The organism is Microbacterium sp. KSW4-4 (genome assembly GCF_023091185.1).
GTDB classification, from domain to species: domain Bacteria; phylum Actinomycetota; class Actinomycetes; order Actinomycetales; family Microbacteriaceae; genus Microbacterium; species Microbacterium paraoxydans.
The window spans coordinates 339,137-394,268 of the sequence record NZ_JAHWXJ010000002.1 but is presented as its reverse complement, the minus strand read 5'-3'; the positions used below and the strand labels follow the sequence as shown (position 1 = coordinate 394,268).

Here is a 55,132-nt window from a genome sequence, read left to right as displayed (position 1 = left end):
ATCGCCCAGCGCGAGACCATCCCGGACGCGGTGGTCCGCGCCGCCGACGAGATCGAGGTCGTCGACCTCGCGCCGCAGACGCTCCGCGACCGCCTCGCCGCGGGCCTCGTCTACCCCGCGGAGCGCATCGACGCCGCGCTCTCGCACTACTTCCGCCTCGGCAACCTCACCGCGCTGCGGGAGCTCGCGCTGCTGTGGCTCGCCGACGAGGTCGACAGCGCGCTCCGCAGCTATCGCGCCGAACAGGGCATCGCCGGAGCGTGGCAGGCACGCGAGCGGGTGGTCGTCGCCCTCACCGGCGGCCCGGAGGGCGAGACGCTGCTGCGCCGCGGGGCCCGCATCGCCGCCCGGTCCGCCGGCGGGGAGCTGCTCGCCGTGCACGTGACCGCCCAGGACGGGCTGCGCGACGAGACCCCCGGCGCCCTGGCCGCGCAGCGCTCCCTCGTCGAGTCGCTCGGCGGGAGCTACCATCAGGTGGTCGGCGACGACATCCCCGCGACACTGGTGGAGTTCGCCCAGGGTGCCGACGCCACGCAGCTCGTGATCGGGGTCAGTCGGCGCGGCCGCCTCGCCGCCGCGCTCACCGGGCCGGGCATCGGCGCCGAGGTCATCCGCCGCTCGGGCGATATCGACGTGCACATCGTGACCCACGCCGCGGCGGGCGGCCGGCTCGCCCTCCCCCGCATCACCGGCGGTGCGCTCGGCTGGCGGCGTCAGGCGCTGGGGTTCGGCGTGGCCCTGGTGTTCGGCCCGCTGCTCTCCTGGCTGATGTTCACGGTCCGCAGCCCGGAGTCGATCACGGCCGAGGTGCTCGCCTACCAGCTCCTCGTCGTGGTGGTCGCCCTCATCGGCGGCATCCGCCCCGCGGTGTTCGCGGCGGTCCTCTCCGGCATCACCCTCGACTTCCTCTTCGTCGCCCCGCTGTTCACGATCACGATCGCGCACCCCCTGCACGTGCTCGCGCTCACCCTCTACGTCATCATCGCGATCCTCGTGAGCCTCATCGTCGACCAGGCCGCCCGCCGGGCGCGGACTGCGCAGCGGGCGACCGCCGAGGCGGAGCTCCTCGCGGCCGTCGCCGGGAATGTCCTCCGCGGCGACAACGCCGTGCTCGCCCTCGTCAGCCGCACGCGGGAGGCGTTCGGGCTGAGCGGGGTGCGGCTGCTCACCCCGTCCGGGGAGGTGCTGGCGAGCGACGGCGAGCCCGTGCCGGACGGCCGCGCCACGACCATCCCGGTCGGGGTCGCGTCCGGTGGGGGACCGCGGGCCGTGCTGGAGCTCAACGGCGAGCCGATCGCCGGTCCGGAGCGCCGCCTGCTCGACGCGATCGTCGCCCAGCTCGCCGCCGCCATCGAGCACACCGATCTGCGAGCCACGGCACGGGAGGCGGAGGCTCTCGCCGAGACCGATCAGGTGCGCAGCGCCCTCCTCTCCGCCGTCAGTCACGATCTGCGGCGGCCGCTCGCCTCGGCCGTCGCGGCGATCGGCGGCCTCCGCGGCGCGCACGGCCTGTCCGCCGAGGACCGCGCGGAGCTGCTGGAGACCGCGGACGAGAGCCTCGCGACGCTCTCCACCCTCGTCACCGACCTCCTCGACGTGAGCCGGGTGGAGGCGGGGGTGCTCGCCGTCTCGGCGCAGCGGATCGACGCAGCCGGCCCCGTGCTCGCCGCCGTGGACGAGCTCGGCCTCGGCCCCGCCGACGTCGAGCTCGCGCTCGATCCCGACCTCCCGCCGCTGCACGCCGACCCGGTGCTGCTCCAGCGCGTGCTCGTGAATGTGCTCGCCAACGCCCACCGGCACGCGCCGGCGGGCAGCCGTGTGCTCGTGTCGAGCAGCCGGCTGGGCGATCGGGCGGAGATCCGGATCGTCGACCGCGGCGAGGGGATCGCCCCCGAGCGGCGCGATGCGATCTTCCAGCCGTTCCAGCGCTTCGGCGACACCGACAACACGACCGGGCTGGGGCTCGGGCTCGCCCTCTCCCGCGGATTCACCGAGGGCATGGGCGGTAGCCTGACACCGGAGGACACCCCTGGGGGCGGACTCACCATGGTCATCTCCCTGCCGCTCGCCGCAGGGACCGCCGACACGGAGGGCACGGAGTGAAGCTCCTCATCGCCGACGACGACCCCCAGATGGTGCGGGCGCTGCGGATCACCCTCGCGGCCCACGGGTACGAGGTCGTCGTGGCCGCCGATGGCGCCGCCGCGATCGCCGCCGCGGCGCAGACCCATCCCGACCTCATCATGCTCGACCTCGGCATGCCCCGGCTCGACGGCATCGAGGTGATCCAGGCCCTCCGCGGCTGGACGAGCGTGCCCATCATCGTCGTGTCGGGGAGGACGGGCTCGGCCGACAAGGTCGAGGCGCTGGACGCGGGGGCGGACGACTTCGTCACGAAGCCCTTCCAGGTGGATGAACTGCTGGCCCGGCTCCGGGCGCTCTCCCGCCGCGCGGTCGCCGCGAACGGGGAGTCCGTGGTCGCGTTCGGGGATGTCGTCGTCGACCTCGCGACGAAGACCGTGACCCGTGCCGGCACCCGTGTGCACCTCACGCCGACCGAGTGGCGGATGCTCGAGCACCTCGCACGGCACCCCGGCGCGCTGGTGACCCGGCAGGACCTCCTCAAGGAGATCTGGGGCAGCGCGCAGGTATCCGACTCCGGCTACCTCCGGCTGTACATGTCGCAGCTCCGCAAGAAGCTGGAGCAGGAGCCCTCGTCGCCGGTCCACCTGCTCACCGAGTCGGGGATGGGGTACCGGCTGGTCCTCTAACGACCGAGCGGGGCGCGGTCGCGCGTGCCGGCGAGGCGACGCCGCCGGAGGACCGCCACGACGCCGACGATGACGAGCAGGACCGCGACGATGATCGCGGTGACGGCGGTGGGCGTGCTCTCCGGCTCACCGGTGAGCCGCCCGACCGCGAGCCAGCTCAGCCCCCAGGCCGTTGCCAGCGCCGGAGCGAGGCGGCCCGTGAACCAGGCCGACGCGGCACCGATCACGAGCACGACGACGAGCACGGCGACGGCCCAGGCGTCGGGGGCGTCCGCCCCGAGGCCCGGGACGGTCTGCGTGAGCCAGGCGGCGGTGTTGGCGACGGTCGCGATCGTGACCCAGCCGAAGTGCAGGCCGTTCGCCCCGCCCGTGAGCAGGCGGTCGGCGAGGGAGCGGGCGGGGAACCGGCCGAGGAGCACGATGATGCGCGCGAGTGTCGCGAGCAGCAGCGCGATCACGAGCACGGTGAGCCACAGCGTCAGGTACCGCGCGGTCACCAGCCAGACGCCGTTGAGGACCAGGGAGAGGGCGATCCAGCCGCCGACCGCCTGCTGACGCTCGTCCTGGCGCTGCGCGGGGAGGGCCTGCCACACGGTGTAGGCGAGGAGTCCGAGGTAGATGAGCGACCAGATCGAGAACGCCGGTCCGGCGGGGGCGAGGTACGACCCCTGGGCCGAGAGCGCGCCGTTCTGCAGCTCGTCGACGGAGTCACCGCCGAACGCGCCGGCGCCGACGGCCGCGGCGATCAGCATGAACACGGCGGCGGCGATCACGAGGCTCTGGCGGGCGATGCCCTTCGTCGAAGTCTCCATGCCGGCACCCTACGCGGGGCGGGAGCAGAAGGCAGTGGCCTTGACAGTCCCCCTTCGTTTCGCTAACCAGGTTAGCGAGTGGAGGCGTCAGGCCGGAGCGAGGGCAGCGTCGATCAGGACCTCGGCGGCGCGGCGTGCGTGCACGGCGGCCTCCGGGTCGGCGCCGATCGCCGCGGTACTCTGCGCACCCTCCGCGAGGAGAGAGAGCTGGGCGGCCAGACCCGCCGGGGCACCGGTGGCCGCGACGAGCTCCGCCATGTACTGCTGGAACGAGGCCTTGTGCGCGCGGACGATCGCGGCCACCTCGGGACTCGTCCCCCCGAGCTCGCCGAACGCGTTGATGAAGGCGCAGCCCCGGAACCCGTCGCTGCAGAACCAGTCCTCGAGGTAGCCGTAGACCGCGAGGAGGCGGGCGCGCGGGTCGTCGCCGCTCTGTGCCACCGCCGCCGTGAGCCCCTGCTCCCACTCGGCGTGCTTCCGGGTGAGCACCGCCGCGACGATGTCGGTCTTCGCCGGGAACAGCGAGTACACGCGCCGCAACGACACGCCGGCGGCAGTCCGCAGCTCGTCCATGCCGACCGCCGCGTAGCCCTTGCGGTAGTACAGCTCCTCCGCGGCGGAGAGGATACGTTCGCGGGCCTCGTCTTCGGTCATGTCCAGAAGTCTACTTGACACGAGAACGAACGTTCTCTAGATTGATCACATCAGGCGAGAACGATCGTTCTCACCGGCACCGAAAGGAACACATCATGGGTTACATCACCGTCGGCACCGAGAACACCACCCCGATCGAGCTCTACTACGAAGACCAGGGCAGCGGCCAGCCGGTCGTCCTGATCCACGGCTATCCGCTCAACGGCCACAGCTGGGAACGCCAGACCCGCGAGCTCCTCGCCCAGGGGTACCGCGTCATCACCTACGACCGCCGCGGCTTCGGCCAGTCCTCCAAGGTCGGCTCCGGTTACGACTACGACACGTTCGCGGCCGACCTGAACACGGTGCTCGAGACCCTCGACCTCCGCGACGTCGTGCTCGTGGGCTTCTCGATGGGTACCGGCGAGCTCGCCCGCTACGTCGGCCGCTACGGCCACGAGCGCGTCGCGAAGCTCGCCTTCCTCGCGTCGCTCGAGCCCTTCCTGGTGCAGCGCGACGACAACCCCGAAGGCGTGCCGCAGGAGGTCTTCGACGGGATCGAGGCCGCCGCCAAGGGCGACCGCTACGCCTGGTTCACCCAGTTCTACACGGACTTCTACAACCTCGACGAGAACCTCGGCACGCGCATCAGCCAGCAGGTCGTCGACGCGAACTGGAACCTCTCCGTCACCAGCGCCCCGGTCGCCGCGTACGCCGTGGTGCCGACCTGGATCGAGGACTTCCGCGACGACGTGAAGGCCGTGGCCGCCGCCGGCAAGCCCACCCTGATCCTGCACGGCACGAAGGACAACATCCTGCCGATCGACGCGACCGCCCGCCGCTTCCGCCAGGCCGTGCCCGAGGCCGAGTACGTCGAGGTCGAGGGCGCCCCGCACGGCCTCCTCTGGACCCACGCCGACGAGGTCAACGCCGCCCTGACGCAGTTCCTGGCCCGGTAACCCCGTTCGAATCGCCTGAATGGCCCCATTTCCTCCGGGAATGGGGCCATTTGCGCGATTCGAAGCGGGTCAGCGGGAGCGCCAGAGCAGCCAGACGAAGTACGGGGCGCCGATCAGCGCGACCACGAGACCCGCCGGGAGCTGCGCGGGGGCGATCACCGTCCGGCCGATCGTGTCCGCGATGCCGACGAGCAGCCCGCCGAGGAGCACCGCCGTCGGGATCACCCGCGAGTGCCGTGCGCCCACCAGCGCCCGCGCGGCGTGCGGCGCCACGAGCCCCACGAAGCCGATGACCCCGATCGCCGTCACGCTCAGCGCCGCGAGGACGGCCGCCACCAGCAGCAGCGTCAACCGGACGGGCTCCAGCCGGATGCCGACCAGTCGCGGCGTGTCCTCATCGAGCGACAGCACGTCGAGCTCTCGGCGACCCATCACCACGAACGGCACCGCGATCACGAGGACGATCGCCAGCGGGATGACCTGCTCCCACACCCGCCCGTAGGTCGTCCCGGAGAGCCAGGTGTAGATCTTCGGGGTGTCCCACGGGTTCGACCGCAGCAGGAGGAAGGTCGTGAGCGAGACCGTGAAGTACGACACCCCGATGCCGATCAGCAGGAAACGGTCCGCGTTCAGGCCGCCCCGCCACGACAGCAGGTAGACGAGGGCGAAGGCGAGCAGCGAGCCCGCGACGGCCCCGACGATCATCCCGCCCGTCGACGACGTGATGCTCGTGATCACCAGCACCGCACCGAGCCCGCCGCCGCCGGTGACGCCGAGGATGCCCGGGTCGGCGAGCGGGTTGCGGCTCACCCCCTGGATCACGGCGCCGGAGAGCGCGAGCGCGGCGCCGGCGACCACAGCGGCCACGATCCGCGGCGCCCGCTCGTCGAGGGCGAAGGCGATGGGAGCGGGAGCCTGCCCCTGCAGCCACAGCGCGATGTCGCCGGTGAGCAGCCAGGTGTGCCCGGCGAGCAGTCCGAGCAGCAGCACCCCGACCACGCCGAGGGCGACGAGGGCGAGGGTGATCCGGAAGCGCAGGCGGCTGCGGACGCCGAAGCGCACCCGCGGAGGCTCGCGCGTGGGCCCGGCGTCGCGGAGGCGTCGGGCCATGAGCACGAGCACGATCGCACCGAGCAGCGTCGTCGCGACGCCGGTCGGGATGAGGATCGCGGCCTCCGCGCCGATCACCGCGCGCAGGAGGGCGTCGGACAGGATGACGACGAGGGCGCCGAGGAGCCCCGCCGCGGGGATCAGCAGCACATGGCGGTTCAGGCTCGGCACCACCCGCGTCAGCAGCCGCGCGAGCACCGGCGCACACAGCCCGACGAAGCCCATCGGCCCCGCGAGGGTCACCGCGACCGCAGTGAGAGTGACCGCGAGGAGGATCCCGATGGTCCTCGTCGACCGGATCGGCACGCCGAGCGACGAGGCGGTGTCGTCCCCCAGCGACAGGATGTCGAGGCGCCGTGCGAGCAGGAGCGCGAGCACCGTGACGACCACGACGACCGGTGCCGCCTGGAGGAACGCGGTGAGTCCGAGCTGCGACAGGCTCCCGCTTCCCCAGGCGAGCAGTCCCTTGGTCTCCTCGTCGAACAGGATGAGCAGCGTCGAGGTCGCGGCTTGGAAGGCGAGCGCGAGCGCGGTGCCGGCGAGGATGAGGCGGGTCGTGGACGACCCCGCCCCTCCGGCCAGCCCGAGCACGATGCCCGCGGCGACGATGCCGCCCGCGAACGCCACCGCCCCGGAGGCCCACACCGGCACGGCGATCCCGAACGCGGCGAGCGCGGTGACGGCGAGGTAGGCCCCGGCTGTCACGCCGAGCGTGTCCGGCGACGCGAGGGCGTTGCGGGCGAGGGACTGCAGCAGCATGCCGGCGACCCCGAGGGCGATGCCCACCGCGACGCCGGCGGCGAGCCGCGGCACCCGCGACCCCCAGAGGACGTCGGTGTCGGCGAACACCGCGCCGCTCGTGCCCTGGGTGAGGTGCCAGCAGGCGACCGCGACCAGCACGACGGCGAGAGCGACGAGCACGCCGACGCCCGTCCACACCCCGGGCGTGCGACCCCCCGCCCCCACGGAGACGGCGGACGGGGCGTCGGGCTCCGCGGTCGCCGTCGTGTCGTCGAGGCGGAGGGTCTCGGTCACTTCGAGAGCACCTCGAGGTAGCCGTCGATGATCTGCGAGGTCGAACGCGGGCCGCCGAAGGTCCAGATACCGGCCGGGAACGCGGTCAGGCGGTCCTCCGCCACCGCAGGGAGCGAGGTCCAGGCGGGGTTGTCGGCGAGGGCGTCGACGAAGCTCTCCGAGTCCGGGTCCGCGGTGCCGGTGTAGAACAGGTTCGCATCGCCGACCGTCGTCATGCCCTCGACATCCGTCTGACCGAGGCCGTACACGGGGTCGACCTCGCCGGTCCAGGCGTTCGTCAGCCCGAGCTCCTCGCCCACCTCGCCGACGAGCGAGCCCTGGCCGAACGGACGCAGCGCCACGTTGCCGCCGTCGACCCAGCCGTCGAAGAACACGAAGTCGGTCGTGGCGAGGTCGCGGTCGGCGAGCTCGGCCTTCGCGGTGTCGAGGTGCTCCTGGAACTCCTCGGTGACGACGTCGGCCCGCTCCTCGCGGCCGGTGACCTGGGCGATGAGGTCGAAGGTGTTCAGCATCTTGGCGATCGGGTCCTTCGCATCGGCGCCGATCGTCGCGAGCACGGGCACGTCGTAGGCCTCGAGCTGCGCGACGATGGGGTCGTCCGCGGCCCTCACCTCGACGATCACGAGGTCGGGATCGGTGCCGAACAGCGTCTCCAGATTCGGCTCCTGGCGGGTGCCCACGTCCACGACGCCCTCCGGCAGCTCCTCGGCGGTGACCCAGGTGCTGTAGCCCTCGGCGTCGGCCACCGCGACCGGCGTCACGCACAGCGACAGGGCGTCCTCGATCTGCTGCCACTCGAGCACCGCGATGCGCTCGGCCGGCTTGTCGAGCTCGACCGTGCGGCCGAGGTCGTCGGTGACGGAGACCGCCCCGGTCGAGGTGCTCGTGGTGTCGTCCGTGCAGCCCGCGCTCGTCGAGGTCGGGGCGTCGGCCCCCTCGGCGGACGGCGTCTGCGTGGTGCCGCAGCCGGCGAGCGCGAGGGTGAGGGCGCCGCCGAGGGCGAGCACGGCGAGGGGGGTCTTCTTCATCGGTGGTTCCTTCAGGGGGTCGGGATCAGGGGGCGGAGGGGGCGCGGAGGCGACCGTGGTGGCGACCGCGCGGACGAACCCGCACCAGGCCGGTCTCCTCGTCGAGGGCGGTGTCGATGCGCAGGCCGTACACGTGCGACAGGTTCTCGCCGGTGAGGACCTCGGCGGGAGCCCCCGCCGCGTGCACCCGCCCTCGGTGCATCAGCACGACGTCGTCGGCGACCGAGGCGGCGTGGTCGAGGTCGTGCAGCACGACGCCGAGCGCGGTGCCGTGGTCGTCGGCGAGCTCCCGCACCAGGTCGAGGGTCTCCACCTGGTAGCGCAGGTCGAGGTGGTTGGTCGGCTCGTCGAGCAGCAGCACCCCGGTGTCCTGGGCGAGTGCGGTCGCCAGCCAGACACGCTGCAGCTCGCCGCCGGAGAGCTGGTCGACCGGACGGGCGGCCATCGCGGACAGGCCGGTGAGGGAGAGGGCGCGCGCCACGGCGGCGCGGTCGGCGTCGCTCACGCCGGAGAACCGTCCGCGGTGCGGGTGCCGGCCGTAGGCGACGACGTCGGAGACCTCGATCCCGGAGGGGTGCGGCCGGGACTGCGACAGCATCGCGACGGTCTTCGCGAACTCCTTGGCGGAGAGGGCGGCGGCGTCGCGCGGCTCCGCACCGCCCACGCGCACGGTTCCGGCCTCGATGCGGTGCAGCCGTGCGAGAGCGCGGAGGACGGTCGACTTGCCGCTGCCGTTCGGTCCGATCAGCGCGGTCACCCGTCCCGGCGCGAGGCGCAGGGAGACGTCGTGCACGACCCGCGTGCGGCCGTAGCCGAGGACGAGGGATTCCCCCGCCAGGCTGCGGTGATCGATGGCCTCGGTCATCTCAGCCCCGCATCGCGACGCCGCGGCGCCAGTAGCCCATGAACGCGACCTGCGCGCGGTCGATCCCGAGGTCCTTCACGAGGTGCCGACGCAGCGTCGTCACGACACCGCTCTCCCCCGCGATCCAGAAATAGCGGCCGGCGGCGGCGTCGGGCGCGATCTCCTCCCCCAGGCTCGAGTACTCGGGGGTCTCCCAGAGGAGGTCCTCCCCCTCGATGTCGGTGACGCGGATCTCGTCCCCGGCGTCGTCGTCGCCCAGGTGCTCGAGCACCGCGGGGATGAGGCGGAGCCCGTGCGGCTCTCCGGCGTCGCGCGGCAGCCAGTGCACGTCCACCCCGGCCGGCACGTCGATCGCGAGCACGTCCGCGGGCGACGGCACCTCGATGAACGCCGTGCCGCGGAGGTCGCGCGGGGCGTCTTCCAGGATGCGGGCGATGGCGGGGGCCGCGGTCTCATCCCCGACCAGGACCACCGAGGTCGCCGCCCCCGGGGCGTACTCCGCGCCGCCGTGTGCGACGACCCCCCGACGCGGGCCGACCAGCCACAGCTCCTGACCCACCGCGGCCGTGCTCGCCCACCGAGAGGCCGGACCGGTGAGCCCGGGCTCCAGGTGCAGCACGAAGTCGATGTCGACCTCGGTCTGGCCGTCGCCGTCGACCCGCAGGTCCCGGACGGAGTAGGTGCGCATCGAGCCGCGCTCCTCCTCCGGGACGGCCAGGTACGAACCCCACCAGTCGTGCGTCGACCGGTCGATCTCCGCGAGCACGCCGGACGCGGGTGGGAAGACGAGCTTCACCCGGCTGTCGTACACCTCCCCCGGCGTCCCCAGCTCGCTGAGCTCCTCGCCGCCGAGCGTCACCCGCACGAACGACGGGGAGACGCGGGCGACGGCGCGCACCTCGGCGCGGGTGAGGATGTAGGTCGGGCGCTCGGTCGTGGTGGATTCAGCGGACATGATGCCTTCCGATGGGGGTGACCATCGGCTTGCCGGAGACCGGGTCGATGGTGATCTGGTTGGGGAGGCCGAAGACCTCCTGCACGAGCTCGGCGGTGACGACGTCCTGGGGGGCGCCGATCGCGTGCACGCGGCCGTTCTTCATGGCGACCAGCTCGTCGGCGTAGCGCGCCGCGAGGTTGAGGTCGTGCAGCACCATGACGATCGTGGTGCCGCGCGCGACGCTGAGGTCGGTGAGGAGGTCGAGCACCTCGACCTGGTGGGCGACGTCGAGGAACGTCGTCGGCTCGTCCAGCAGCAGGATGTCGGTCTCCTGCGCGAGGGCCATCGCGATCCAGACGCGCTGCCGCTGGCCGCCGGAGAGCTCGTCCACGCTGCGGTCGGCGAGGTCGCTGATGCCGGTCGCGTCCAGGGCGTCGGCGACGACCTCGTAGTCGTGCGCGCTCCACCGCGACAGCGCCCGCTGATGGGGATGACGCCCGCGACCGACGAGGTCCGCGACGGCGATGCCCTCGGGGGCCACGGGCGACTGCGGAAGGAGGCCGAGGATGCGCGCGACCTCCTTCGTAGGCCGGGCATGGATCGACTTCCCGTCGAGCACGACCTCTCCGTCCCCGGGGGACAGCAGCCGGGCGAGAGCGCGCAGCAGCGTCGACTTGCCGCAGCCGTTGGCGCCGACGATCGTGGTGATCTTCCCCGGCGCGATCTGCAGGTCGAGGCCCTCGACCACGGTGCGGTCGCCGTAGGAGAGGGTGACCCCCTCGGCGGACAGGCGGTGGGCGGCGGTCACAGCGAGCCTCCGGTGCGGTTGGTGCGGATGAGCAGATAGATCAGGTAGGGCGCGCCGACGACGCCGGTGACGACGCCGACCGGGTAGCGCGCGCCGAGCGCGAACTGGGCGATGAGGTCGCCGCCGAGCACGAGCACCGCGCCGACGGGACCGCTGGGCAGCAGCAGCGTGGCGCCGGGACCGGTGAGCCGCGCGGCGATGGGTCCGGCCATGAACGCGACGAACGCGATCGGCCCGGTGGCGGCGGTCGCGAAGGCCAGGAGGGCCACGGCGCCGAGGATGAAGACGAGGCGCGTGGCGGTGACCCGCACGCCGAGCCCCGCGGCGGAGTCGTCGCCGAGCTGGAGCGTGCCCAGCGCCCGCCCCTGCGAGAGCAGCAGCGGCACGAGGATCGCGGCGGCGATCGCCATCGGCAGCACCCGCTCCCACGACGCGTTGTTGAGGCTGCCGGTGAGCCACTGCATCGCCGTCTGGATGTCCCAGTTCGCGGCCCGGGACAGCAGGTAAGAGATGACGCTCTGCAGCATGGCCGCGACGCCGATCCCGATGAGGATGAGGCGGGTGCCCGCGAAGCCGCCCTTGATGGCGAGGAGGTAGATCGCCAGCGCCGTCACGAGCGCGCCGACGAGAGCGAGGAGCGAGACGGCAGGGCCGTTGAGCGAGAGCACCACGATGCCGAACACCGCGGCGGCGCCGGCCCCGTTCGAGATGCCGATGATGTCCGGCGAGGCGAGCGGGTTGCGCAGCATGGTCTGGAAGGTGACGCCCGCCATGCCGAACGCGAGGCCCGTGAGGATCGCGAGGACGGCGCGCGGCAGGCGCAGATCGCCGACGGTGAACGACGCACCGGGCACCGTCTCGCCGAGGATCACGCGGATGACCTCGTCGAGCGGGTAGAACGTGTTGCCGACCATGAGTGCCACGACGAACAGCACGATCACGACGACCCCGAGCGCGAGGGTGACCACGGCATGACGGCGGTGACGTGCCCGGCGGCCGGCGATGATGCGCGCGGTGCGGGCGGCGGCGGTCTCGTCGCCGCGGACGAGGGTGTGCTCGGTCGTGCTCACAGCTCCCGCACCTTCTGTCGGCGGACGATCCAGATGAAGAACGGCGCCCCGATGATCGCGGTGATGATGCCGACCTGGATCTCCTCGGACGACGGCGAGATCACGCGGCCGACGATGTCGCTCGCGGTGAGCAGCGCCGCGCCGGCGAGGGCCGAGAAGGGCAGCAGCCACCGGTGGTCGGTCCCCACGAGCATCCGGCACATGTGCGGGACGATGAGCCCGACGAACCCGATCGGCCCCGCGATCGCCGTGGCCGCGCCGGCGAGGATGACCGCGCCGAGGGCCGATAGCATCCGGGTGCGCAGCACGTGCTCGCCGAGGCCCTTGGCCATGTCGTCGCCGAGGGCGAGGGAGTTCATCCCTCGCGCGCACAGGAAGCAGATGAGGGCGCCGACCGCGAGGACGGGCGCGGTGATCGCGATCCGGGGCCACTCCGCCCCGCCGACGCCGCCGATCTGCCACGACTGGAACGTCTGCAGCAGGTCGACCCGCGGCAGCATGACCGCGCTGATGAGCGAGGCGAACGCGGCGGAGGTCGCCGCTCCCGCGAGGGCCAGCTTGAGCGGCGTGGCTCCGCCGCGGCCGAGCGACCCGACGGTGTAGACGAAGACGGCCGCCGCGGCGGCGCCGACGATCGCGAAGGCCATCTGCCCGTAGGGGTTGCTCAGCCCGAAGAACGCGATGCCGAGGACGACCGCGAAGGAGGCGCCGTTCGAGACCCCCAGGATGCCGGGGTCGGCGACGGGGTTGCGGGTGACGGCCTGCATGGTCGCCCCGGCGAGCGCGAGGGCCGCCCCCACGAGGAGCGCGAGCACCGTGCGCGGGATGCGCTTGACGACCGCGGCCTGGGCGATCGTGTCGGTCTGGCCGGAGAGCGCCGCGAGGATGTCGTCGAGCGTGACCGCGCGCACCCCGAACGACACCGAGAGCACGACGAGCACGAGGATCACTCCGACCCCGGCGAGCAGCCAGAGGGTGCGCACCACCGTCGGACGCCGCAGGGTGGCGGCGTCCGACGCGAGGACGGGTGCTGAGATCACGACGACTCTCCGCTGGGGGGCGGACGCGGAGCTTACTTCGCGAGCGGCGCGGCGAGGATGGCCAGGTAGTCCTCGAGACCCCACGGGATCGACAGTGCCGACGGGTTCGCCGAGGCGGCGATGGGCGTGGCGTCAGGGAGGATGGCGACGCGGCCCTCCGCGATGGCGGGGATCTTCGACAGCAGCGGGTCGGCCTGCAGCGTGGCCAGGGTGGAGTCGTCGCCGTAGGTCACCAGCACGTCCACGTCGTCGAACTTCTGCGCCTCCTCGGCGCTCACCTGCAGGTAGAACTGGTCGCTGTCCTCGTTCTCCTCCACGATGGCGGGGAGCGGCAGGCCGAGGTCGTGCAGGTAGCCGGGGCGCGTGTCGGCCGCGGTGTAGTAGCCGATCTGGCTGAGGTCGCTCGGGTCGAAGTAGGCGAAGAGCACCTTCTTGCCCTCGAGTGCACTGTTGGCCGCGAGGGCGGCGTCGGCGTCGGCGTGCAGGTCCTCGATCAGGGCCTCCCCCTCGGCCTCGAGCCCCAGGGCCTTGGCGTTCATCTCGACCATGTCGTCGACGGAGGTGCCCCACGCGACGTCGGGGTAGGCGACGACCGGGGCGATCTTGGAGAGCGTGTCGTACTCCTCCTGCGTGAGGCCGGAGTAGGCGGCGAGGATCACGTCGGGAGCGGTGTCGGCCACGGCCTCGTAGTCGATGCCGTCGGTCTCGTCGAAGAGCACCGGGGTCTCGCCGCCGAGCTCGTCGAGCTTCTCCTCGACCCAGGGGAGGATGCCGTTGTCGTCGTCGTCGCCCCAGGTGGCCTTGCTCATGCCGACCGGGACGATGCCGAGGGCCAGCGGCACCTCGTGGTTCGCCCACGCGATGGTGGCCACGCGCTCGGGCTTCTCGTCGATGGTCGTCTCGCCGTAGACGTGCTCGATGGTGACGGGGAACGCGTCGTCGGAGGCCGGGTTGCCGCCGGTGGTCGCGGTCGACTCCGGCGCGGAGGACGAGCAGGCGGAGAGCGTCACGGCGAGCGCGGCGGCCGCGCCGAGGGCGAGGAGTCGAGAGGTGCGCACAGGCGTTCCCTTCGGGATGGGAGGTGGGGTGTCGACGCGAGAGCGTCCGGCCTTTGGTAAGCCTCGCCTAATCTAACACGGAGGTTAGGGCGCCCTCACTCCCGTTTCGAATCGCTCACCTTGTCCCATCCGGCGCCCGGATGCCGCAAAGTGGGCGATTCGAAAGTGCCGGGGCAGCGAAAAGCCGGCCGGACCCGTACGGATCCGGCCGGCTTCAGGAAGTCAGCGCACGCTCAGAGAGCGCGGATGTTCGCCGCCTGCATGCCCTTGGGGCCACGCTCAGCGTCGAATTCGACCTTCTGGTTCTCGCGGAGCTCCTTGAAACCGGAGCCGGCGATAGCCGAGTAGTGGGCGAAGAGGTCTTCGGTGCCGTCATCGGGAGCGATGAAGCCGAAGCCCTTCTCTGCGTTGAACCATTTCACAGTGCCAGTGGCCATGTGTTTTCTACTTTCTGTTGACCGGCCGCTCACGCGGCCTGCATCATGCCGATGATCCGACATGCATGCTCGGTCACGCTACCACGGCGGACTGACGGGTCTCCCCTTCTTCGGCCGTGCGATGGGCGAGCGCCGCTTCGGTGCGCGTGCTCACGCCGAGCTTCCGCAGCACCGCCGAGACGTGGACGCTGACGGTCTTCACGCTGATGAACAGGCGCTCCCCGATCTGGCGGTTGCTCAGGCCCTCCGCGATGAGGGCGAGCACCTGCCGTTCTCGGGCCGTCAGCTGCTCCGTGTCGGTGGCCTCGCGGGGTCCGGTCGGACGCAGCCCTGCCGCATCGCCGAACCGCGCCAGAGCCTTCCGCAGCGGGACGTGACCGAGATCCTCCGCGATCGCCGTCGCCGCGGCGAGCACGGCCGCCGCCTCCGCGCGCTCACCCGCCGCCACGTGCAGTCGGGCCCGTTCGAGGCGCAGCACCACCCGGAACGTCACCGGCACGTCATCGCCGTCCGCGCGGAGCAAAGCCTCGTCGACAGCAGCGGCCGAGGGGTCGAGGAGTGCGCCGAGCACCGTCGACCACGCGTCGCCCTGCAGTTCCTGCGGCTGTGCCGCCCACGCCGCCTCGATCGCCGCGACCGCCGCCTCGTCGTCCCCACCGCTCGCCCGCAGCTCCGACACGAGGGCGCCGGCCTCGAGGAGCAGTCGGCGCTCGTGCAGCAGCACCGGACCCTTGTCCGCCAGCATCTCCCGCACCGCGTCCAGCGCCTCGCGGATGTCGCCACGGCTCTCCGCCACCGCGACCGTCATCGTGATCCGGTCGTACCAGATCTGCCGCTCCGAGACCCCCGTCTCCTCGAACGCCGGCAGCCACTCCTGCAGGGTCTCCGCGGCCTCCGCGGCCCGGCCCCGCCACGCGAGCACGCGCACCCTGGTCATGCTGACGTACATCCGGAAGACTCGCAGCGTGCCCTGAAGGAAGTCTCGGGCCAACATGTCCTCGACCGTGCCGATCTCCCCGAGTTCGAGCAAGGAAACGATCATGTTCTGCGCCATGATCGAGCCCGACGTCCGCTCGACGCGCAACTCGCGGGCCCGGCGCAGGCCCTCCTCCGCAACGGCGACCGCCTCCCGATAGCGACCGAGCAGCGTCAGCAGATCGGAGTAGTTGACGCGGTACCGCATCTCGGCGGTCGATCCGGCGGCCAGCTCACGCGCCCGTTCGTACTCGCGCACGCCCTCCGCAATCCGGCCGAGGTGGGCCAGCGACGCGCCGCGGACATTCGCGGCGATCGAGAGCTGATCGGTGGTCGCGGCGCCCTTCGCCCGACGTTCGGCCTCGTCGGCGAGCCGGATCGCGTCCTCGCGGTCGCCCGCGATCATTCGCCGACTCGCGAGCTGATTGAGCAGCTCCGCACGGAACACGTCGTCGTCGACCCGCTCGGCCAGTTCGAGAGCCTCCTGCAGCAGCGGGATCGCCCCCAGCCGCCCGAGGTTCACGAGATACAGCGCCTTGTTGCGGAGCAGGCGCGCGTGCAGCCGCGGGTCGACCGTCGCCGGGTCGACCTCGCTCAGGGCGACATTGGCGACCGCCAGCGCCCGCTCGCCGTCACCGGCGTTACGGAGGACCGACCCGAGCACGTGGAGGAGCGCGAGCCTCGCGAATCCGGTGGCCTCCTCCGCGTCCGGCACGAGCGGCCAGAGCTCGAGGACGAGTTCGCCGAACCGCGCCGCACTGGCGAAGGCGTACTGGGCCTTGGCCTGCCGCATGGCCTCCGCGGCGGCGGCGATGGCGCGACGGTCGTCCTGTGCGAGCTGCCAGTGGTAGGCCAGCGCCGCCGGGTCGTCAGCCTCTCCCTGCTCCAGCGCCTCGGCATAGGACCGGTGCAGGCGCGCCCTCTCGCCGGGCAGCAGGTCGTCGTGCACGGCCTCGCGCAGGAGGGCGTGACGGAATCGGTAGTCGTCCTCATCGACGACGATGATGCTGCTGCGCACCGCTTCACGGACCGCCTCCTCGAGCCGCGCCTCCGGAAGCTCGGCGAGGCGCTGGAGGAGCGGGTCCGCGATCGGCCGCTCGGCGCCGGACAGGACCTGCACCACGCGGCGCGCGTCGTCGCCGAGACGGTCGAAGCGGGCGAGCAGGAGGTCGCGCAGACTCTCCGGCAGCGGACCTTTGGCGCATCCGGCGATCTCCTCCACGAAGAAGGGCACGCCCTCGGCACGCACCTGCAGCCGCTCCAGCGCCGTCACGCTGGGCGCGCGTCCTGTGATCTGCTCGACGAGCTCGCCGACCGCATGGTCGTCGAGGCGCGGCACGGTCATCCGTTCGAGCAGCCGGGCTCGCGAGGCCTCGCCGATGAACCGGCTCACCGCGTCTCCCCGACGCACGTCGTCGGTGCGGCACGTGATGAGCAGGAGGAGCCGTCCGCGGTCGAGCGTGCGGAGCAGGAAGGAGAGGATCGCGAGGGTCGAGTCGTCGGCCCAGTGCAGGTCTTCGACGAGGATGACCTGCGGCGCCAGTTCCGTGGCCGCTTCGATGAGCGAGGCGATCGCGTCGCGCAGGCGCTCGGGGCTCGTGCGGTCACGGGCGGCAGGGGTGTCGACGAGCTCCGGCAGCAGCATGCCGAGCGCCTCGACGCCCACGCCGACCGCCTCTCGTGCCCGCTCTTCACCCAGCCGCTCGACGATCGAACGAAGGATGCCGGCGAGCGGTCCGAATGGGGCGCGGGAGGAGCCGAGGTCGAGGCACCATCCCACGTGCACGTCGGCGGCGTTCGCGACGTCGGCGCCGAACTCCCGGACCAGCCGTGACTTGCCGATCCCCGCCTCGCCCTCGACGAGCAGCGCGGCGGGAACGCCCTCGCGCACGCCGTCGAAGAGGCGGCGCAATTGGGCGAGCTCGGCGTCACGCCCGACCATCGCGGCGGCGGGGGCTGGGGCCATGGACCCATCGTGCCACTCCCCCCGGACATCCGGATGGCCGAGCGGGAAGGACAGCACGCCGACGTCGGTCATCGGGCGACGGCCGGGTCGCACGCTCCCGCGCGCGGCGCCCGGTTCGCCGCGGCTCCGCTGCCGCGTCCGAGGCGGCGCAGCAGGCGGCGCAGCGGGCCTGCGGGGCGCGGGACGATCTGGTCCGCATGCTCGATGAGCATCCGGCGCCGCGCGACCGCGCGCTCGATCTGCTCCTGCTCGAAAGCAGTGACCTGCTGGGTGAGGTAGGGGTGCTCGAACATGATGTCTCCTCGCGGTTCGGTGTATCCCTACACTCCGCTCTGAGGTGGCCCATCGACATCGGACGGATGCCCTATTTTCCGCACCCTTTCCCTCCCGACGCCCCACGCCGACGCAGGCCTTCGCGCCACGTCAGGCGCTTGGCGCGTGCACCTGCCTGAGCTCGCGCGACTGCCTGCCCTGCCAGAGCGAGGGCCGCGCGGAGGGACGCGCCTCCTCCGGCGCGAGGATCGCCAGCACCCGCACGAGCGTCGTCATCCACAGCAGCCCGAGCCCCACCACCACCGCCTCCACCGCGGTCACCGGGAAGAAGCCGATGGGCCACCACAGCAGCACCGCCGCGATCACGAGGATCCCCACAGCGACGGAGGTCACGACGAGGGCCAGGGGCCGCCCGGGGACGGCGGCGGTCGTCACCCCGGCCGCCCCGAGGAACAGGAGCAGTGCCGCGACGGCGGCGATGTCGTGCGGCACGGGCGCCCGGGAGAGCGGGACGAGACCCACCGCGGCGAGCGCGAGTCCGGCCGCGGCCCACAGCACGACCACGGTCGCGATCCGGGACAGCGCGTCGTCGCCGAGCAGCCGATGCAGGTCGCGTCCGATGTACGCGCCGACGGTGGCGACCAGCAGCCCGGCCACGACGAGGGTGCCGTTGAACGCCCAGCCCACCCCGAGTTGCGAGAAGTTCTCCTCCCACCACCGAGGGTCGACGGCGGTCACCATCGCGAACAGCGTGCCGATCACGAGGAACCCGAACAGGAGTCCGGCGAGGTCGGCGGTCCGGAGACCGATCCCCGCACCGAACGCGAGTCGTCCGCCGACCGCCGCCGCGACCCCCGTGAGCAGCCCGCCGCCGATCGCTCCGAGCGCGAGACCGCGCAGGCCCGCCGCGAGCACCTCCGCGGTGAGCAGCACGCCCATCGCCGTCACGGCCCCGAAAGCCACGGTGAGGGCGGCGGCCGAGAGGTGCGACACGGTCCACTGCCAAGGTGGCATCCCCGCCGCCTCCCTCCGACGGTGCAGGAGCGTGCTGACGACGAAGGCCAGCGCCGCCACGCCGCCGGCGACTCCCGCGGCGGGCAGCGCGAGGCCTCCCTCCCCCGTCAGGGGCCGCGGCGGACCGGCGAGGAGCAGCGCCCCGGCGAGACCTCCACCGACGAAGCAGATCACGGTCGCCAGCACGGCTCGAGCTTCGCCTTGTAGACGCTCCGTCGTGTCCATGCGCCCATGCAAGCACGCCCGTCCGACGTCCGCACGCCTGCGGACGCGACGAGGCCCGGGACCGTACGGGTCCCGGGCCTCGAAGAGGATGCGTCAGGCGTCCACGTCACCGCGCCAGGCGCCGGTCTCGACGCCGCGGCCCTCGATGAACTCCTTGAAGTTCTTCAGGTCCTTCTTCACCGCGTGGGATCCCGCGCCGACCAGAGCGCCGACCTTCTCCAGCAGCCCCTCCGGCGCCCAGTCGAGCTGGACGGTCACCCGCGTGGTGTCGTCGTCGAGCTTGTGGAACGTCACGACGCCCGCGTGCTCGGTCTCGCCGCCGACGCTGTTCCACGCGACGCGCTCATCCGGGTGCTGCTCGGTGATCTCGGCGTCGAACTCACGCTCCGCGCCCCCCACGTTCACCTTCCAGTGCGTGTGGGTCTCGTCGATCTGCGTGATGGAGACGACCTCGTCGAGGAACTTCGGGAAGCTCTCGAACTGCGTCCACTGGTTGTACGCCGTGCGGACGGGAACGTCGACGTCGATGGTCTCGATGATCTGCACCATGGGGATGCTCCTCACTTGTTCGTCGTTCGTGTGCCTCCATTCAGCCTGCTGGGCGCGAGAAGGGCGATGGGGTTGACATCGGCGCGACTACCGTGGAGGTCATGCGCATCCCCGCCGCGATCCGCGCCTCCCAGCGCTCCCCCCTGCTGCAGGTGGTGAAGTCGGCCGCGGCGACCATCGCCGCGTGGCTGATCGCGGGCTGGGTCTTCCCCGGGCAGCTGCCGGTGTTCGCCGCGATCGCCGCGCTCCTGGTCGTGCAGCCCAGCGTCAACCAGTCGCTGTCGAAGGCGCTCGAGCGCAGCATCGGCGTGATCGTCGGGGTCGTCATCGCGGTCGGTCTCGGTCTGCTCCTCGGCTCGCCGAGCTGGATCGTGCTGCTGGCGATCGTCGTCGCGATGCTCGTCGCGTGGATCTTCCGGGCATCCCCCGGCACCGGCAACCAGGTCGCGATCTCGGCGATGCTCGTGCTGGCGCTCGGGTCGTCGAGCCCGGAGTACGCGGTCGCCCGGATCGTGGAGACCCTGATCGGGGTGGTGATCGGCATCGTCGTGAACGCGCTGATCGTGCCGCCGGTGCTCGTCGAGCCGGCCCGACGGAACGTGGGCTTGCTCGGGCGGGAGCTCGCCGCGAGCCTCGACCGCCTGGCGGACGCCCTGCCCGCCCCGCAGACGCCGGCGCGGCTGCAGGAGCTCATGGTCGAGGTGCGGCTGCTGCGGCCCATGAAGGATGCCGCGGCCACCGCCATCGCCGCCGGGGAGGAGTCGCTCACGCTGAATCCGCGGCGTTCGACCCATCGCGCCGACCTGCAGGAGCTGAAGGCGCTGCTCGACCGGCTCTCGCCCATCGTCACGCAGACCATCGGCATGACCCGCGCCTACTTCGATCACTACGACGACCGGCTCGGGGAAGAGCCCGCGGTCGCCGCGATCGCCGAGCAGCTCCGCCGCGCCGGACACGATGTGCGCCTCGCGGTGCAGACCACGGCTCCCTCCGCGGAGCCCGAACCGCTGACGTCCGCCATCCCGGCCCTGACGGCTCCGCTCGTGATCCGTCCGCCGTCCTCGCAGCACTGGATCCTCATCGGCTCCCTCATGGAAGACCTCCGTCGCATCCGCGGCGAACTCCTCGACGAGGACTGACATCCCGCCGACCCACCCCCTTCCGCGCCACCCGGCCCCGTAAGTGCGTCCGTAACGGGCCGGGACGCACCGAAAGGGGTGGGTCGACGAGGGTTACCCTGGCGGGATGACAGTGGAGGAGGCGCTGGCGGAGCTCGCGGCGCTGGAAGACCCCAAGCAGCGCGCGGCGAACGAGAGGCGCGGCGACGACCACGGCATCAACCTGAGCCGGATGCGCGCCCTCGCGAAGCGCATCAAGACCGATCAGGCCCTCGCGCGCGAACTGTGGGCGACGGGCGGGACGTCCGCCCGGCTCCTGGCCCTGCTCGTGTGCCGCCCGGCCGACTTCACCGCCGACGAGCTCGACACGATGCTGCGCGAGACCCGTCCGCCCAAGGTGAACGACTGGTTCGTGAACTACGTGCTCAAGAAGTCCCCCCTCGCCGAGGAGCTGCGCCGGCGCTGGTTCGACGATGCCGATCCCACCGTCGCCGCGGCCGCGTGGTCGCTCACGACGGTCCGGGTGACGAAGGACGCCGACGGCCTCGACCTGCCGCACCTGCTCGACCTCATCGAGCGCGACCTGCAGCAGGCCCCGCCGCGCCTGCAGTGGGCGATGAACGAGACCCTCGCGAACATCGGCATCTTCCATCCGGACCTGCGTGCACGGGCGGTGGACATCGGCGAGCGGCTCCAGGTCCTGGCCGACTACCCCACGGCCCCTGGCTGCACCTCACCCTTCGCGCCCCTCTGGATCGGGGAGATCGTCCGCCGTCGCGAGGGCTGAGTACGCTGAGCGGATGAGCACCCACATCGCCGCGGAACCCGGTCAGATCGCCCCCATCGTGCTGTTCCCCGGCGACCCGCTGCGGGCGAGGTGGATCGCCGAGACCTTCCTCGACGACGCCGAGCTGTACTCCGAGACGCGAGGGATGCTGGGCTTCACCGGCACCTGGGAGGGGCATCGGGTCTCCGTCCAGGGCTCGGGCATGGGGCAGCCGTCGATGGCGATCTACGCGACGGAGCTGTTCACGGAGTACGACGTGCAGACGATCGTCCGCGTGGGGTCCTGCGGCGCGCTGACCGAGAGGCTCGCGGTGCGCGACATCATCATCGCGAACGGCGCGAGCACCGACTCCGGCATCAACCGCGTGCGCTTCCACGGCCTCGACTACGCTCCGCTCGCCGACTTCGCCCTGCTGCGCGCGGCGGTGGAGGCGAGCGAGACGGAGCCCCTCTCATCCACGGTTCACGTGGGGCCGCTGTTCTCGAGCGATCAGTTCTACAGCACCCGTCCGGAGCTCACCGCCCCCTTCGTGCAGCACGGCATCCTCGGCGTCGAGATGGAGGCGGCAGGGCTCTACACGCTCGCCGCCTTCCACGGGCGCCGCGCCCTCGCGATCTGCACGGTCAGCGACCACATCGTCACGGGTGAGGAGACCACGGCCCAGGAGCGCGAGCAGACGTTCGGCGACATGGTCCGCATCGCCCTCCGCGCGGCGACCTCGGTCTGAGACTGGCCCGCTCGCCGAGTAACGTTATACACTTCACAGGTTGCGCGGCGCTGGGGACGACCGCACAGGGCGGTCGCTGCTGCGCGCGACGGAGACGACTGGGGAGAACCATGGCCACGCAAGATCAGCTCAACGCGCTGCTGGCGGACATCGAACGCGACATCAACGGATTCATCGGGGCGTCGATCGTCGACCTCGAATCGGGGCTGCCGCTCGCCTCGAGCTCCGTCCGCCCGGATTTCGACCTCGAGGTCGCGAGCGCGTTCAACAGCGAGATCGTGAAGAACAAGAAGCGCACGATCGACGCCCTCGGCATCGAGGGCGAGCTCGAGGACATGCTGCTGACGCTGAACACGCAGCTGCACCTGCTCAAGATGCTCGACGACGACCTGTTCATCTACCTGGCCGCCGATCGCCAGGCCACGAACCTCGCCCTGCTGCGCTCCTCGGTGAACCGCCGGGTCGCCGCCCTCGGCGCGTGATCCATGGGGCCGTGGGGAGCGGCCTCGGGAGAGGGCGACAGCGGAAGAGCGGTCCCGTGGGGCGGACGATGAGGCGCCCGCGTCGGCGACGGACCGACCTGCCCCAGCGGTACCGGGTGATCTTCGCCGGACCGGTGGGCGCGGGCAAGACGACCGCGGTCCGCGCCCTGAGCGACGTCCCGCCGGTGGACACCGACGTGCCGATGTCGCTCGCGAGTGGTGACGGCAAGACCACGACGACCGTCGGGCTCGACTACGGGACGTGGCGGCCGACGCCGGAGGTCTCCATCGCGCTCATCGGCATCCCGGGACAGCAGCGGTTCGCCTCGGCGCGACAGCGCGTCTCGATCCCTGGCACCCGGGTGCTGCTCTGGCTGCGCGGCGACCGCGACACCCTCGTCGCCGACGCCGAGGAGTGGCTCGGCGTGTTCGCGGGCGAGGAGCATCGCGTCGCGATCGCCGTCAGCCACACCGCCGCACGAGCGATCGGCGACATCCACCGCGCCCTCGCCCCCGTGCTCGCGCGACACGGCATCCCGGCCTCGCGTGTGCTCGCGGCCGACGCGCGCGACCGCGACAGCGTGATGCGCGTCGCCGGTGCCGCTCTCGATCTTCCGGAGGAGAAGCCATGACCGGACCCGCCGGGCGGCAGGACGCCGCCGCGACGCCCGATCCGTCCCGCATGCACCCCGACGTCGCCGGCAACTGGGCGCTGTGGTCGCGGATCGTCGGCCCGTCGGCCCAGACCCGTCTGCAGCAGTTGGAGGAGCGCTTCCCGGAGCTGACGACCGCGGTCCTCGGCACTGCGGACGGCCTCCACATCGCCTCCCTCGGCGTCGACCCCGACGGCGGCGAGCAGCTCGCGGCGATGAACGGCTCGCTGTTCGGGGTCGCGCGGGCCGAGGCCGAGATCATCGCGGGAGGGACGGAGCCGACGCTGTCGGCCATCGTGTCGCTGTCCATCGGCGAGAACCAGATGGCGCTGCTCAGCTTCATCCTCGCACCCTACGGCCAGCTCCTGCTGTCGGTGTCGGCGTCGTCGTCGCAGCTCGGGACCGTGATCGTGCACGCGCGCTCCACGGCGTACGAGCTGCTCACCGCGCTCGGGGTCACGGGATCGGCGACATGACGCAGATGGGATGATCGAAGCACCATGAATCCCACGCCGCGGCTCGAACCCTCGCTCGTTCCCGACGCGGCGGACGCCGATGCGGTGTACCTGACCTTCGTGGAGTGGGCGGAGTCGAGCGGCATCCGCCTCTACCCCGCGCAGGACGAGGCGCTCATCGAGATCGTCTCGGGTGCGAACGTCATCCTGTCCACGCCGACGGGCACCGGGAAGTCGCTCGTCGCGGTCGGCGCCCACTTCGCGGCGATGGTCGGCGGACGCCGCAGCTACTACACGGCACCGATCAAGGCCCTCGTGAGCGAGAAGTTCTTCGCGCTGGCAGAGGTGTTCGGCGCCGAGAACGTGGGGATGGTCACGGGAGACTCCGCCGTGAACGCGGACGCCCCCATCATCTGCTGCACCGCGGAGATCCTCGCGAACCTGGCCCTGCGCCAGGGCGACGCCGCCGATGTGGGCCTCGTGGTCATGGACGAGTTCCACTTCTACGGCGACCCCGACCGCGGCTGGGCCTGGCAGGTGCCGCTCCTCGAGCTCCCGCAGGCGCAGTTCGTGCTGATGTCGGCCACCCTCGGCGACGTCACCACCCTCGCCGCCGACCTGACGCGCCGCACCGGACGGGAGACCGCCTCGGTCACGGGGGTCGAGCGCCCGGTCCCCCTGCACTTCTTCTACGAGACGACGCCCATCCACGAGACCATCGACGACCTGCTCAACACGGGGCAGGCACCGATCTACATCGTGCACTTCTCGCAGGCGGCGGCCATGGAGCGGGCGCAGGCCCTGTCGAGCACGAAGGTCGCCACGCGTGAGCAGCGCGACGAGATCGCCGCCCTCATCGGCGGCTTCCGCTTCACGACGGCGTTCGGCAAGACGCTCTCGCGCTTCCTCCGGGCCGGCATCGGCGTGCACCACGCCGGCATGCTGCCGAAGTATCGCCGACTCGTGGAGCAGCTCGCCCAGCGCGGTCTCCTCCGGGTCATCTGCGGCACCGACACCCTGGGCGTGGGCATCAACGTCCCCATCCGGACCGTGCTCCTCACCGCGCTGACGAAGTTCGACGGCACGCGGATGCGCCAGCTCAACGCGCGGGAGTTCCACCAGATCGCGGGCCGGGCCGGACGCGCGGGCTATGACACCGCTGGTACCGTCGTCGCTCAGGCCCCGGAGCACGAGACCGAGAACCTCGCCGCGATCCGCAAGGCCGGCGACGACCCGAAGAAGAAGCGGAAGATCATCCGCAAGAAGGCCCCCGACGGCTTCGTGTCGTGGGGCGAGCCGTCGTTCCGGAAGCTCATCGACGCGACGCCGGAGACCCTGACCTCGCACATGCAGGTCACCAGCGCGATGCTGCTCAACGTGATCGCCCGGGGCGGGGATGTGTTCGCCAACGTCCGCCGGCTCGTCTTCGACAACCACGAGCCGCGCGCCCGTCAGCGCGCGCTCGCGCTCCGCGCCCTCGCGATCTTCCGCACGCTCCGGGAATCGGGCGTCGTGGAGACGTTCGACACGGGCGTGCCCGGAGCACCGAAGGGCGTCCGGCTCACCGTCGACCTGCAACCCAACTTCGCGCTCAACCAGCCGCTCTCCCCGTTCGCCCTCGCGGCGTTCGATCTGCTGGACCCTTCGACAGGCTCAGGGACCCAGCCTTCGACAGGCTCAGGGACCCAGACTTCGACAGGCTCAGGGACCCAGACTTCGACAGGCTCAGGGACCCAGACTTCGACAGGCTCAGGGACCCAGACTTCGACAGGCTCAGGGACCCAGACTTCGACAGGCTCAGGGACCCAAGGGGACCAGGGGGTGGGGACCGGGTCGTACGCCCTGGACATGATCTCGATCGTCGAGGCGACGCTCGACGATCCGCGTGCCGTGCTCAGCCAGCAGGAGTTCCTCTCACGGGGCGAGGCGGTCGCCGCGATGAAGCGCGAGGGCATCGAGTACGACGAGCGGATGGAGCTCCTCGAGGCGATCACCTACCCGAAGCCGCTGGAGGAGCTCCTCGATGCGGCCTTCGAGACCTTCAGCGCGGCGCAGCCATGGATCCGGGACTTCGCGCTGCACCCGAAGTCCGTCGTCCGCGACATGTACGAGCGGGCCATGTCGTTCGGCGAGTACGTCGCGTTCTACAAGATCGCCCGCTCCGAGGGCGTCGTCCTGCGGTACCTGTCGGACGCGTATCGCGCCGCCTCCCAGACGATCCCCGAGGATCGGAAGGACGAGGACCTCCACGACCTCATCGCCTGGCTCGGCGAGCTCGTGCGCCAGATCGACTCCAGCCTGCTCGACGAGTGGAGCGAGCTGACCGCCGGGACCGCCGCCCGCAGCGAGACCGACGAGCCGATCGTCCCGCCCGCACCGAAGCGCCTCACGAGCAACACCCGCGCCTTCCGCACGCTCGTCCGCAACGAGCTCTTCCGGCGGGTGCAGCTCGCCGCCCGCGAGGACGGGGACGCGCTGGCCGAGCTCGACCCGTCGTTCGGCGCCGCCGCCTGGTCGGACGCGCTGGACGCGTACTTCGCCGAGCACGACGACATCGGCATCGGCCCGGACGCCCGGAGTTCCCGGATGCTGCTGCTCACCGAGGGCCCGACCGCCTGGACGGCACGGCAGATCATCGACGACCCCGCCGGCGACCACGACTGGGGCATCAGCGCCACCGTCGATCTCGCCGCGTCCGACGAGGCGGGCGAGGCGGTCGTCACGGTGACGGCGGTCGACCGGCTGTGAGCGAGGCGGGCCCCGTCAGGCCTGCATGACGGCGAGCACGTTGCCCGCCGGGTCGCGGAACCACGCGATGTCGGGGCCCTGCCCGTTCCCCCTGACGATGCCGCGGGAGTCCGACGGGAACTCGTCGTCGCCGTAGATCTTGGTCTGCACCCCGCGCTCGTTGAGCTCCTCGACGGCGGCATCGACGTCCGCCACCGGAAAGTTCAGGATCGTGAAGCTCGCCGGGGTGTGGTTCGGCTTCGCGTAGACGAGGACCGACCCGCCGCGGGGGAGGCGCAGATCGAGGAACCCCATCGCGTTGACCTCGACGTCGAGCCCGAGGGTCGTGCCGTAGAACTCTCTCGCCGCGTCGATGTCGTCGACGCTGAAACCGCTGAACGCGTTCTCCGCTGTGAAGGCTGCCATGCCCCCAGCATCCGCCTCTCCCTCACAGATGTCGACCCCTTCTCACACGGCCGCTCGGACGAGCCGGTCCACGAGGTCGACGTAGTCCACTCCGGCCGCCGCGAACATCCGCGGCACCTGGGAGGCGGCGGTCAGCCCGGGCATCGTGTTGACCTCGTTGAGCACCGGACCTTCGTCCGTGAGGAAGAAGTCCATGCGGGCGACCCCGTCGCACCCCAGCGCGTCGAACATCGCGATCGCGGCGCGTTTGAGCGCTGTCGTGGCGGCCGCGTCGAGCTGCGCGGGAACCGTGAAGCGGGCCGTGCCGTCGTACTTCGTCGCGGTGTCGAAGAGCCCGGGCGCGTGGATCTCCAGGGGCGGGGCGGCCCACCGCACCCCGCCCTTCTCCCGCAGCACGGCGACGTCGATCTCCCGCGCGTGCACGACCTCCTCGACCAGGATCCGCCGGTCGAAACGCGCCGCCCCCCGCAGCGCCGTGAGCAGATCGCCCTCCTCCGTCACCAGGCTCACGCCGTGGCTCGAGCCGGCCGTGACCGGCTTGACCACGACGGCGCCCTCGAACTCCACGTCGCCGATGTCCTCCGCGGCGACCAGCCGCCCTCGGGCGGTGCGCAGCCCGACGGCCTGGGCCACGAGCTTCGTGGCCCATTTGTCCATGCCGATCGCCCCCGCCCCCAGCGCGGAGCCGACGGCCGGCACCCCGGCGAGCGCACACAGCGCCGCGAGGGCGCCGTCCTCCCCGAGCGCGCCGTGCACCGCAGGGAACACGACGTCGCTCGCCGCGAGCAGCGGCAGGGCCTGCTGCAACGACGCCGCCGGACTCACGCCGGGCGGGATGCCGTCGGCCCGCCACACGCCGTCGCGGTCGATCGTCACGGTCGTGACGGTGTGTCCGCCCAACCGCAGCGCCGCGGCGACCGCTGCCGCCGAGGCGAGCGACACCTCGTGCTCGGGATTCTGTCCCCCTCCGATGACCAGGACCTTCATCGTCATGCCACGCTCCTCTTCACCCGCGGGCCGATGCCCGTGACGATGGTGTGCGGGATGGTGCCCGCCCACCGCGCCCACTCCTGCACCGACGGCACCGCGCCGCCGTCCGGCCCGAACACCGTCGCGACCGCTCCCCGGGGGAACGCCCTCCCCCCGGTGTCGACGACGATCTGATCCATCGACACCCGGCCGACGATCGGATGCCGTTCGCCTCCGATCTCCACCCCCGCGCCCGACGCGATCTCCCGCGGGACGCCGTCGGCGTATCCGACGCCCACCACGCTCAGGTGCGTGGCCGCCGCCGTCGTGTGCGTCCCGCCGTAGCCCACCACCGTGCCGGCAGGCACGGTGGCGCTGTGCACCACGGGCGCGGTGAAACGCGAGGCCCCGACCAGAGAGACCGTCTCGGACGGGTCGATCCCCACGAGGGCGGCCCCCACCCGCACCATGTCGAAGTGCGTCGCCGGATCGGTCAGGGCGCCCGAGGTCGCCGCGAGATGCACGAGCAGCGGTCCGAAGCCGGCGCGCAGGACCGCGTCCCTCCCCTGGCGCATCCGCAGCACCGCGGCCGCATTCGCCCGCGGATCCGCGCTGTCGGCGTGCGGGAGGTGTCCCATCACCGCGACGACCTCGATCCGGCCACGGGCCGCCCGCGCCGTGCGCAGCAGCGCATCCCAGTCCTCCACGGGACACCCTTCGCGCGCCATCCCGGTGTCGAGGTGCAGGTGCACCCGCACGCAAGCTGTGGCATCGGCCGCGAGCTGACGCAGCTCCTCGACGGAACCCACAGCCACGTCGACCCCGGCGGCGGCCGCGCGCGGCGCGTCGATGCCCGCGGGATGCAGCCAGGCGAGGATCGGCACGCGCAGTCCGGCCTCGCGCAGCGCGACCCCCTCGGCGACGTCGGTGACCCCGAGCCACTCGGCCCCCGCGGCCACGGCGGCGGTCGCCACGGCCACCATTCCATGGCCGTACGCGTCGGCCTTGACCACGGCCATGACGGGTACCGCGGCGGCCTCCCGCACACGGCGGAGGTTCTCGGTCACGGCGTCCGGGAGGGTGGACAGTGTCGGTGCGTGGAGGCGGGACAGGGTCATCCCCTCCGCGAGCACGGCCGTCATCGCTGCATCCTCGGGTCTTCGGTGGGGTCGGCGTACTGTGCGGGGCAGCCGTCCTCGACGGCCTCCGGTCGCAGCTCGTAGTGCCAGGATTCGTTGCCGTAGGTCTGGCAGAGGCCGTAGCGCCATCCGCGCTGTGTGAGCCAGTCGAGAGTGGGCAGGGGACCGAGGTCGACGGCGTCGCCGGAGACGTGCGCCGAGGTCTCCGCGGTCGCCACCCAGCGGCGCGCCTCCTCTTGCGAGCCGTAGTCGTCGATCGCGTCGCGAAGCAGCTGCTCCTGCAGGGCCGCCGAACGCCATCCGCTGTTCACGAGGAACGTCACCCCGTCGGCCTCCGCATCGGAGGCGGCGCGCTGGAGGGCGTCGAGCAGGGCGGGGTCGAGATTGCCGACGGCGACCCTGTCGACGTCGAACACCGTGGGCCGATCGCCGTCGCGGATCACGCCGTCGGCCTCGCTCGGCGCGAGCACCGATCCGGTCGGCGGGTGCGGATAGGAGGAAGGGGCGGGGCCGGCGACGTGCGGGGCGGTCTCGGCGAACGCGGCCGACAGCGACTGCTGCACGGCGACGGCGCCGACCACGGCGAGCGCCAGCACGGACGCCGTGGTGGCGATCCGCCGACGGCGCCGGGCACGGACGGCTCGGGGGGTGCGGAGGTCGTTCATGCTTCCAGTGAAGAGAGCACGCGGTTGCCACGGCGTATGGCCTTTTCCATACACCGGCGATATGCCGCACTGCGTAGGATCACTGCCATGCGTGTGCTGATCGTCGAGGACGAGCCCTACCTCGCCGAGGCGGTCCGCGACGGGCTGCGACTGGAGGCGATCGCGGCTGACATCGCCGGCGACGGCGACACCGCGCTCGAACTCCTGGGCATCAACGCGTACGACATCGCGATCCTCGACCGCGACGTGCCGGGCCCGTCCGGCGACGACATCGCGCGGTGGATCGTCGCCTCGGGCAGCGGCATCCCCATCCTCATGCTCACGGCCGCCGACCGCCTCGACGACAAGGCGTCCGGGTTCGAGCTCGGCGCCGACGACTACCTCACCAAGCCGTTCGAGCTGCGGGAGCTGGTGCTGCGGCTGCGTGCCCTCGACCGCCGCCGACAGCGCGCGCGGCCACCGGTGCTGGAGATCGCCGGGCTGCGTCTCGACCCGTTCCGCCGCGAGGTCTACCGCGACGGCCGCTACGTCGCCCTCACCCGCAAGCAGTTCGCCGTGCTGGAGGTGCTCGTCGACGCCGAGGGCGGGGTGGTCAGCGCCGAGAAGCTGCTGGAGCGGGCGTGGGACGAGAACGCCGACCCGTTCACGAACGCCGTCCGCATCACCGTCTCCTCGCTGCGCAAGCGCCTCGGCGAGCCGTGGCTGATCCTCACGGTGCCCGGCGTCGGCTACCGGATCGGAGCCGACGCGGATGCGTAGGCGACGGGGGCTGAGCGTCCGCCTCAAGCTGACGCTGAGCTACGCGGGCATCGTCGTCGTGTCCGGCCTCCTGCTGCTCGGGGCCGTGGCGCTCTACCTCCTGCGGTACGTCCCGGATGTGCAGATCCCCGTCGTCGATTTCTTCGTCCCCAACCGCTCGGATCTGATCCGGGCGTTCGTGCCGGTCGCGGCGATGGTGATGGTCGCGCTGCTCGCGATCGGCCTCGGCGGCGGGTGGCTGCTCGCCGGACGGATGCTGGCGCCGCTCGACCGCATCGGCGACGCCGCACGGCTCGCGGCGCAGGGCTCCCTGTCGCACCGGATCCGCATGGAGGGCCCGAGCGACGAGTTCCGCGACCTCGCCGACGTCTTCGACACGATGCTCGAGCAGCTCGAGGCACACGTCGCCGAGCAGCAGCGCTTCGCCGCGAACGCCTCGCACGAGCTGCGGACGCCCTTGGCCATCTCGCAGACCCTCCTCGACGTGGCCCGCACCGATCCCGACCGCGACGTCGACGCCCTGATCGACCGGCTCCACGAGGTCAACACGCGCGCGATCGACCTCACCGAGGCGCTGCTGCTGCTGAGCAGGGCGGATCAGCGCACCTTCCCGCGGACGCTCGTCGACCTGTCGCTCCTGGCCGAGGAGTCCGTCGAGGTTCTCCTCCCGCTCGCCGACCGCCGCGGGGTCGAGGTGGAGGTGTCCGGCGTGCCGGCGACCGTGCTCGGCTCCTCCGCCCTGCTGCCGCAGCTCGTCATGAACCTCGTCGCCAACGCGATCGTCCACAACCGCAGCGACGGCGGCAGTTCCGTGGCGGTGCGCACACATTCCCTCCCGCACGCGGTGGCCCTCGTCGTGGAGAACACCGGTGCGGAGCTGCACGCCTCCCAGGTCGCGACGCTCGTCGAGCCCTTCCAGCGCGGCACCGAGCGCACGCGCGGGCCGGAGCACGCCGGGGTGGGTCTCGGCCTCGCGATCGTGCAGCGCATCACGCAGACCCACGGCGGCACCCTCGTGCTCACACCCCGCACCGGCGGAGGCCTCATCGTGACGGTCTGGTTCCCTCACCCCTACCCCGGCTGACGGCTTTCGAATCGCCCGATTGGCCCTATTTCGGCTCCGGATGGAACCATTCAGGCGATTCGAACGGCCGTCACCAGGGGCTGGGCTCGTAGTCCTTGAGGAAGACGCCGTGGATGTCCTCGCCGGCCTCGCCGCGCACGATGGGGTCGTACACCCGGGCGGCGCCGTCGACCAGGTCGAGCGGGGCATGGAAGCCCTCCTCCGCGAGGCGCACCTTCGTGTAGTGCGGGCGCTCGTCGGTGATCCAGCCGGTGTCGACGGCGGTCATGAGGATGCCGTCCTTCTCCAACATTTCCCCCGCGCTCGTGCGGGTCAGCATGTTGAGCGCGGCCTTCGCCATGTTCGTGTGCGGGTGGCCGGGGCCCTTGTAGCGCCGGGAGAACTGCCCCTCCATCGCGGAGACGTTCACGACGTACTTCCGGCGCGACGACGACGCGGCCATCGACGCCCGCAGCCTGCTGATGAGCAGGAACGGAGCGGTCGTGTTGGCGAGCTGCACCTCGAGCATCTCCAGCGGATCGACCTGATCCACCGACTGCACCCAGCTGTTGACGCGGTTCACGTCCGGCACGAGGCCGCCCGCGTCGATCGCCGTGCCGTCCGCGTGCTTCTCGAGCGAGGAGGAGCCGGGGGCCATCGCGAGCCGCGCGAGGTCTTCGGCCGTGAGCGCCTGTCCCCCCTGCTCTGCGACCGTGCCGCCGAGCGCCGCGACCGAGAGCAGCGGATGCGCGTCGACCGATGCCTGCAGCGCCTGCGGGTGCGGGTCGACGGTGTGCCCGAAGGTCTCCATCTCCGGCAGCGGACCGTCCGGCAGCGGCTGGAGCTCCGCGTCGGCGAGCAGCGAGTACGCCCCCGGTGAGCGGCGGACCGTCTGGGCGGCGTTGTTGATGAGGATGTCGAGCGGGCCCTGCGCGGCGACCGAGTCGGCGAGCCCGATCACCTGGGCGGGGTCGCGGAGGTCGATGCCGACCACACGCAGCCGGTGCAGCCAGTCGCCCGCGTCCGGCAGGGCCGAGAACCGGCGCACGGCGTCACGCGGGAACCGGGTGGTGATCGTGGTGTGCGCGCCGTCGCGGAGGAGGCGCAGCGCGATGTGCATGCCGATCTTCGCGCGGCCGCCGGTGAGCAGCGCGCGCTTTCCGGTGAGGTCGGTGCGGGCGGTGCGCTTGCCGTGGCTGAAGCGGGCGCAGTCCGGGCAGAGCTGGTGGTAGAACGCGTCGACGAGCGTGTACGGCTGCTTGCAGATGTAGCAGTTGCGCGGCTTGAGGAGCTCGCCGGCGATGGGGGCGTCGATCACACGGGACGCGAGGTCGTGCCCGCGCGTCTCGTCGTCGATGCGGTCGGGGGCGCCGGTGGCGGTGCGGGCGACGACGGCCTTGTCCGCCTCGGCGATCGCATCCCGGATCTCCTTGCGCCGCACGCGCTTGACGGCCTTGAACATGGCCGCGGTCGCGTGGCGCACGGCCACGAAGTCGGGGTGCTCGTTGTCGATGGTGTGCAGCTCGGCGAGGACGCGCAGCGTCGTGGCGAGGTCGTCGGGGTCGATGCCGGGGCCCAGGTCGGGGGTGGCGTCGGGCGCGTCGGTCATTAGGCCGATTTTACGCGACCGTCCTGGGGGTCTCCTGCTGTGTGGGGTGCAGGGCGCCTCGCGGCTACGCTGTGTCCGGACGGAGGGATGCGATGAGGAGGGCCGGCATGCTGAGGATCATCGGTTTCGTGTGCCTCGCTCTGGCCGTCGTCGGGACGGTCGCATCCTTCTCGGTCGTCCGGGCGGGCGGCGCCGACGGCGCCGTGTACCTCAGTGTGAACGTCCTGCTGGCGTTGCTGGGAATCGTGCTGCTCGTCATCGGGGCACGACGCCGACCGGGCGCCTCCCGCGGCGAATCCGCCGACTAGTACGCGCTCGGCCACCACCGACATCGCTCCCGCCCTCATCGCAGAACGGCGGCGGGTCTCCTGCTGTGTCCGCGCCCCGGCGTAGGGTCGACGCATGAGCAGCGCAGAATCCTTCCCGCATCCCGGCGTCGTCCCCTCCTACCTGCTCGCCCGCCTGGCGGAGTCGGGTCGGTTCCCGAAGGCCGCCGCCGCCGCCCGACAGACGCTCACCGCGGGGCGCCCGCCGTTCCGCGCCCGCATCGACCTCTCCATCGACGAGAACGGCGACCTCGTCGCGCAGCTCTCGGATGCGCCGAACCGCACGATCAGCGACGCCGGCAACACGCAGCAGCTCCCGGGGGCCGTGGTCCGCACGGAAGACGATGAGCCCGTCGCCGACACCGCCGTCAACGAGGCGTTCGACGGCCTGGGCGCGACATTCGAGATGCTGCTCTCCGCGTTCGGCCGCAACTCGCTCGACGACGCCGGCGCTCCTCTCGACGCGACCGTCCACTACGGCGTCGACTACGACAACGCGTTCTGGGACGGCGAGCGCATGGTGTTCGGCGACGGCGACGGCGAGGTGTTCCAGCACTTCACCGGCTCGCTCACCGTGATCGGGCATGAGCTCGCCCACGGTGTCGTGCAGCACACGGCGAACCTGGAGTATCAGGGGCAGCCGGGCGCACTCAACGAGTCCGTGGCCGACGTGTTCGGCGCCCTCACCGAGCAGTACGCCCTGGGGCAGTCCGCCGACCAGGCGAGCTGGCTCATCGGAGCGGAGATCTTCACGGATGCGGTGGAAGGGTCAGCCCTGCGCTCCATGATCGCGCCGGGCACGGCCTACGACGACGATGAACTCGGGAAAGACCCGCAGCCCGACCACATGAGCGGATTCGTGCGCACCACCGAGGACAACGGGGGCGTGCACATCAACTCCGGCATCCCGAATCGCGCCTTCGCCCTCTTCGCCCTCGACCTCGGCGGCAACGCCTGGGAGCGCGCCGGCACGGTCTGGTACCGGGCACTCACCGGCGGGCTGTCGAGCACCGCGAACTTCACCGAGTTCGCCGACGCCTCGGTCGCCGCGGCAGCCACGGTCGATCAGGAGACGGTCGCCGCCGCTCGACGCGCGTGGACGACCGTGGGAGTCTATGAGGATGACCGAGGACCCGACTCCGCCTGACGCCCCCGTCGTCATCGCCGTCGTGCGCTCGGGAGGTCTCGCCGGCATCCGTCGCCAGTGGCGTGTGGAGGCCGAGCCGCCGGACGCCGAGGAATGGATCGGCCTCATCGACAGCTGCCCCTGGGACGACGACGTCGACACCCCGCCGGGAGCCGATCGGTTCGTCTGGAGCATCCGCGCCCGCACCCCGTCCGAGCGCCGGGAGCGCGAGCTGCCCGACTCCGCCGTGGACGGTCCGTGGCGCACCCTCGTCGATGCCGTGCGGGAGGCCGCTCGCGACGCGTGAGCCGCGGTCGCAGATTCGCAGTCCCGTCGCAGGAACCCACCGGATCCCTGCGACCTCGGTGGGAAACCGCGACCCCGCGCCGCCTGGGGGTGACAATGGACACATGGGACTCTTCCAGCAGCGACCCGAGGAAGAAGAGAAGCAGTGGGGACTCCCCTCTGAACCTCTCGAGAGTTCGCCCGCAGACACGCTCGACGCCGCGCCGGCGCTCGACCCGCTGACCCTCGGCCTCGACACCTCGTCCTCGGTGAGCTCCATCGTGTTCCCCGTCGCCCCGCCCGCCCCCGAGGCCGCGAGCACCGAGAACGCCGACCCCGAGGACTGACACCGCGCGTCGCTGTTTCGCACCCCCGTCGCAGCTTCCGGACCACTCCGTGCGACCGCGGCGCGAAAGGGCGTCCGCGGCCAGCGATACGGTGGACGGATGACCATCACCGCCGCCGCAGACGGCTCCGCCCTGGGCAACCCCGGCCCGAACGGCTGGGCCTGGTACATCGACGACGCGAACTGGGCGGCCGGCGGCTCCCCGCACGGCACGAACAACCAGGGCGAGCTCCGCGCCGTCCTCGAACTGCTCCGGGCGACGGCCGGCACCGACGAGAAGCTCCTGATCGAGTGCGACAGCCGCTACGTGATCGACTCCGTGACGAAGTGGATGCCCGGCTGGAAGCGCCGCGGGTGGCGGAAGTCCGACGGCGGGCCCGTGCTGAACCGCGACCTCCTCGAGGGGATCGACGAGGCCCTGCGCGGTCGGGACGTCGAGTTCTCCTGGGTCAAGGGCCACGCCGGGCACCCGCTGAACGAAGCCGCCGACGAACGCGCGAACGCCGCCGCCAAGGCCTATCAGCAGAAGCAGGAGCCGCGTCGAGGCCCCGGGTTCACCCGCGCGACCGATGCCGGAGCCGCCGTCGCCGCCTCCGCGCCGGTCGCCGCTGCCGCCGCCGAAGCCCCGGCATCCGCCTCGACGACAGCCTCCTCCCGCACCTCGACCCCCGTCGCGGAGGCGGAGTTCGCCGCGCCGCTGTGGGCCGAGACCTCCGACCTCCTCGACGGACTCGACCTCGCGCAGGACGACCCCATCGTGATCCAGCTCCCGCTGTCCCCCGACGAGCACGCGCGCCTCCGGGACCGCGCCGAAGCGCAGGGCATCACCCTCGAAGAAGCGCTCCGCCGCCTGATCTGACGGCGACGGCGAGGCGTACACTCGCACCATGTCGACTCCCCGCACCATCGGCCGGATCTTCCTCGGCGCCTCGCTCGTGTTCGCCGGCGTCTCCCACCTCACGTTCGCCCGCGAGGAGTTCCAGGCGCAGGTGCCGGAATCGTTGCCGCTCGATCCCGACACCACGGTGCTCGCGTCCGGCGTCGCGGAGGTCGCGCTCGGCTCCGCTCTCCTCTTCGCCCGACGCCGCCGTCGCACGGTCGGCACCGTCGCCGCGCTCTTCTTCGCGGCGGTCTTCCCGGGCAACGTGGCGCAGTGGATGCATCACCGGGACGGCTTCGGACTCGACACCGATATGAAGCGCTTCGTGCGTCTGTTCTTCCAGCCGGCGCTCATCGCGCTGGCCCTGTGGTCGACGCGCGCCCCGCGCCGCTGACTCCCTCCGCCACAGCAGGCATTCGCGCGAGAACAGGCCCCCACACCCGCCCGCGCCTGAACCCGCGCGACGGCCTGATGCGGCGTCCCCCGGATCGGCTCCGTAGACTCGGCGGATGGCGGAAAGGACGAGGCGACGGTGAGCAGGCGCACCGTCTTCGGCCTGCTCCGACTCACCGCCGCCGCCGTCTGCCTCATCGCGCTGATCCACCGCCTCGCGTGGGGACTCGCGTCGAACACCATCGCGAGCCAGAACTTCTTCGCGTACCTGACGAACCAGTCGAACATCGCCTTCGTCGTCCTCCTCACCGTGGCCGGAGTCCTCGCGCTGCGCAGAGCCCGCGATCCGCGGTGGCTCACGGTGGCGCTCGCCCTCGTGCTCACCTGGACCATCACGGCGGGACTCGTGTTCGCGATCCTCGTCTGGCAGGCCGGAGTCCGGGGGATCCGCATCGACGTGCCGTGGTCGGATCAGGTGCTGCACTTCTGGCTGCCCGCGGTGACGGTCGCCGCCTGGGCGTTGGCCCCGGGGCATCGGGCGGTGCCGTGGCGCGTGATCCCGGTGACCCTGGCCTATCCGGTGCTGTGGGGCGTCGCGACGCTCATCCGCGGGCCACTGATCGGCTGGTACCCGTACTACTTCCTCGACCCGCGGCAGGTGAGCGGCCCCGTCGAGTTCACCGTCTCCTGCGCGATCGCGCTGGCCGTCTTCGCCGCCGTGGCGACCGCGCTCGTGCTCATCAGCCGCCTGCCGGACCCGTGGGACCGCGCTCCTGCCGAGCCCCCTCCCGAGGACCGCGCCCCGGCCGAGGCCGCACGCGAGACGGTTCAGGCGTAGAGCGCCAGCGATGCGAGCGCCGCCTCGACGGCCTCGGCCTCCCCGAGCTCCGCGAAGTCCCGCGCCGCCGCACCGCCCACGATCCCGACGAGCACGTTCTCGCCGGTCGAGGGGCGGAGGTTGATCCACGTGGGGATCGCGATGTCGTCGCCCACCGCGTGCCAGATCGCCTCGTCACCGTCCCAGAACGGCTCGTCCCATCGCAGCCACACCGTCTCGATGGCGCCCATGCCGAGCGCGGACACGGCGCCGCGGTTGTCGAACGGCAGCGGCGGGTCGAACTCGAGGGCCTGCTCCTGCAGCACCCCGAGCGGCACCGTCAGCAGCACCCGGTCGAAGGAGAGGGCCTCCCCGGTGCCGAGGCGCACACTCACCCCGGTGTCGTCCCACGCGAGACGCGTGACCGGCGAGCTCAGCCCCACCTTCACGCCGTCGAGGGCACTCTCGATGAACGGGGTCAGGTCGTCGCCGACCCCCTGCAGCGCCGCGTCGGGGAGCGGCGGGGCGAACCAGCTCGACAGGTCCGCGGCGTCCGCGCCCGTCCGTGCGGCGAGGAGCGCCAGGAGCGCAGCGGTCGCGGGATCCTCCGGGTCGATGCCGGCTGCCACCAGGGCGTCCGCCACCGAGGAGTCCTGCGCGGCGGACTGCGCCGTGGTCACCGCGGCTTCCACCGGCTGCGGGTCCACGGGGTCGACATCGCCCTCGGCCGAGCGCCACCGCGCCCCGTCGAGGTCCACGAGGTCCATGTCCCCCTCGTCGATCGTCTCGAGAAGCTCCGCGTCGGCGTCGCCGAACAGCCACGCGCCCAGCTGCACCGGAACCGGCCAGTCGTCCTCCGCGCGGGAGAGGATCCGGCCGCCGACGCGGTCGCGCGCTTCGAACACCGTCACCTGCAGGCCGTCCTCCGCGAGCTGCGCGGCGGCGGTCGCCCCGGCGATCCCGGCGCCGATCACGGCCACCCGTTCGCCGTCCTCGGCGGCGACGGTGAGTTCCCGCGCGGCACGGCGGCCCGACCGCAGGGCTCCCCGGACGGTACCCGGCGCCTCGTCGTCGGTCGCCTCGCCCGCGAAGAAGAGCCGGTCGTCGACGGGCTGCGCGAGTGCCGCACGGGTCGCGGCGAGCACCCCCACAGGAGTGAAGCTCGCGGCGCCCCGGGCGAAGGGGTCGGTGGTCCAGGTGCTGCGGACGCTCCCGCTCGGGGCGGGGACGCCGGGCGGCGGCTCCGGTTCGCGCGCGCGGGTGGGGGTCGGCGTCGGTTCCGGCTCCGGAGTGCAGGAGGCGAGAAGCACCGAGACGGCACCGGCTCCGGCGCCGAGGAGCAGGGTACGGCGCGTGATCCTCATCGTGCCGCCACTTTATCCCGCTTTCGCACAGGCAGAAGCGCCGGAACAGGCGGCTCTCCACGAGAACCGCCTGTTCCGGCGCGCGTGCCTGGGTGTCAGACGGACAGCAGCTCCCGCTCCAGTCGCGCGAACGAGGCCTCCATGCCGTCGGCCATGCCGGTGGCGAGGATCATGTCCCGCGTCTCCTTGTCGGGATACTCGATGAGCACCGTGACGAGGGTCGCGCCGTCCTCCTCGTAGAGGTTGAGATCGTTGAGCGTCTCGGTCGGCATGCCCTGCATCCGCTCGGTGGTGACGGCACGCTTCGGGGCGTCGATCAGCAGCGCCTCCCCCTCGAATCCGAACGGCTCACCCTCCGTGTCGCCCACGGGCGCCCAGGAGTTCCGGTACGACTGGCCGACCTCGGTCGCCGACACGCACTCGGTCATCTCCCACCCGTCCGGGCCGAGCATCCACTGCCGGATGAGGTCGGGCTCGAAGTGGGCGCGCCACACCAGCTCGCGCGGACCCTCGACGAGCCGGGTGATGCGCACGTGCGTGTCGTCCAGCAGCTCCACCCGCGTGCCCTTGCCCTGGGCGTAGTCGCGGAGGTCCTGCAACACGGCGTCGAGCTGGGCCATGGCCATCCGGGTGCCCTCCACGGCGCCCATCGCGACCACCTGCTCGAGCGCCTCGGCGGACGTGAAGTGGCTCGTGTTGACCATGCGCGTGCCCTCGGCCGTCGGCTCGAACGTGAAGGTCATGCGCATGGAGGGGAGGTTCGCATCCGGCGTGCCCTCCTCGTCGGCGAACGAGTCGAGCACCGTGAAGCTGCGCGGCGCGTCGATTTCCAGGAACTCCCACGTGCCGGAGGCCTTCTCCCCGCGGGGACCGTTCATCGTGTAGACGGCCCGCCCGCCGACGGTGTGGTCCCACTGGGTGAAGGTGGCCGGCCAGCCGGGAGGACCCCAGAACCGCTCGAGCTGCTGCGGGTCGGTGTAGGCGGCCCAGACGCGCTCGACGGGCGCGGCGAGGTCGGCGACGACGGTCATGGTGAGGTTCTCGGCATCCGTGATGATGTCCGTGACAGGCATGTCAGTCTCCTTGCGATTCGTTGCGTTGACTGCTGGTGGGGTCGGTGGAGGCCGGTCGCTCCCGCGCGGGCGGGGAGGGCTCGGCCAGGAGATCGTCGAGCCGGGCGATGCGCGACCGCCACAGCTCTTCGTATCGGGCGAGGAGCGCCCTGGCGCGGGCGATCATCTCGGGGTTCGCGCGGACGAGCCGCTCGCGTCCCTCGGCGCGCTTGACGATGAGGTTCGCCGCCTCGAGCACGGCCACGTGCTTCTGGACCGCGGCGAACGACATCTCGTACTCGGAGGCGAGGGTCGAGACGGACTGCTCCCGCTCGATCGTCCGGCGCAGGATGTCCCGCCGGGTCGACGTCGCCAGTGCGTGGAACACACGGTCGACCTCCGCTTCGCTCAACTCCGTTTGTGCAACCATTTGGTTGTACGTTAGACCCGCGTCGAGAGTGTGTCAACGCCTCATCGGAATTCTCCGCTCCTTGCACATGTGCTGCCCACCCCGATGACTGCCAGCTTCGTCGCGGGCGGGGCCGTGCAGCGACCGCGAATGTGACTGCGGCCATGGCATCCGACTCGTAACCCGGGCGGCTACTCGGCCGGGTGGGGCCCGTTCCGAATCGCGACCACGGTCCAGCGCGGACTTCGCACACTGCGGGCCGACGACCTAGTCAACCGCCCCGCTGGTGACATCCCGCCAGTTTCCGAAGCCGTCCCTAGGATGAGTGCGAGAACGAACTCGTTGGGAGAGGCGCTGATGGCACTTGGGTACAGGACGATTCTCACCGCTAACCCCACCGAGGACAATCTCAACGACATCATCAAAGCCTTCAGCAGTTGGATCACCCGCAAGAAGGGCTACGCGGAACTTCCCTCCGCTGGAACACTCACCCACTCGACCGGAGCGACGCTCACCGCGATCACCTATGCCAACGACAACGGCAGTATCAGCGCCAAGCGGTGGACCATCGTCGAGGATTGGGCGCCGCCGAAGTGGTACGAGAATCCGGAAACGTCCCGCACGGGCATCACCAACGTAACCCTAGCCCTGGCCGAAGGCAGGCTGTGGCTCTGGGTGGATGTCGAACCCCCCACACTCCTCTGGACCAACACCAATGGTCGCGAAGTCGAGGAAGTCCAGATGAGCGGACGACCCACCTTCGTGCAGGACATCCTCAACACCGTCAACATGAACGACGGTGCCGCCGAACCGGTCTCCGAATTCCAGGTCATCGCGAGCCAAAGTCACGTTGAAGAGCTCGCTCGAATTCTCGCCGACTCGGAACGCATCGGAGCAGTATTCGTTACCGCTGCACCTGACGGTACCGACGCGAACGAGTGGGCCGAGAAGATAACAAGGCTCGCCGGACAGATTCAGGGCATGGGAATTGGGTACGCCCTGACCCCGGAAGCCCGCGCCATCTTCAACCGCCAGTACGGTGGCGCGGGCCACTGGGTCTCTCCAGGAGCCATGCGCACCTACCTTCCCGGTGTTGACCTCTCCGACCGGCAAGACGCGTACAAGCACCGCCTCCTCCACGCATCTACCCTTCGCGAGTCTTCTGAGGCTCGTATTCGACGCATCCTTCGCAACGCTCAGTTGAAGCGCCTCAACGCTCTTCGCATTCCAGATGTGTTGCGAGAGGTCGACTACGAGTTCCTCCGCAAAGAACGTCTGCAGCCCTTCGCGGCCTTGCACGAACCCCTCCCCGCCGAGCAGCCCGCCGAAGACGAAGCTGCCGTTTGGAGGGCACTCGCGGAGCTCGCTGAGAGTGAAGTCACCAAGGGACTCAACGAGAACAAGGCCCTAGCTCGACGCGCTTCAGTAGCCGAACATCTCCTCGCGGAGGTTCAAGCAGAGGCTGACGAACAGTACGCGCTCCTCACCGCGACCAGGGAGGAAGCGGCGACGCTCGCCCGTCAGGTGGACTATCTCCGACGCGCGCTTACCGACCTCGGCGCAGAGGGTGCGACAGCGGCATGGTCGTTCGTCGATCAGGAAGCCCCCAAGGAGTACCCGGAGACTTTTGCTGAGCTTCTTGATCGAGTGAAGGAGCTGTCCGGAGTGCGCTTCACCGGTGACATCGAAGACGCTCTCGAGCTCGACGAACATACAGTTCTTGGACAGGCAGCAGTCATGAAGACCTGGGACGCGCTGTTGACCTTCAACACCTACTCACGCGCTCGAGATGATGCGACCTTCGATCAATCGCTGAGCCACTTCGTCACCCACCAGAAAGACCACAGCCACAGAGTCCAGATCGGCAAGATCGTCTGGTCCGAAAGCGAGACGGTGAAATCCAACGACAAGTTCCGTGCACAGCGCACGCTGCCCGTGGACACGAAAGTCGACGCCACCGGCAAAGCCCTCATGGTAGCTCACTTGAAGCTCTCGAACCTCACTGGCGTGGCTCCCCGACTTTACTTTCTGGATACCTACTCCGACGTCGGTTACGTCACCGTCGGTTACCTCGGCTCTCACATGGACAACACCCTCACGAATTGATCGGCACTGAACGCCGCGACAACATGGACTTCCGGGCTCCATGAGCCAACGATGCTGAGGTGGCACATCGATCCGCAGGCAGATTCTCGGCACACTGGGCCGAGAATCTCTCGTCCTTGTTCGCTGCTCGCATGAGGTCGACAGCCAGCACCGACGACCATCTCTGCCAGGTCGATTACGCAATGAGCTGAACTCAGCACCGCGCCCATGGACGTCATTGGAGGGTGCTCCCGACGGCTCGTGATCAACTGCCTCGCAACGCGAGCGAATTCTTGGGCCCACTGTGCCAAGAGTTCATCGACCGTGGCCGCCCGCGAGAAGGGCCCCGTCGACCCCGTGTCACCCAACAGGACGAGGCCCGCTCGGCTCCGGTGGGCGGATCCTCTTGGACCGACTCGAGAAGGCAGAGCATGAACACAGTGCGGCGCGCCGGAAGGTCGTTCTTCGGCCTCCCCGGAACCTTCTTCGTGTTCCTGAGCACGATCGCCGTGTCGAACCTCGGCGACGCCTTCCGGGTCATGTCGTTGAATCTCTGGTTCTACGAGGAGACGCCGGACAAGGAGCTCACTCGCGTTCTTCTCCTGTTGGCAGGAGTCGTCCCCGGGATGCTCTTCGCTCCGATCGCCGGAGCGATCGCCGATCGCTTCGACCTTCGGAAGACGTTCATCGCCACCATGCTCATCCGCGGCGCTCTCAGCGTGGCGCTCGCTGTCGTCGCATGGTTGGTTGCTCCAGGCGCGCTCGCCTATGTGCTCGTCTTCAGCGCAGCGACGGCGAGCGTCTTCTTCGCCTCGTCGGCGTTCGTCTTCGTGCCCCGCCTGGTTCGGCGCGGAATGATCCCCGCGCGAACAGCATCATCCAGGCGGTGAGCTGGGCCCTCGCCTCCGTCGGTCCGGCGTTGGCGGCGCTTGCCTTCGCCGCCTACGGCCCGTCGGTCGCCTTCCTCCTGGACGCGGTGTCTTTCCTCATCTCGGCCGCGCTCCTGCAGGTCCTGATCCGCCCCGAGCCCAGGAGTGGAGATGAGACGCCTCTCCGCGTCAGCATCCGCAGCGGCCTGGTGGAAGCCGCCAACTCGATCCGCGGCATTCCCGAAGCTGTAGGCATCTTGGCGCGCAACCGACTCGCGCCCGGCATGCTGGTCGCTTCCTACGGCGTGACGTTCACTGCGGGCGTCAACTCCTTCGGTCTCATCTTCCTGCTCGACGACGAACTCGGCCTCCCCGTCGAGACCCTCGGAATCGTGCTGTCGTGGAACGGACTGATCGCGGTCGTCGCTGCTTTGCTCGTAGGGATCTTCGTGAAGTCGGATGAGTCGACACCGGGGCAGACGGTCCCCACAGCGCAGCCAGCCCGCTGACCATTTCCATTCACTTGAATCCACACCGGTATTCCGGGCGTAGGCTGGAGGGAAGGACGGACCGTCCGAGAAGATCTCCCGGCACCGCGCCCGCCCGGGAAGGAGCCCGAAAGTGGCTCAGTACGACGTCTCGAACCGCTCGGCGATCGTGACAGGAGCGGGCAGCGGCATCGGCCGCGCGGTCGCCCTGCTGCTGGCGCAGAACGGCGCGGCGGTGGTGGTGAACGACCTGAACGCGGAGCACGCGAACGCGGTCGTCGAGGAGATCCGCGCCGCTGGCGGCACCGCGGAGGCGTCGGTCGGCGACGCGACGGACCCGGCCTGGATCGCCTCGTCGGTCGAGCTCGCCAACTCGCTCGCCCCGCTCCGCATCGGCGTCAACAACGCCGGCATCGGCGGCGCGACGGCGCCCACCGCGGACTACGAGGAAGACGCGTGGGACAAGGTGATCGCGATCAACCTCAACGCCGTATTCCGCAACATGAAGGCGCAGATCCCGTCGATCCTCGCCAACGGCGGCGGCTCGGTCGTGAACATCGCCTCGATCCTCGGCAGCGTCGGCTTCGCGGGCTCCCCCGCCTACGTCACCGCCAAGCACGGCGTCGTCGGCATGACGAAGACCGCCGCTCTCGAGTACTCGGCGCAGGGCGTCCGCGTGAACTCGGTCGGCCCCGGCTTCATCGACACCCCGCTCCTGGCGAACATGGGCGACGAGGCGAAGGACTTCCTCGTGTCGAAGCACCCGATCGGGCGTCTCGGCCAGGCGGAGGAGGTCGCGAACCTCGTGGTGTTCCTCGCGAGCGACGCCGCGAGCTTCATCACCGGCAGCTACCACCTGGTCGACGGCGGCTACACCGCCCTCTGACGAAGAAACGGCATCCGGCTGCCGGGAACCCGAATCCCGGCGGCCGGATGCCGCGGTCGGCGATCGAGAGCCCCCGCTCCGTTCTCGCCGTAGCCGTCACCGCCCGGGATCCGAGAGCCCTTGAAGAGGATCCCGAGGCGGTGAGGCAGGTCTGCACCCCTCCGTTATCAGGCGGACATCGCGTGCAGTTCGCGCGATACCGCATCGAGCGCGAGCTCGGGGTCGGTGAGGTCGAGTCCGCCGGTCGAGCCCGCGGCCTGCATGAGACGGGCCAGCAGCGGTCGCTGCAGGGTGACCGACGTCTCGACGACGAAGCGGATCGGGATGGACGCGTGGATCCACAGCGTCTCGGTGCGGTCGGCGCCGGTCTGCACCGTGAGCGCGAAAGGCTCGTTGCGCCGCAGCTTGGTGACGGTGGCGGCGCGAAGGTGGGCGAGCAGCTCGTCGTCGATCTCGATCGGCTCGGCGAGGTTCGCGTAGGTGAGGGTTCCCATGTTCTTCTCCTCGTGGCAGAAAACCTGGACGAGGATAGTTTACTAGTTTAACTAGTTAAATCAAATCGATCAGGGAAGATCGCCGAGCTCATCGGTCAGGCGGCGCAGGAAGCGGGAGATCACGGCCGCCTCCTCCGCCGTGAACTCGCCCTCGACGGCGGCCACGCGCTGCGCCAGCTCGTCACCCTGGCCGTGCAGATCTCGCAGGGACGGGCGGAGGACTTTGGACCGCGCATCCAGGGGGTGCGGCGCGACGACGATCTGTCCCCGCTCCGACATCCGCCGGACGACGCTCGTGACGGCGGCCGTGCTGATGCCGAGGTAGGTGGCGAGGTCGCGGGGAGTGACGGGCTTCTCGACGGGAGCGGTGCTGATGAAGTGCATCGCGGCACGGTCGGTATCGTTGGGTTCGCGCCGAGCCGCGAGACGGCGGTTCAACTGCGCGTCGGCGCGACGGAAGTCGTCGACATCGCGCGCGAGCGCTGAGGTCGAGACGTCGGTGCTCGCGTTCCCCATTCAGAGATCCTCCTTCCCCGCTCTCCATGGTACCTCGACAGCCTGACAGTAAGGCTGACTAGCGATATTCGCAGGCGACCAGGGACTTCCAGAGGTGCGATGATGGAAACCTGCCCCCGAAAGGATGCCATGCCCGAGCGACTGAGTCTCGAGGAGGCGTCGTACATCCGTTACGCCGATCTGCTCGCACGCCTGGAGGACCTCTTCCCCTCCGTCTCGCGACGCCGGATCGAGCAGATCATCGGCGCCGAGACCGACGCGATCACGGGCGGGCTCCTGCGCATCGTCCCGGCAGAGGTCGAGACCGGCGCGATGGAGATGCTCGAGCGGGAGGCCGGTTCCAGCGACGAAGGAGAGGTCGCGTGACCGACAGCACCGGCGAGTTCCACGCCTCCGGGTACTGGTACCCCGACAGCGAGCGCGCCACCACGGTCGACGTGCTCAACATGCTGCGGCGGTACCGCAGCGCCGAGACGGCGATGCGCGCCCGCACGCGCGCGTCCATGGGGATGAACGAGACAGACCTCGTCGCCCTCCGGTTCCTGCTACGCGAGCAGAAGGCCGGGCGCATCGTGCGGCCCATCGATCTGGCGCGCATGCTCGACATCTCCACCGCGTCGACGACGACGCTCATCGACCGGCTGGAGAAGGGCGGGCACGCCCGCCGCGAACCGCACCCGACCGACCGCCGCGCCGGCATCGTCGTGCCCACGGTGAGCAGCGACGACGAGGTGCGCGCGACGCTGGGTGCGATGCACCGGCGCATGCTGTCCCTCGTGGACGACCTCTCCGACGAGGAGCGCGTCGTCGTCATGCGGTTCCTCGTGGGGATGACCGCCGCGATCCAGGAGGCCGCGGACGCCGACGCCGCGCACGGCGGCGCCGATCTCGTGGAGGAGCCGGCCTAGTCCGACCCGTTCCGCGGGCGCCGGGCGTCCAGGACGCCCGCGAGCAGCACCGCCACGAGCGCCGCGACAGGCGCGACCACGAGCCCCGCGCGGAGACTCTGCGTCTCCGCCAGCCACCCGACGAACGGCGGCGACAGCAGGAAGCCGAGCCGCAGCAGCCAGGACACCACGGTGAGCCCGACCCCGGGCCGCAGCCCCGGGAGCTCGTCGGCGGCGTGCATCGCGGCGGGGATGAGGGTGGCGATGCCGAAGCCGACGGCCGCGAACCCGAGGATCGTGCCGGGCACGCTCGGGAAGAGCAGCGCGAGCGTCATCCCGACGGCGGCGATGAGGCCACCGACCCGCGCCACCCAGCGCTGCCCGAAGCGATCGGTCATCGGATCGCCGAGCAGACGCCCGACGAACTGCGCGCCGACGAGGGCGATGAATCCGAGCGGTGCGACCGCGGCCGCCGCTCCCAGGGAGTCACCGAGGTAGAGGGTGGCCCACGAGTTGCCCGCGTCTTCGGCGATGGCTCCGGCCATCGCGATGAGGGTCAGGGCGATCACGGCCAGCACCGTCCGCGCCGGAACCCCGCGACGGACCGCGGAGGCGATCTCCTCGGGTTCCGCCACCGCATCCTCGTCGGCCTCGTCGTCGCGGCCGGGCAGGCAGAAGCGGAGGGCGACGAGGGCGACCGTCGCGAACACCGCGGTCGAGATCCCCAGGTGGACGGCGAGCGGGAGCTGCAGGGCGATCGCGCCCGCGGCCATCACTCCGCCGAGCACCGCGCCGATGGACCAGATGGCGTGGAAGGAGTTGATGATCGAGCGCCCGTACCGCCGCTGCACGCGCAGGCCGTGGGCGTTCTGCGCGACATCGGTGATGGCATCGGAGGCGCCGCCGACGAAGAGGGCGATCGCGAAGAGGACGCCGGTCGGGGAGAGCGCCGCCGACAGCAGGCCGAGGCTCGTGAGGACGGTGCCGATGACGGCGACGCGCGCCGACCCGAAGCGACGGATCAGCGTCGCTGCCAGGAGTCCGGCCGCGATCGCCCCGGCAGGGAAGGCGGCGAGCGCGAGACCGTAGCCGAGGTTGTCGAGGCCGAGGGCGGCCTTGATCTCCGGGTACCGCGGCAGGATGTTCGCGAACAGGGCGCCGTTCGTGAGGAACAGCGCCGAGACGGCGACGCGCGCGCGGCGGGTGGCGCGGTCCGCGGGCGCTCGTCGAATCGATTCGATTGAGGTCACGGATACGACCGTACCCTGTCGCCGGGGGTGCTCGCGACGTCACCCGGAGGCGCCGATGCTGCGGGCGCAAGCCCGTACCGCATGTCGGCCCCGGGATCTACGCTCGGAGCATGAGCGAGCTCACCCAGCCCACCGGTCGCGAGGACGCCCTGCGGGCGGTCCCCCGCGACGACGGCTCCGCACCCCGCGCCCTCGCGCTCGGTGCCACCGGCTACATCGGCGGCCGCCTGACCCCGCGCCTGCTGAACGCCGGCTACCGGGTCCGGGTCCTCGCCCGCGACGCCGTCCGCGCCGCCTCCTTCGGCTGGGGCGAGGAGTGCGAGATCTTCGAGGGGTCCGCCGACGACGAGCACGCCGTCGCCTCCGCGATGGACGACGTCGACGTCGTGTACTACCTCATCCACTCCATGTCGGCCGGGAAGGAGTTCGAGGAGAGCGACGAGCGCGCGGCGACCACCGTCGCCACGGCGGCCGCCCGGGCCGGGGTGCGGCGGATCGTCTACCTCGGCGGCCTGCACCCGGACGACGTGAAGCTCTCCCCGCACCTGCGCTCCCGGGTCCGCGTCGGCGAGATCTTCCTGGAGTCCGGGGTGCCCACCCTCGTCCTGCAGGCGGGCGTGGTGATCGGCTCCGGTTCGGCGTCCTTCGAGATGATCCGGCACCTCACCGACGTGCTGCCGTACATGCCGGCGCCGAAGTGGGTGCGCAACCGCATCCAGCCCATCGCCGTGCGCGACGTGCTGCACTACCTGCTCGGGGCGGCACGGGTCGACGACCAGGTGAACCGCGCGGTCGACATCGGCGGACCGGATGTGCTGCGCTACGGCCAGATGATGAACGGGTACGCGGTGGAGGCCGGGCTGCGGCAGCGCGCCATCGCGGCCCTTCCGGTGCTGACCCCGGAACTCGCCTCGCACTGGGTGAACCTCGTCACGCCGGTGCCGCGCTCCATCGCCCGGCCGCTCGTCGCGTCGCTGCAGAACGAGTGCATCATGAAGGACCACGCCGTCGACGCACTCATCCCGCGCCCCGAGGGCGGGCTCACGCCGTATCGCCGGTCCGTGGCGCTGGCCCTCGGCCGGGTGGACGCGGACGCCGTGGAGACGAGCTGGCAGGACGCCGAGGTGACCGGAGCCCCGAGCGACCCGCTGCCGAGCGACCCGGACTGGGCCGGACGCACCGTCTTCACGGACAAGCGCTCCGTCGCGACCCGCGCGTCCGTCGCGGAGCTGTGGCGCGTCATCCTCGGGATCGGCGGAGAGAACGGGTGGTACTCGTCGCCGCTGCTCTGGGCGGTCCGGGGACTCATGGACCGCGTGGTGGGCGGTGTGGGGCTCCGCCGCGGACGCCGCAGCCGCACCGCCGCCCGAGTCGGGGATGCGATCGACTTCTGGCGCGTCGAGGCGGTCGAGCAGACCGAGGAGGGGCATCTGCTGCGCCTCCGCGCCGAGATGAAGGTGCCGGGCGAGGCGTGGCTCGAACTGCGCGCGGTGCCCGACGGCGACGGCGCCCGCTACGAGCAGCGCGCCGTGTTCTTCCCCCGCGGGCTCCTCGGCCGGCTGTACTGGCTCGCCGTGCTGCCCTTCCACGGGCTCATCTTCTCCGGCATGGCCGCACGGATCACCGCGGCTGCCGAGACAGGCGACCACGCCGGTTCAGGCGTCCTGCGTGAGGACGTGCCTGACCCGGCGTGAGCGCCTGAGCTCCCGCGTTCAGTCCTTGTCGGCAGGGGCGTCCATCGCCGCATCGACGGCGGCGTCCACCTCGGCCGGCGGGATGATGTCGATCGCCTCGGTCGCGGCCTCGTACACCTCGGCGAGGGTGTCGTCGACGGTGTCCTCGTCGATCCAGGCGAGGTCGTCCTCCGAGTGGTCGTACTCGACGGGCACGAGCGCGAAGTCGTCGCCGTACTCCTCGAGCCCGGCCATGACGCTGTGGCGGACGGCGGCCCGGGCATACCGGTCGCGCAGGATCAGGGGATCCCGCCGCAGATCCTTCATGAACGCGATCATCATGAACGCCATGATGATCGCGAACGGCAGCGCCGCGATGATCGTCGCGTTCTGCAGGGACTGCAGGCCGCTCCCCTCGGCGCCGCTGACGAGCAGCACCGCCGCGATCACCCCGACGAGCACACCCCAGACGACGGCGACCCAGCGCGACGGCTCCGGGCGGCCCTGCTGGGACAGCGTGCCCATGACGAGCGAGGCGGAGTCGGCGCCCGTGATGAAGAAGATCGCGATGAGGATGATCAGGATGATGCTGGTGACGAGCGGGAACGGCAGGTTCTCCAGCACCCCGAACAGCACCTCCTCCGGCGGGTCGACGACGAGACCCGCGCCGTCCATCTGCTGCTGGATGGCCGTGGTGCCGAAGATCGCGAACCACACGAGCGAGATCGCGGAGGGCACCACGATGACGACCGACACGAACTGACGGAGCGTGCGGCCGCGCGAGATCTTCGCGATGAACATCCCAACGAAGGGCGACCACGAGATCCACCACGCCCAGTAGAAGATCGTCCAGCTCGACAGGAAGGCCTGCGCGGCTTCACCCTGCGAGGCGGAGCGGCCGATCATGGTGGGCAGGTCGCCGAGGAACTGGACCGCGACCGACGGGATGACGTTGAGGATCAGCAGCGTCGGGCCGACGAAGAACACGAAGAACGCCAGCAGGATGGCGACCACGGCGTTGATGTTCGACAGCGCGCGGATGCCCTTGGAGACACCGGAGACGGCGGACGCGATGAAGCAGGCCGTGAGCACCGCGATGACCGCGATGAGGATGCCGTTGCCGAGGGGTCCGGCTCCGCTCACGATCTCGACGCCGTGCCCGATCTGCAGCGCCCCGAGACCGAGGGAGGCGGCCGTGCCGAACAGCGTCACGATGATGGAGAAGATGTCGATCGTGCGGCCGACCGGGCCCGTGGTGCGGTTCTCGCCCAGCAGTGGGGCGAAGATCGAGGAGATCAGCGGCGTGCGGCCGCGGCGGTAGGCGCCGTACGCGATGGCTCCGCCGACGAGTGCGTAGAACGCCCAGGCCTGCGGACCCCAGTGGTACAGCACCTGGGTCTGCGCGGTGTGCATGGCCTCGAGGGTGTTCGCCTCGACGGTGCCCGGCGGGGGGTTCTCGAAGAACGTCAGCGGCTCGGCCGCGCCCCAGAACACCAGGCCAATGCCCATGCCCGCCGCGAAGAGCATGGAGATCCACGAGAACATCGAGAACTCGGGCTCCTCGTCGTCGCGGCCGAGCGGGATGCGCCCGTACTTGCTGAAGCCGACGAACAGCATGAACACGAGGATGATCGTGGCGATGGTCGTGAAGAAGAAGCCGAAGTACTCCACGACCCAGGCGAGGACCGTGCTCGTGGTGCCGGCGAGGTTGTCGCCCGCGAACACGCCCCACGCGATGAAGGCGAGGGCGAACGCGGCGGCGACGCCGAAGACGAGCGGGTCGGTGCGGTAGGTGCGCCCCGTCTCCTCGACCGAGACACCGGGCACGAGCGCCGGGTGCACGCTGCGCGGCGGGACCGTCGTGATGTCACGGACGATCTTGCGCGCGGTCTCGGAGGCCTTCGCGGCTTGGCGGTGCGTCCCGGTCACGACGGCGTCAGTGCGCGGACGGGTCGATCCTGCGGAGCGTTCGGTGGGCTTCTCAGGCGTGTCCATGAGAGACCATCTTTCCACCTGCGGGGCCTCAGGCGGACGGGGGAGATCAGGCGCTCCTGGTTGGGAGCGCCTGATTCCGCGCGTTCGCCTGTTCTGGCGGGGCCGTCGGGCGGGGTTCAGGCGGGGTTCGGGCGGGGTTCGGCGGGAGTCAGCGGGGGCGGCGGCGGCCCAGGACGAGGGCGCCGAGGAGCGGCAGCACCGAGACCCACAGCAGGGTGATACCCAATGGCGGGAGCGGACCGACGAGCAGCGCCCCGCCGACGAGCATCGCGGCGAACAGCACACCGGAGGCGATCCGCCGTGCGATGCCCTCCAGCCGGTCGAGGCGGCGCTCCAGACGCGAGGTGTCGAAGGAGACGTTTCCGTCGTCGATGCGGGTGATGATGTCGTCGATGCGCTTCGGGAGCCGCCAGGTCGTGGCCGCGTTCGCCATGGCCTGCTCCGCCATGTCCTGCATGAGGTTTCCGGACTCGTCGCGGAGGAGCCGCGCGGCGTACGGCTCGGCCGCGTCCCACACGTTGAATGCCGGGTTCAGGCCGCTGCACATGCCGGACGTGAGGGACACGGCCCGGATGAGGAGCAGCATGTCCTCGGGGAGCTGCAGCGGAAGCCGCCGCACCATGTCGCCGAACTCCTCGGCGAAGTCGGTGAACTCCCGCGGGTCCACCCGGCTCAGCTCCGCGAACCCCATGCCGCCGAAGCGCGCGAAGAGGGCGGTCAGCGCTCGCTCCAGCTCCCCCGTGTCGGCCGTGGGGAGCAGCACGCCGATCTCCTTCGCGGCACGGACGAGGCCGCGACTGTCCCGCGCTGTCACCGCGATGAGGAGGGTCCGCAGCCCCTGGCGGAGGTTGTCGGAGACCTCGGCCATCATGCCGAAGTCGATGAACGTGAGCCGGAAGCCGCCCTGGGCCCCTGAGCCCCCTTGGGTCCCTGAGCCCTCTTGGGTCCCTGAGCCCGTCGAAGGGACGGGCGTGACGAAGATGTTGCCGGGGTGCGGGTCGGCGTGCACGAACCGGTGCGTGAATACCTGGTCGAACATGACCTCAGCGAAGGCATCGGCGACCGCGGAGGGGTCGATGCCCGCCGCCCGGAGCGCCGCGGTGTCGTTGATCTTGATCGCGGTCACGTCGGACAGCGTCAGGACCCGGCGGGTCGTGCGCTCCCAGACGATCTCGGGGGCGGCGACGCGCGGGTCGTCGGCGAAGTTCTCGCGGAACCGCTCGGCGCTGCGGGCTTCGTGGAGGTAGTCGATCTCCTCGAGGCTCGTGACGGCGAACTCATCCACGAGGGCGGGGGCGTCCACGCGGTCGGCGACGATCCGGACCCGGGTCAGCCACCGCGCGACCCGGCGGAGGGCAGCGAGGTCGACGGCGACGATCTCGTCGATGCCCGGGCGCTGCACCTTGACCACGACCTCGTCGAGCCCGGTGTCCTCCGCATCGAGCGCCGACAGCCGCGCCCGGTGCACCTGGCCGAGGGACGCGGCCGCGACCGGGGTGTCGTCGAACCAGGTGTACACCCGCTCGAGCGGCATGCCCAGCTCGGCCTCCGCGAGCGCCCGGATCTGCGGGGTGGGCACGGCGGGAACCTCGTCCTGCAGCCCCTCCAGCTCGGCCGTGATCTCGGGCGGGAGCACATCGAGGCGCGAGGACATGAACTGCCCGACCTTGATCATGAGCCCACCGAGTTCGACCGCGAGCGTGTGGAACCGCCGCGCGAACCGCTGCATGCGGCGGGCGCGCGTGCGCTCCGCGACGGACGACAGCCCGAACCGCGGAAGCACGAGCTCGAACCACCAGATCTTCAGGAACTCACGGCTCGCGAACGACAGGATGCGGCGGTACCGGGCTCGGTGAGGACCCTGTGCCGCCGCTGCCGTCATCGCGTCATCCTTCCGCCGTTCCGCGCCGGACGCCGCACGACGCGGTCAGTCCTGGGCGAGGATCGTGTACAGCCTACGGCGGGCCTCGTCGAGCACCTCGATGGCCTGCTGCACCTGCTCCGGGGAGCCGCTGCGCCCGACCTGCGCGGCCGCGGCGGCGAGATCGACTCCCGCCTTGGGCAGAGCGCTGTACCGGGCGTCACGGCTGCGGTCCTTGTCGGAGGACGGCACCCACGGCGGGGTCTCGGTGCTCTCCGCGGCGACGGCCCGGCCGGCCTCGGTGAGGGCGTAGGTCTTGCGGCCGTTCTGCTCCTCGGCCTCGATCAGGCCCTCGTCGGCGAGGAGCTGAAGCGTCGGGTAGACGGAGCCGGCACTGGGCTTCCAGGTGCCGCCGCTGCGCTCGGCGATCTCGTTGATGATCTGGTAGCCGTGCATCGGTCGCTCGGTGAGGAGCGAGAGCACGGCGGCGCGCACGTCGCCGCGGGCCATGCGCGACCCGCCGGAGGGACGCGACTCGAACGACTTGCGGAGCTGGTCCATCGCCTCGAACAGCGCTCCGGCCGGACCCTGCGAGCCCCCGAAGAGGTTGCCGAGCCCGCCGGCGAAGTCGCCGCCGTTGCTGCCGTTGCCGCTGCCGCCGAACGGGGTGGAGGGGAATGCGTTGTTCATGATGACCTCCCAGTCGTGAACGATACTCAACGATATATCGTTAACGCTGAATGTGGGGTGGGAATCCGGACTCAGACCCGTGCCAGCACCGCAGCCCCGGTGACGGTCGCATCGACCCCGAGCTCCGCGGATCGCACCCGGGCCGTCGACGGGCCCGGCATCGCCGCCTCGCGGTAGGCGCGGGCGACCCCGGCGAGATACCGCTCCCCGATGGCCGCCACGCCGCCGCCGACGGCGACGACCTCCACGTCCAAAAGCGCCTGCGCCCCGGCCAGCGCGCGCCCGAGGAACGCCGCCCCCTCCGCGATCACCTCTTCGGCGACCGGCTCCCCGGCACGAGCGGCCGCGTCCACGTCCCGCAGCGTGCGCGCCGTGCCGGTGCGCTCGAGGTACGTCTGCTCCAACGCCGGACCGGAGGCCACGGCCTCGACGTGCCCGACCCCTCCGCAGCCGCATCGACGACCGGCCAGTCCTGGCGGCAGGGCGAGCTCGGTGTGCCCGACCGATCCCGCCGTGCCGGTCACACCCGCGCGGAGACCGTCCGGGAGGACGACGGCTCCCCCGATGCCGGTGCCGACCGTGACCATCAGCAGACCACGCGCTCCCCGACCCGCCCCTGCCGTGGCCTCCGCGACCGCCGCCGCGTGCACGTCGTTGACGACGACCACCGGGGCATCGAGGGCTCGGATGAGCGCCGCACGCAGCGGGAAGCCCGCCCAGCCGCTGATCGCATCGGTGGCGGAGGTGATGCCGCCGTCCTGATCCACCACGCCCGCAGTGCCCACGCCGACCGCCGCGAGCTGCTTCCCGCCGCGGATCACATCGATCGCATCGACGACCGCCCGCACGATGGCCTCGCCACCCTCCCGAGCCGGCGTCGGCAGGGTGTGCACGGCGGTGGCGCGACGGCGCGCCCCGCCCGGCTCCGCACGGAACCCGGCGACGGCGATCTTCGTCCCGCCGATGTCGACCCCGACGATCACACGCGCTCCCGGGCGGCCGGCGTCGCGGCGACGAACCGACGCGTGAGGGCGATCGGATCGGTGATCGCTCCGCCGACGACGACTGCAAAGGCCCCGGCGTCAAAGGCCGCCCGCACCTGCGCAGGGGTCTGGTAGCGACCCTCGGCGATGGTCGGGATCCCCGCGGCGACGAGCGCGGCCACAAGGTCGAGGTCAGGGTCGTCCTGACGCGGCGAGTGCGGGGTGTAGCCGGACAGCGTCGTGCCGACGACCGCCGCCCCCGCCGCCCAGGCCCGCTCGCCCTCCGCGACCGTCGACACGTCGGCCATCACCG

Annotated in this window: 57 protein-coding genes (2 of these 57 cut by a window edge); 26 read left to right on the top strand and 31 right to left on the bottom strand. The window is 71.2% G+C overall.

Annotated features, from left to right (window positions below):
• A protein-coding gene (locus KZC57_RS11510; protein ID WP_083370984.1) for an ATP-binding protein crosses the window boundary here: on the top strand, positions 1-2,103 show its 3' portion. 459 nt of this gene lie to the left of the window's left edge; the window shows 2,103 of its 2,562 coding nt (coding positions 460-2,562); its start codon lies beyond the left edge, outside the window; its stop codon occupies positions 2,101-2,103.
• A complete protein-coding gene (locus tag KZC57_RS11505) occupies positions 2,100-2,771 on the top strand; it encodes a response regulator (protein WP_308194422.1) in 672 nt (223 codons plus the stop codon). The genes KZC57_RS11510 and KZC57_RS11505 overlap by 4 nt, the downstream gene beginning before the upstream one ends.
• Here KZC57_RS11505 and KZC57_RS11500 read toward each other — a convergent pair.
• Positions 2,768-3,583, bottom strand: a complete 816-nt coding sequence (locus KZC57_RS11500; protein ID WP_247641811.1) for a TspO/MBR family protein — start codon at positions 3,581-3,583, stop codon at positions 2,768-2,770. The genes KZC57_RS11505 and KZC57_RS11500 overlap by 4 nt on opposite strands.
• Before the next feature lie 87 nt (positions 3,584-3,670).
• On the bottom strand, positions 3,671-4,237 hold the full coding sequence (locus KZC57_RS11495) for a TetR/AcrR family transcriptional regulator (protein WP_247641810.1): 567 nt from the start codon (positions 4,235-4,237) through the stop codon (positions 3,671-3,673).
• A gap of 95 nt (positions 4,238-4,332) precedes the next feature.
• Between KZC57_RS11495 and KZC57_RS11490 the strand changes: the two genes are divergently transcribed.
• The gene (locus KZC57_RS11490; RefSeq protein WP_025104019.1) at positions 4,333-5,175 is read left to right on the top strand and encodes an alpha/beta fold hydrolase; all 843 of its coding nucleotides are present in this window, start codon (positions 4,333-4,335) and stop codon (positions 5,173-5,175) included.
• Between the two features lie 69 nt (positions 5,176-5,244).
• On the opposite strand, the gene KZC57_RS11485 is transcribed toward KZC57_RS11490, so the two are convergent.
• The 13 genes from KZC57_RS11485 to KZC57_RS11425 all read right to left on the bottom strand — a co-directional run bounded on the left by KZC57_RS11485 (position 5,245) and on the right by KZC57_RS11425 (position 19,565).
• Positions 5,245-7,320 (bottom strand): iron ABC transporter permease, encoded by a 2,076-nt coding sequence (locus KZC57_RS11485; protein WP_308194421.1) that lies wholly within the window; start codon positions 7,318-7,320, stop codon positions 5,245-5,247.
• Positions 7,317-8,348, bottom strand: coding sequence for an iron-siderophore ABC transporter substrate-binding protein (locus KZC57_RS11480; protein ID WP_247641809.1), 1,032 nt, complete (start codon positions 8,346-8,348; stop codon positions 7,317-7,319). Before KZC57_RS11480 ends, KZC57_RS11485 begins: the two co-directional genes overlap by 4 nt.
• 25 nt (positions 8,349-8,373) lie before the next feature.
• Complete coding sequence (locus KZC57_RS11475) at positions 8,374-9,213, bottom strand: ABC transporter ATP-binding protein (RefSeq protein WP_105949113.1); 840 nt, start codon at positions 9,211-9,213, stop codon at positions 8,374-8,376.
• 1 nt (position 9,214) lies between these two features.
• Positions 9,215-10,168, bottom strand: a complete 954-nt coding sequence (locus tag KZC57_RS11470) for a siderophore-interacting protein (RefSeq protein WP_060922835.1) — start codon at positions 10,166-10,168, stop codon at positions 9,215-9,217.
• Positions 10,158-10,958, bottom strand: coding sequence for an ABC transporter ATP-binding protein (locus KZC57_RS11465; RefSeq protein ID WP_085604661.1), 801 nt, complete (start codon positions 10,956-10,958; stop codon positions 10,158-10,160). The genes KZC57_RS11470 and KZC57_RS11465 overlap by 11 nt, the downstream gene beginning before the upstream one ends.
• Positions 10,955-12,028, bottom strand: a complete 1,074-nt coding sequence (locus KZC57_RS11460) for an iron chelate uptake ABC transporter family permease subunit (protein WP_247641808.1) — start codon at positions 12,026-12,028, stop codon at positions 10,955-10,957. The genes KZC57_RS11465 and KZC57_RS11460 overlap by 4 nt, the downstream gene beginning before the upstream one ends.
• The gene (locus KZC57_RS11455; protein ID WP_060922837.1) at positions 12,025-13,068 is read right to left on the bottom strand and encodes an iron ABC transporter permease; all 1,044 of its coding nucleotides are present in this window, start codon (positions 13,066-13,068) and stop codon (positions 12,025-12,027) included. The genes KZC57_RS11460 and KZC57_RS11455 overlap by 4 nt, the downstream gene beginning before the upstream one ends.
• 32 nt (positions 13,069-13,100) lie before the next feature.
• A complete protein-coding gene (locus tag KZC57_RS11450) occupies positions 13,101-14,126 on the bottom strand; it encodes an iron-siderophore ABC transporter substrate-binding protein (protein ID WP_247641807.1) in 1,026 nt (341 codons plus the stop codon).
• 233 nt (positions 14,127-14,359) lie between these two features.
• Positions 14,360-14,563 carry a cold-shock protein gene (locus KZC57_RS11445; protein ID WP_025104028.1) on the bottom strand — a complete coding sequence of 68 codons (204 nt, stop codon included), beginning with the start codon at positions 14,561-14,563 and terminating at the stop codon, positions 14,360-14,362.
• A gap of 73 nt (positions 14,564-14,636) precedes the next feature.
• The gene (locus KZC57_RS11440) at positions 14,637-17,504 is read right to left on the bottom strand and encodes a helix-turn-helix transcriptional regulator (RefSeq protein WP_247641806.1); all 2,868 of its coding nucleotides are present in this window, start codon (positions 17,502-17,504) and stop codon (positions 14,637-14,639) included.
• A gap of 68 nt (positions 17,505-17,572) precedes the next feature.
• Positions 17,573-17,797, bottom strand: a complete 225-nt coding sequence (locus KZC57_RS11435) for a hypothetical protein (RefSeq protein WP_105949109.1) — start codon at positions 17,795-17,797, stop codon at positions 17,573-17,575.
• 130 nt (positions 17,798-17,927) lie between these two features.
• On the bottom strand, positions 17,928-19,016 hold the full coding sequence (locus KZC57_RS11430) for a DUF998 domain-containing protein (RefSeq protein ID WP_247641805.1): 1,089 nt from the start codon (positions 19,014-19,016) through the stop codon (positions 17,928-17,930).
• Positions 19,017-19,109: 93 nt separating this feature from the next.
• Positions 19,110-19,565 carry an SRPBCC family protein gene (locus KZC57_RS11425; RefSeq protein ID WP_105949107.1) on the bottom strand — a complete coding sequence of 152 codons (456 nt, stop codon included), beginning with the start codon at positions 19,563-19,565 and terminating at the stop codon, positions 19,110-19,112.
• 101 nt (positions 19,566-19,666) lie between these two features.
• Here KZC57_RS11425 and KZC57_RS11420 point away from each other — a divergent pair, with 101 nt between their 5' ends.
• The 7 genes from KZC57_RS11420 (at position 19,667) to KZC57_RS11390 (ending at position 26,535) form a co-directional block, all read left to right on the top strand.
• Positions 19,667-20,704 carry an aromatic acid exporter family protein gene (locus KZC57_RS11420; protein WP_060923400.1) on the top strand — a complete coding sequence of 346 codons (1,038 nt, stop codon included), beginning with the start codon at positions 19,667-19,669 and terminating at the stop codon, positions 20,702-20,704.
• Between the two features lie 106 nt (positions 20,705-20,810).
• Positions 20,811-21,470, top strand: a complete 660-nt coding sequence (locus KZC57_RS11415) for a DNA alkylation repair protein (protein ID WP_247641804.1) — start codon at positions 20,811-20,813, stop codon at positions 21,468-21,470.
• Positions 21,471-21,483: 13 nt separating this feature from the next.
• Complete coding sequence (deoD, locus tag KZC57_RS11410; RefSeq protein WP_136051017.1) at positions 21,484-22,197, top strand: purine-nucleoside phosphorylase; 714 nt, start codon at positions 21,484-21,486, stop codon at positions 22,195-22,197.
• 110 nt (positions 22,198-22,307) lie between these two features.
• Positions 22,308-22,679 (top strand): hypothetical protein, encoded by a 372-nt coding sequence (locus KZC57_RS11405; protein WP_025104036.1) that lies wholly within the window; start codon positions 22,308-22,310, stop codon positions 22,677-22,679.
• 68 nt (positions 22,680-22,747) lie between these two features.
• Complete coding sequence (locus KZC57_RS11400) at positions 22,748-23,311, top strand: hypothetical protein (protein ID WP_247641803.1); 564 nt, start codon at positions 22,748-22,750, stop codon at positions 23,309-23,311.
• Positions 23,308-23,808, top strand: a complete 501-nt coding sequence (locus tag KZC57_RS11395; RefSeq protein ID WP_060923396.1) for a hypothetical protein — start codon at positions 23,308-23,310, stop codon at positions 23,806-23,808. Before KZC57_RS11400 ends, KZC57_RS11395 begins: the two co-directional genes overlap by 4 nt.
• A 24-nt stretch (positions 23,809-23,832) precedes the next feature.
• A complete protein-coding gene (locus tag KZC57_RS11390) occupies positions 23,833-26,535 on the top strand; it encodes a DUF3516 domain-containing protein (protein ID WP_247641802.1) in 2,703 nt (900 codons plus the stop codon).
• Between the two features lie 15 nt (positions 26,536-26,550).
• Here KZC57_RS11390 and KZC57_RS11385 read toward each other — a convergent pair whose 3' ends face one another.
• Genes KZC57_RS11385 through KZC57_RS11370 form a run of 4 tightly spaced genes read right to left on the bottom strand, consistent with a single transcriptional unit; the run spans position 26,551 to position 29,713 of the window.
• Positions 26,551-26,940 carry a VOC family protein gene (locus KZC57_RS11385; protein ID WP_025104040.1) on the bottom strand — a complete coding sequence of 130 codons (390 nt, stop codon included), beginning with the start codon at positions 26,938-26,940 and terminating at the stop codon, positions 26,551-26,553.
• A gap of 42 nt (positions 26,941-26,982) precedes the next feature.
• Positions 26,983-27,933, bottom strand: a complete 951-nt coding sequence (locus tag KZC57_RS11380; protein ID WP_105949101.1) for a D-alanine--D-alanine ligase — start codon at positions 27,931-27,933, stop codon at positions 26,983-26,985.
• Positions 27,930-29,051 carry an alanine racemase gene (alr, locus tag KZC57_RS11375; protein ID WP_247641801.1) on the bottom strand — a complete coding sequence of 374 codons (1,122 nt, stop codon included), beginning with the start codon at positions 29,049-29,051 and terminating at the stop codon, positions 27,930-27,932. Before alr ends, KZC57_RS11380 begins: the two co-directional genes overlap by 4 nt.
• Positions 29,048-29,713, bottom strand: coding sequence for a M15 family metallopeptidase (locus tag KZC57_RS11370; RefSeq protein ID WP_247641800.1), 666 nt, complete (start codon positions 29,711-29,713; stop codon positions 29,048-29,050). Before KZC57_RS11370 ends, alr begins: the two co-directional genes overlap by 4 nt.
• 87 nt (positions 29,714-29,800) lie before the next feature.
• On the opposite strand from KZC57_RS11370, the gene KZC57_RS11365 reads away from it, so the two are divergent.
• Both KZC57_RS11365 and KZC57_RS11360 read left to right on the top strand, forming a co-directional pair.
• Positions 29,801-30,472: a response regulator transcription factor gene (locus KZC57_RS11365; protein WP_247641799.1), complete on the top strand. Its 672-nt coding sequence runs from the start codon at positions 29,801-29,803 to the stop codon at positions 30,470-30,472.
• Positions 30,465-31,556, top strand: coding sequence for a HAMP domain-containing sensor histidine kinase (locus KZC57_RS11360; RefSeq protein WP_247641798.1), 1,092 nt, complete (start codon positions 30,465-30,467; stop codon positions 31,554-31,556). Before KZC57_RS11365 ends, KZC57_RS11360 begins: the two co-directional genes overlap by 8 nt.
• 70 nt (positions 31,557-31,626) lie before the next feature.
• Here KZC57_RS11360 and KZC57_RS11355 read toward each other — a convergent pair whose 3' ends face one another.
• Positions 31,627-33,144, bottom strand: a complete 1,518-nt coding sequence (locus tag KZC57_RS11355; protein WP_025104046.1) for an SDR family oxidoreductase — start codon at positions 33,142-33,144, stop codon at positions 31,627-31,629.
• Positions 33,145-33,251: 107 nt separating this feature from the next.
• Here KZC57_RS11355 and KZC57_RS11350 point away from each other — a divergent pair, with 107 nt between their 5' ends.
• The 7 genes from KZC57_RS11350 (at position 33,252) to KZC57_RS11320 (ending at position 37,338) form a co-directional block, all read left to right on the top strand.
• Positions 33,252-33,452 carry a hypothetical protein gene (locus KZC57_RS11350; protein WP_247641797.1) on the top strand — a complete coding sequence of 67 codons (201 nt, stop codon included), beginning with the start codon at positions 33,252-33,254 and terminating at the stop codon, positions 33,450-33,452.
• Between the two features lie 94 nt (positions 33,453-33,546).
• Entirely contained in the window at positions 33,547-34,617 is a 1,071-nt protein-coding gene (locus KZC57_RS11345) for a M4 family metallopeptidase (RefSeq protein ID WP_247641796.1), read from the top strand.
• A complete protein-coding gene (locus KZC57_RS11340) occupies positions 34,592-34,903 on the top strand; it encodes a protealysin inhibitor emfourin (RefSeq protein ID WP_247641795.1) in 312 nt (103 codons plus the stop codon). The genes KZC57_RS11345 and KZC57_RS11340 overlap by 26 nt, the downstream gene beginning before the upstream one ends.
• 103 nt (positions 34,904-35,006) lie before the next feature.
• Positions 35,007-35,228 (top strand): hypothetical protein, encoded by a 222-nt coding sequence (locus KZC57_RS11335; protein WP_247641794.1) that lies wholly within the window; start codon positions 35,007-35,009, stop codon positions 35,226-35,228.
• Positions 35,229-35,327: 99 nt separating this feature from the next.
• Positions 35,328-36,086 carry a ribonuclease H gene (locus KZC57_RS11330; RefSeq protein WP_247641793.1) on the top strand — a complete coding sequence of 253 codons (759 nt, stop codon included), beginning with the start codon at positions 35,328-35,330 and terminating at the stop codon, positions 36,084-36,086.
• A 28-nt stretch (positions 36,087-36,114) separates the two neighbouring features.
• Complete coding sequence (locus tag KZC57_RS11325) at positions 36,115-36,501, top strand: DoxX family membrane protein (RefSeq protein ID WP_025104051.1); 387 nt, start codon at positions 36,115-36,117, stop codon at positions 36,499-36,501.
• Positions 36,502-36,639: 138 nt separating this feature from the next.
• Entirely contained in the window at positions 36,640-37,338 is a 699-nt protein-coding gene (locus tag KZC57_RS11320) for a Pr6Pr family membrane protein (protein WP_247641792.1), read from the top strand.
• Here KZC57_RS11320 and KZC57_RS11315 read toward each other — a convergent pair.
• The 3 genes from KZC57_RS11315 to KZC57_RS11305 form a co-directional block, all read right to left on the bottom strand.
• The gene (locus KZC57_RS11315; protein ID WP_247641791.1) at positions 37,329-38,681 is read right to left on the bottom strand and encodes an FAD-dependent oxidoreductase; all 1,353 of its coding nucleotides are present in this window, start codon (positions 38,679-38,681) and stop codon (positions 37,329-37,331) included. The two genes, KZC57_RS11320 and KZC57_RS11315, sit on opposite strands and share 10 nt — an antisense overlap.
• A gap of 95 nt (positions 38,682-38,776) precedes the next feature.
• Positions 38,777-39,754: an SRPBCC family protein gene (locus KZC57_RS11310; RefSeq protein ID WP_102208607.1), complete on the bottom strand. Its 978-nt coding sequence runs from the start codon at positions 39,752-39,754 to the stop codon at positions 38,777-38,779.
• 1 nt (position 39,755) lies between these two features.
• Complete coding sequence (locus KZC57_RS11305) at positions 39,756-40,163, bottom strand: helix-turn-helix transcriptional regulator (RefSeq protein WP_217582898.1); 408 nt, start codon at positions 40,161-40,163, stop codon at positions 39,756-39,758.
• A 336-nt stretch (positions 40,164-40,499) separates the two neighbouring features.
• On the opposite strand from KZC57_RS11305, the gene KZC57_RS11300 reads away from it, so the two are divergent.
• The 4 genes from KZC57_RS11300 (at position 40,500) to KZC57_RS11285 (ending at position 44,470) form a co-directional block, all read left to right on the top strand.
• The gene (locus tag KZC57_RS11300) at positions 40,500-42,248 is read left to right on the top strand and encodes a hypothetical protein (protein WP_247641790.1); all 1,749 of its coding nucleotides are present in this window, start codon (positions 40,500-40,502) and stop codon (positions 42,246-42,248) included.
• Positions 42,249-42,658: 410 nt separating this feature from the next.
• The gene (locus tag KZC57_RS11295; RefSeq protein WP_247641789.1) at positions 42,659-43,117 is read left to right on the top strand and encodes an MFS transporter; all 459 of its coding nucleotides are present in this window, start codon (positions 42,659-42,661) and stop codon (positions 43,115-43,117) included.
• Positions 43,114-43,605: an MFS transporter gene (locus KZC57_RS11290; RefSeq protein ID WP_247641788.1), complete on the top strand. Its 492-nt coding sequence runs from the start codon at positions 43,114-43,116 to the stop codon at positions 43,603-43,605. Before KZC57_RS11295 ends, KZC57_RS11290 begins: the two co-directional genes overlap by 4 nt.
• A gap of 112 nt (positions 43,606-43,717) precedes the next feature.
• Positions 43,718-44,470: an SDR family NAD(P)-dependent oxidoreductase gene (locus KZC57_RS11285; RefSeq protein ID WP_062633228.1), complete on the top strand. Its 753-nt coding sequence runs from the start codon at positions 43,718-43,720 to the stop codon at positions 44,468-44,470.
• Between the two features lie 167 nt (positions 44,471-44,637).
• On the opposite strand, the gene KZC57_RS11280 is transcribed toward KZC57_RS11285, so the two are convergent.
• Together KZC57_RS11280 and KZC57_RS11275 are read right to left on the bottom strand one after the other, a co-directional pair.
• Positions 44,638-44,964, bottom strand: coding sequence for a hypothetical protein (locus KZC57_RS11280; protein ID WP_060921944.1), 327 nt, complete (start codon positions 44,962-44,964; stop codon positions 44,638-44,640).
• Positions 44,965-45,033: 69 nt separating this feature from the next.
• Complete coding sequence (locus tag KZC57_RS11275; protein WP_247641787.1) at positions 45,034-45,480, bottom strand: MarR family winged helix-turn-helix transcriptional regulator; 447 nt, start codon at positions 45,478-45,480, stop codon at positions 45,034-45,036.
• Between the two features lie 129 nt (positions 45,481-45,609).
• Between KZC57_RS11275 and KZC57_RS11270 the strand changes: the two genes are divergently transcribed.
• Together KZC57_RS11270 and KZC57_RS11265 are read left to right on the top strand one after the other, a co-directional pair.
• A complete protein-coding gene (locus KZC57_RS11270; RefSeq protein WP_247641786.1) occupies positions 45,610-45,846 on the top strand; it encodes a hypothetical protein in 237 nt (78 codons plus the stop codon).
• Positions 45,843-46,388 (top strand): MarR family winged helix-turn-helix transcriptional regulator, encoded by a 546-nt coding sequence (locus KZC57_RS11265; RefSeq protein WP_060921947.1) that lies wholly within the window; start codon positions 45,843-45,845, stop codon positions 46,386-46,388. The genes KZC57_RS11270 and KZC57_RS11265 overlap by 4 nt, the downstream gene beginning before the upstream one ends.
• Here KZC57_RS11265 and KZC57_RS11260 read toward each other — a convergent pair.
• Positions 46,385-47,608 carry an MFS transporter gene (locus KZC57_RS11260; protein WP_247642182.1) on the bottom strand — a complete coding sequence of 408 codons (1,224 nt, stop codon included), beginning with the start codon at positions 47,606-47,608 and terminating at the stop codon, positions 46,385-46,387. The genes KZC57_RS11265 and KZC57_RS11260 overlap by 4 nt on opposite strands.
• 119 nt (positions 47,609-47,727) lie before the next feature.
• Between KZC57_RS11260 and KZC57_RS11255 the strand changes: the two genes are divergently transcribed.
• A complete protein-coding gene (locus tag KZC57_RS11255; protein ID WP_247641785.1) occupies positions 47,728-49,311 on the top strand; it encodes an SDR family oxidoreductase in 1,584 nt (527 codons plus the stop codon).
• Positions 49,312-49,329: 18 nt separating this feature from the next.
• On the opposite strand, the gene KZC57_RS11250 is transcribed toward KZC57_RS11255, so the two are convergent.
• The 5 genes from KZC57_RS11250 to KZC57_RS11230 form a co-directional block, all read right to left on the bottom strand.
• A complete protein-coding gene (locus KZC57_RS11250; RefSeq protein ID WP_060921949.1) occupies positions 49,330-51,285 on the bottom strand; it encodes a BCCT family transporter in 1,956 nt (651 codons plus the stop codon).
• A gap of 148 nt (positions 51,286-51,433) precedes the next feature.
• Positions 51,434-53,167: an AarF/ABC1/UbiB kinase family protein gene (locus KZC57_RS11245; protein WP_247641784.1), complete on the bottom strand. Its 1,734-nt coding sequence runs from the start codon at positions 53,165-53,167 to the stop codon at positions 51,434-51,436.
• A gap of 45 nt (positions 53,168-53,212) precedes the next feature.
• A complete protein-coding gene (locus tag KZC57_RS11240; RefSeq protein ID WP_247641783.1) occupies positions 53,213-53,836 on the bottom strand; it encodes a PadR family transcriptional regulator in 624 nt (207 codons plus the stop codon).
• A 71-nt stretch (positions 53,837-53,907) separates the two neighbouring features.
• The gene (locus KZC57_RS11235; RefSeq protein WP_247641782.1) at positions 53,908-54,819 is read right to left on the bottom strand and encodes an ROK family protein; all 912 of its coding nucleotides are present in this window, start codon (positions 54,817-54,819) and stop codon (positions 53,908-53,910) included.
• Positions 54,816-55,132: the 3' end of an N-acetylmannosamine-6-phosphate 2-epimerase gene (locus KZC57_RS11230; RefSeq protein ID WP_060921951.1), read on the bottom strand. 367 nt of this gene lie beyond the right edge of the window; only the last 317 of its 684 coding nucleotides appear in the window; its start codon lies off the right edge, out of view; it ends in the stop codon at positions 54,816-54,818. Before KZC57_RS11230 ends, KZC57_RS11235 begins: the two co-directional genes overlap by 4 nt.

Bases quoted from the DNA above. Each gene is read 5' to 3' on its own strand.
- KZC57_RS11500 (WP_247641811.1), bottom strand. From the start codon at position 3,583: ATGGAGACTTCGACGAAGGGCATCGCCCGCCAGAGCCTCGTGATCGCC.
- KZC57_RS11495 (WP_247641810.1), bottom strand. From the start codon at position 4,237: ATGACCGAAGACGAGGCCCGCGAACGTATCCTCTCCGCCGCGGAGGAG.
- KZC57_RS11490 (WP_025104019.1), top strand. From the start codon at position 4,333: ATGGGTTACATCACCGTCGGCACCGAGAACACCACCCCGATCGAGCTC.
- KZC57_RS11480 (WP_247641809.1), bottom strand. From the start codon at position 8,348: ATGAAGAAGACCCCCCTCGCCGTGCTCGCCCTCGGCGGCGCCCTCACC.
- KZC57_RS11475 (WP_105949113.1), bottom strand. From the start codon at position 9,213: ATGACCGAGGCCATCGATCACCGCAGCCTGGCGGGGGAATCCCTCGTC.
- KZC57_RS11470 (WP_060922835.1), bottom strand. From the start codon at position 10,168: ATGTCCGCTGAATCCACCACGACCGAGCGCCCGACCTACATCCTCACC.
- KZC57_RS11445 (WP_025104028.1), bottom strand. From the start codon at position 14,563: ATGGCCACTGGCACTGTGAAATGGTTCAACGCAGAGAAGGGCTTCGGC.
- KZC57_RS11440 (WP_247641806.1), bottom strand. From the start codon at position 17,504: ATGGCCCCAGCCCCCGCCGCCGCGATGGTCGGGCGTGACGCCGAGCTC.
- KZC57_RS11435 (WP_105949109.1), bottom strand. From the start codon at position 17,797: ATGTTCGAGCACCCCTACCTCACCCAGCAGGTCACTGCTTTCGAGCAG.
- KZC57_RS11430 (WP_247641805.1), bottom strand. From the start codon at position 19,016: ATGGACACGACGGAGCGTCTACAAGGCGAAGCTCGAGCCGTGCTGGCG.
- KZC57_RS11425 (WP_105949107.1), bottom strand. From the start codon at position 19,565: ATGGTGCAGATCATCGAGACCATCGACGTCGACGTTCCCGTCCGCACG.
- KZC57_RS11420 (WP_060923400.1), top strand. From the start codon at position 19,667: ATGCGCATCCCCGCCGCGATCCGCGCCTCCCAGCGCTCCCCCCTGCTG.
- KZC57_RS11415 (WP_247641804.1), top strand. From the start codon at position 20,811: ATGACAGTGGAGGAGGCGCTGGCGGAGCTCGCGGCGCTGGAAGACCCC.
- deoD (WP_136051017.1), top strand. From the start codon at position 21,484: ATGAGCACCCACATCGCCGCGGAACCCGGTCAGATCGCCCCCATCGTG.
- KZC57_RS11405 (WP_025104036.1), top strand. From the start codon at position 22,308: ATGGCCACGCAAGATCAGCTCAACGCGCTGCTGGCGGACATCGAACGC.
- KZC57_RS11400 (WP_247641803.1), top strand. From the start codon at position 22,748: ATGAGGCGCCCGCGTCGGCGACGGACCGACCTGCCCCAGCGGTACCGG.
- KZC57_RS11395 (WP_060923396.1), top strand. From the start codon at position 23,308: ATGACCGGACCCGCCGGGCGGCAGGACGCCGCCGCGACGCCCGATCCG.
- KZC57_RS11390 (WP_247641802.1), top strand. From the start codon at position 23,833: ATGAATCCCACGCCGCGGCTCGAACCCTCGCTCGTTCCCGACGCGGCG.
- KZC57_RS11385 (WP_025104040.1), bottom strand. From the start codon at position 26,940: ATGGCAGCCTTCACAGCGGAGAACGCGTTCAGCGGTTTCAGCGTCGAC.
- KZC57_RS11380 (WP_105949101.1), bottom strand. From the start codon at position 27,933: ATGACGATGAAGGTCCTGGTCATCGGAGGGGGACAGAATCCCGAGCAC.
- alr (WP_247641801.1), bottom strand. From the start codon at position 29,051: ATGACGGCCGTGCTCGCGGAGGGGATGACCCTGTCCCGCCTCCACGCA.
- KZC57_RS11370 (WP_247641800.1), bottom strand. From the start codon at position 29,713: ATGAACGACCTCCGCACCCCCCGAGCCGTCCGTGCCCGGCGCCGTCGG.
- KZC57_RS11365 (WP_247641799.1), top strand. From the start codon at position 29,801: ATGCGTGTGCTGATCGTCGAGGACGAGCCCTACCTCGCCGAGGCGGTC.
- KZC57_RS11360 (WP_247641798.1), top strand. From the start codon at position 30,465: ATGCGTAGGCGACGGGGGCTGAGCGTCCGCCTCAAGCTGACGCTGAGC.
- KZC57_RS11355 (WP_025104046.1), bottom strand. From the start codon at position 33,144: ATGACCGACGCGCCCGACGCCACCCCCGACCTGGGCCCCGGCATCGAC.
- KZC57_RS11350 (WP_247641797.1), top strand. From the start codon at position 33,252: ATGCTGAGGATCATCGGTTTCGTGTGCCTCGCTCTGGCCGTCGTCGGG.
- KZC57_RS11345 (WP_247641796.1), top strand. From the start codon at position 33,547: ATGAGCAGCGCAGAATCCTTCCCGCATCCCGGCGTCGTCCCCTCCTAC.
- KZC57_RS11340 (WP_247641795.1), top strand. From the start codon at position 34,592: ATGACCGAGGACCCGACTCCGCCTGACGCCCCCGTCGTCATCGCCGTC.
- KZC57_RS11335 (WP_247641794.1), top strand. From the start codon at position 35,007: ATGGGACTCTTCCAGCAGCGACCCGAGGAAGAAGAGAAGCAGTGGGGA.
- KZC57_RS11330 (WP_247641793.1), top strand. From the start codon at position 35,328: ATGACCATCACCGCCGCCGCAGACGGCTCCGCCCTGGGCAACCCCGGC.
- KZC57_RS11325 (WP_025104051.1), top strand. From the start codon at position 36,115: ATGTCGACTCCCCGCACCATCGGCCGGATCTTCCTCGGCGCCTCGCTC.
- KZC57_RS11315 (WP_247641791.1), bottom strand. From the start codon at position 38,681: ATGAGGATCACGCGCCGTACCCTGCTCCTCGGCGCCGGAGCCGGTGCC.
- KZC57_RS11310 (WP_102208607.1), bottom strand. From the start codon at position 39,754: ATGCCTGTCACGGACATCATCACGGATGCCGAGAACCTCACCATGACC.
- KZC57_RS11305 (WP_217582898.1), bottom strand. From the start codon at position 40,163: ATGGTTGCACAAACGGAGTTGAGCGAAGCGGAGGTCGACCGTGTGTTC.
- KZC57_RS11300 (WP_247641790.1), top strand. From the start codon at position 40,500: ATGGCACTTGGGTACAGGACGATTCTCACCGCTAACCCCACCGAGGAC.
- KZC57_RS11295 (WP_247641789.1), top strand. From the start codon at position 42,659: ATGAACACAGTGCGGCGCGCCGGAAGGTCGTTCTTCGGCCTCCCCGGA.
- KZC57_RS11280 (WP_060921944.1), bottom strand. From the start codon at position 44,964: ATGGGAACCCTCACCTACGCGAACCTCGCCGAGCCGATCGAGATCGAC.
- KZC57_RS11275 (WP_247641787.1), bottom strand. From the start codon at position 45,480: ATGGGGAACGCGAGCACCGACGTCTCGACCTCAGCGCTCGCGCGCGAT.
- KZC57_RS11270 (WP_247641786.1), top strand. From the start codon at position 45,610: ATGCCCGAGCGACTGAGTCTCGAGGAGGCGTCGTACATCCGTTACGCC.
- KZC57_RS11255 (WP_247641785.1), top strand. From the start codon at position 47,728: ATGAGCGAGCTCACCCAGCCCACCGGTCGCGAGGACGCCCTGCGGGCG.
- KZC57_RS11250 (WP_060921949.1), bottom strand. From the start codon at position 51,285: ATGGACACGCCTGAGAAGCCCACCGAACGCTCCGCAGGATCGACCCGT.
- KZC57_RS11245 (WP_247641784.1), bottom strand. From the start codon at position 53,167: ATGACGGCAGCGGCGGCACAGGGTCCTCACCGAGCCCGGTACCGCCGC.
- KZC57_RS11240 (WP_247641783.1), bottom strand. From the start codon at position 53,836: ATGAACAACGCATTCCCCTCCACCCCGTTCGGCGGCAGCGGCAACGGC.